The organism is Psychrobacter sp. NPDC064578 (genome assembly GCF_044901245.1).
Taxonomy (GTDB): Bacteria; Pseudomonadota; Gammaproteobacteria; order Pseudomonadales; family Moraxellaceae; genus Psychrobacter; species Psychrobacter cibarius_C.
The window spans coordinates 1-57,671 of sequence record NZ_JBJDPI010000005.1 but is presented as its reverse complement, the minus strand read 5'-3'; the positions used below and the strand labels follow the sequence as shown (position 1 = coordinate 57,671).

The following is a 57,671-nucleotide window of genomic DNA, read 5'->3' as shown; positions in this document are numbered from 1 at the left end:
ATACAAATGATGACACGCTCTACGTTTATTTGCTAAAAATCAAAAAACACAGTTTATCATTATTTCAGTTCTTTCTAAAATTTTCTAAATCCATTATTCAATGTTCTATTGAGTGAGTGTTGGTGACGATGTATCACGCGCACTACACCATGCGCACTATACCTTATTACCAGCACTACAGCTGATAGAGCCTGATGATGTTTGGAAAACCTAGCAAGGAGCGTAGCTCGCGAATGCCTTGCGCTAGATGATTGCGACTACGAACGATGATATGGATGATGGTGTCACTGCTACGCACATCTACTTTTTCTACCCCTATATTTAATTGGCGTAAATGATAGATGACTTCAGTAATTTGTTCGTCGCTGAGGGCTATAGATAGTTTTAAATAGGCTGGAAAGCGGATTTTTCCGGTATTTTTTATGTCATGCTCGCCAGCGTCACCTTGTTTTACGGCCTTGTCATTACGCCAGCGCAGTTGTATAACCTGATAAGGATTGTCTTTACGAATATCGTCAAGTGAAAAGCACTTGTGTCGATGAACAACCAGACCGTGACGGGACAAATGACCGACGATAGGGTCACCATAAATAGGATGACAACAATTGGCAAAATCAAGCTCAACCCCAGACGCATTGACTATCAGCTGCTGTGGTTGGGTCATATCATCGCTGTGTTCTTGTGCTTGTAAATCATTGACTTCATCGCTAAACAAGCGAGTTACCACTAGCTGTGGTAGTAACGTACCAGAGCTTATTTGCTCAAATAGTTCGGATTTTTCGGTCAAGCCACGCCATTCAGTGAGGTTTTTCCAATCACTATCGGTTAAGTCATCGAGACTTTTTTGATAGGTTTTTAGCGCCCGATCTAAGGCTTGTTGACCATGGTGTTGCTTATCAGCAGGAGACAAGTCTTTAAACCAACGCAAAATCTCTTCACGTGCTTTATTGGTCACGACAAATCCTAGCCATTCTGCTTTTGGTTCTGAGTGGCTATTGACTTCTATTTCAACCAGCTGCCCATTCTTAACGACTGTGCCAAGTTTGGCTTTTTTGCCATCGATATTGGCGCCAACGGCTACATTGCCGACCATCGGTCCGACAGCGTAAGCAAAGTCTAGTGCGGTTGCGCCTTGTGGTAGCTCATAAGCGCGACCCTTTGGACTATAGCAGATGATTTTACTGGAGTGTAGGTAATCCATCAGCTCATTAATGGTAGAGACTGCCGCTGAAAAGTCTGGGCTATTTTCATCTAAGCTGTCTTCATCGACCAAGTCTTTCATATTGCGTAATGAGGCTTGGATAACCGATTGGCTAACGTCTGAGGCATGCTCTGCACCGATGACACCAAGCCGCGCTGCGCTTTGCATTTGCTTGGTCAAAATCGTCACTTTGACGACATCGTTATCGCGCTCATAGATAAGCGTGAGCGACTGATTGCCACCCGGTAGCGGACGACGAATATTATCAGCGATATGAGAGTCATCAATCTGGTATTTTTTAATTAAGTAATAGGCCAGCTTGTCACAGGCTTCGACATTATCGAGGACAATCTCAAAGGCATAATGACGGAGTAGAGCGTTGATTTCACCGCGATTACGGAAAAACTGACGGTAGATGACCACGCGATTGTCTAAAACTTTGACCAGACCATTCAACCCCAAATTATTGAGGACAATGCTCAGATAGCGATGGATGGCCTCTCTTTGAAAGTTACGCCCAAGCCCGTGCTGTAGTAGCTTGTCAGACAGTTTGTTGTACATGTCAGAATCAAGATTACGATAACAGAGCACCTCAATATAATCGGCAATATCATTAAGACCCATCAGCCGCGCAAACGGCACATAAAAGTCCAATGTTTCTTGTGCTGTAGTGCGTTGTTTTTCTGGGCGTACTGCATCTAGTGTCGACATATTATGTAAGCGGTCTGCAAGCTTAATAATCAATACACGTGGGTCGGCAAGGGTGGCTGTCAAAATTTTATGGAAGGTGGCTGCTTTGTTTTGCTGTTTATTGTGGGAGGATGACTTTAGCTTAGTCACACCGTCGACCAGTCTCGCCACTATTTTGCCATAGCGCTGCTCAATCTGCTCATCACTCACCTCGGTGTCTTCGACCGTATCATGCAAAATCGCTGCAATAATCGTATCTCGATCCAAGCGAAAACCTGCCAGTATCTCGGCCACCGCAATCGGGTGGGTGATATAAGGCTCTCCTGATTTACGCTTATCTTTGATGTGCGCAATATCACCGAACTCACAGGCATCAATAATATCACGGCGTTCAGCAGCAGTGAGGTAACCTACTGAGCGCAGTAAATTGTATTGAGCCTCATCGACTAAATGATGGCTGAGTTTGGGTAAGGTTTGACTCATAAAGTAACGATCCTATTTTCCATTACCTGTTTGCCTGACTGTCTATCGGGTAAATGGTGACTGAATGAATGCTGGAATACTATAAATATAAAAAATCTCGAGAAAAAAGATAAAAATAGGTAGACCATCCTCTAATTAATCGTAAATCGCATTCAATGTCAACTGCTAAGCGAACAGGTGCTATAAAAATTTAGAAATTCTAACTCAATGGTAGGTTTTGAGGTATAAATGGTGACTAAAACAGTCAAAGCAATGTCACAGCAACCAGCTATTACAACCAAAAAACCACAGCCTATGCTGTGGTCTCTAGTCAATATGTCATCACTGTGTGTATTTGTCTTATAAGGCAGTGGTTAGCTTTATAGGCTTCATACGACAAATCTTCAATACTGTATCTTAATAATACAGTGTCTTAAAAACCATGATCGCCTGACAGTGCCAAATCTAATGAACTGGTGGCAAAGTTGTGCTCTGGCTGATTTAGGATATCGCGAGTGATTTTACCAGCAGCGATTTCACGCAATGCCAATACCGTAGGCTTGTCATTATCCACATCAACCAATGGTTCAGCGATACCTTTAGCCAATTGACGTGCGCGTTTGCTTGCCACTAAAATCAGTTCAAAGCGATTATCAACATTATCCAAACAATCTTCAATCGTCACTCGTGCCATATGTAGCTACCTCGGTTGTTTTTATTAGTCACGGAGCTTGCCCGCCACTCAATAAAAATAATATCAAAATATAAAGGGGGATAGCGAGACATTATAGCATTTTTTGCCCAGCCGCGTAGTTGCTTTTTGCGTGTCTATTAACGTATCTATTAAGGTATCTATTAAGGTATCTATTAATAAGCGCTCATCGACTGAGTTGACAGTAGTATTTCGCTCTTGCTTTACTCTTCTACTTTATTGCTAAGTAAATTGCTGATGGTGCGATGATACCGCTGCTGTTGACGCTTAAGCGTCTGCCTGTCCGCCACGATAATGGCTTTTAGCTCAGTCAAAGCGACCTCAAAATTGTCATTAATAATCACAAAATCAAAATGGACATATTGCGCCATCTCAGTCACTGCACCAGCCAGACGTTGCTCTATTACCTCCATAGTATCTTGCCCACGCGTCGATAAGCGCTGACGTAAAGTGGCAATACTTGGCGGTAAAATAAAAATCATAATGGCGTCAGTAAAGATTTTTTTGACTTGTAGTGCGCCCTGCCAATCAATCTCTAAGATAACATCGACGCCTGCTTCTAACTGCGTCCGCACACTTTGCTCCGAGGTGCCATAGTAATTACCAAAGACCTCAGCATGTTCTAAAAACTTGTTTTCACCGATGGCAGTCACAAACTTTTCGACGTCGGTAAAATGATAATGATGACCATCAATCTCGCCGGGACGCGGCGTGCGCGTGGTGTGTGATACGCTGACGGTTAAGTCATTAGTCGTGGCAAGTAGCTGCTTTACCAGTGAGGTTTTGCCCGTACCTGAGGCGGCAGTAATAATAAATAATGAACCTGTCATACAATGTGTCCTAATGGAGTGTGTGCTAGTCAAATCTGTGCGAGTAAAAGAGCGAAAGCTGTTTTAGTAAACAATTCAAAACTGGTAAAAAGAAAAATCGCCATCATGTATGGCGATAGACATTGTCATCGATGCACTATTATAAACTGCTTTTGTGGCTTTTATTTTAATTAAAGCCGCCTTTGACCAGTCGTTATCATCGAAGCGGCGTAAAGATGGCATAGGGCGACTTATTATAAATCACATTTTTAGTGCATTAAGTGCAGTTAACGCTGCCACTATAGATAAATACTTTGAACGTATGAATATGTGTGTGCTTCTAGTTAAAACAGCCTCTAGTACCGTGCTATTTTCAAAGGCAATAAAAGTAAATTATGCTAAAGTAGCGTAATGAATTCATCCCAATTTTTGAGTTAAAGCTTTTGACAGTAATGTCGTGTATTCAAGCTTTAATAATAAATTATCTAATGATAGGCCCTCTTATGCAAATTTATCTTGCCAATCCACGTGGATTTTGTGCTGGTGTGGATCGCGCGATTGCGATTGTGAACGAAGCATTGACACGTTTTGAACCGCCCATTTATGTCCGTCACGAGGTGGTACATAATAAATTTGTCGTCTCTGATTTGGCCAATCGCGGTGCGGTCTTTGTGGAAGAACTTCATGAAGTGCCAGATGGCTCTATCGTTATTTTTTCTGCTCATGGCGTATCAAAAGCTGTCGAAGATGAGGCTGAGCGCCGCGATTTGACCGTATTTGATGCCACTTGTCCACTGGTCACTAAGGTACATATCGAAGTCGCTAAATTTGCGCAAGAGGGTATGGATGCGGTATTGATTGGGCACGCTGGACATCCTGAAGTGGAAGGCACGATGGGGCGCTTTAACCGTCGCCACGGCGGTCACATTCATTTGGTTGAAAACGAAGCCGATGTGGCAGCATTGAGCGTACAAAATGCCGAACGTTTGGCATTTGTTACCCAAACCACCTTATCTATGGATGACACGGCGCGCGTTATCGATGCACTGCGTGAAAAATTCCCTAGTATTCAAGGTCCGCGCAAAGACGATATCTGTTATGCCACGCAAAACCGCCAAGATGCGGTAAAAGACTTAGCCAGTCGCTGTGAGGTGGTCTTGGTGGTCGGCTCGCCCAATTCATCAAACTCTAATCGTCTGCGTGAGCTGGCTGAGCGGATGAATTGCCGTGCGTATTTAATCGATAATGCCAGTGAGATGGATAAAAGCTGGTTGGATGGTGTGCAGAGTATCGGCGTCACCGCTGGCGCATCAGCACCCGAAGTACTGATTCAAGAAGTGCTACAGCAGCTGCAAGATTGGGGTGGCGATTTACCGAGTGAGCTATCAGGCATCGAAGAAAATGTCACTTTCAGTCTGCCTAAAGCCTTGCGTATCCCAGTCACCCAAGTGGGTAAATAGATAAGACTCTGTACAAAACATCTAATAGGTAACGTATAGTAGGTAATGCAAAATGAAAAAGCAAAAAAAAGGATTTGTATTGGCAGAAGCCACTCTCGCTGAGGTTAACAAACAATTGAAAGTGAATTTGTTTGTCATCGTGGTGGTGGGATTCGTGTTAGGCAGTAATATTCTGCATTTTATGCGAGAAAAGAATATTTTTTATGGCGTCTTAATTGCCGCGATGGTCGTTGCATTATTTTTTGTCATTAAGAGTCGACAGGTTCTTAAGTTAAAACAACAAGAGCTTATCAAATAAATCATAGGACAGTCATGTCAGCTTATTATAACTTTATCAAACGCGAACAGCGAGAAGACGGCGTCAACATCGCACATTATCAGCCCACCAAGCATGCCCAAGGCGCTTGGAATGAGCATGAACAGCATATGGCACCAGCGACAGGATTGCTCACGGCTGAGCTCAACGGTTATGCGCCGCAAGAAAACATGCGTATCGCTCGTATCAGTCTAGATATCTTAGGATTGATTCCACTGGATGACTTTACCATTACCACGCGTTGTATTCGTCCGGGCAAGACCATTGAGCTGATTGAATCAGTCATGAGCAGTCGCGGTCGTGATGCGATTATTGCGCGGGCATGGCGTCTAATGACCCAAGATACCAGTGAGATTGCAGGCATTGAAGACCAAAAAGCGGTACATAAGCCCGAAGAGTTGCCCATTTGGGAAGACATGAAAGGCTGGCCGGGCGGGTTTATTGAGAGTGTGCGCTTGGTCGCTGATGATACGCAGCGTCGCCCAGGACGCGGTATGGTCTGGATTACTAACGATGTGGATATGATCGAGGGCAAGCCAACTGATGACTTGGTGCATCTATTGGGCATGGTTGATACGGCCAATGGCGTTGTGCCGCGCCTTGGGCTTGGCTTGTCAGAATTAGAATGGATGTTTCCCAATACGGATTTGCAAATTCATATGCACCGCGCGCCGCAAGGTCGCTGGCTTGGCATCGAAGCGGTGCAGCAGTATGGCAATGATGGCATTGGCTTAACGAGCGCTGTGTTGCATGACGTTCATGGCCCTTTTGGTCGTAGTGAGCAAATTTTGACCATTCGTCCGATGCCGCGTTAATTGCTCTGTGGTATTTAATTAAGCTCTATTTGATATGGTCAATTCGCTTTAAAAAAGTGATAGCAAGGCTAATAGAGAGTGCTTGCACTGTTAATATTTATCGATGTTAATAACAAACATCCTAAGGAGTAAAGTATTTGCATGAGTAGAAAACAAGTTAAGTGGTTCTGAAAAACAAAACGAAAGCATGTAATTAATTAATTATACAAATCAATGGTAATGGGTTGTAATAGTAACTAACCACAGAACATGACTGTCATTAGACATTACTATGAAAAAAACAAACCGTTTTTCGAACAAGCTGACAACTATTCTGGAACTATTAATAGAAGCGTATTCAGAATAGATTTTGTACTTTAATCCATTTGCTATTCACAGGAGTATGATTATGAGCAACGACATAAACAACGATATGAGTGATAAAAAATGTCCTTACGCACCGACCCAATTGACCATGGGCAATGGCGCACCAGTGGCAGATAATCAAAACAGCATGACCGCTGGCAAACGCGGCCCATTATTGGCGCAAGATGTTTGGCTCAATGAAAAGTTAGGAAATTTCGTCCGTGAAGTGATTCCAGAGCGCCGTATGCACGCCAAAGGCTCTGGCGCATTTGGTACTTTTACCGTGACCAATGACATCACTAAATATACCCGTGCGGATATTTTTAGCGAAGTGGGTAAACAGACTGAGATGTTTGCACGCTTTAGTACCGTCGCAGGTGAGCGCGGCGCGGCTGATGCCGAGCGCGACATTCGCGGATTTGCTTTGAAATTCTACACCGAAGAAGGTAACTGGGACATGGTGGGAAATAATACACCTGTGTTCTTCTTACGTGATCCGCGCAAATTCCCAGATTTAAACAAAGCCGTCAAACGCGATCCACGTACCAATATGCGTTCGGCGACCAACAACTGGGACTTTTGGACTTTATTACCAGAAGCTTTGCATCAAGTTACTATCGTTATGAGTGATCGCGGTCTGCCAGCCTCGTACAGAAATATGCATGGTTTTGGCTCGCACACCTATAGTTTTTGGAACGAAGCCAAAGAACGTTTTTGGGTAAAATTCCATTTCCGTACGCAACAAGGCATTAAGAACTTGACCGATGCAGAAGCGGCAGAGGTGGTTGGTTCTGATCGTGAGAGTCATCAAAAAGACTTGTACGATGCCATCGAAAATGGCGATTTCCCAAAATGGAAAATGTATGTGCAAATCATGCCAGAAGCTGAGGCGGATACTGTTCCTTATCATCCGTTTGACTTGACCAAAGTATGGCCAAAAGGGGATTATCCGCTGATTGAAGTGGGTGAGTTTGAATTAAACAAAAACTCTGACAACTACTTTGTCGATGTGGAACAAGCCGCATTTGCCCCAAGTAATTTAGTACCGGGTATTAGTGTCTCACCAGATAAAATGCTACAAAACCGCTTGGTTAACTATGCCGATGCTCAGCGTTATCGTGTTGGTGTCAATCATCAACAGATTCCAGTAAATAAGCCGCGTTGCCCTGTGATGAGCAATCATCGTGATGGTCAAGGCCGTGTCGATGATAACTATGGCAGTCGCCCGCATTATGAGCCAAACAGCTTTAGCCAGTGGCAAGAGCAGCCTGATTATGCTGAGCCACCATTAAAAATTGACGGCTATGCGGCGCATTATGACTTCCGTGAAGATGATAGCGATTATTTTAGCCAACCTCGCGCATTGTTTAATTTGATGAGTGCTGAGCAACAACAAGTGCTATTTGAAAACACAGCGAATAATATGGCTGGTGTGCCGGACTTTATTCAGTATCGCCACATTCGCAACTGTAACTGGTGTGATGCCGCTTATGGCGAAGGCGTTGCTAAAGCACTAGGCTTAACGGTTGAAAATGCGATGAATGCTCGTGAGTCAGATCCAGCGCTGCATTTGCCTAGCTGCTTATAGTTGATAGCTCTATCTAAAAACGTATTACTAAATCTATTTGCTAAACCTATTATCGATATAACGACACCGCCTTAGGAAACTAGGGCGGTGTTTTTGTTGAATTGTGCTTTTTAGCTTGAAATTTTCTGCTGCGCCCCTATTAGTATAAACAGCTTAGCGATATTCGAAATTGAACTGCTTAATTTATAGCTGAGTAGAGACAGTTGAATGCTTGCTATTTTGTGATACGTTTTTGACATAAATTAAAGGAGTTTTTTATGAGTGAACAGACCCCAGTTGATAACCAAAAAGTTGATAGCATCAATGTTAATAAAAGCAGCCCTGAATTAAAAAAACATACCTTTGAGGCGGAAGTGGCGCAACTGCTACATCTAGTGACTCATTCGCTTTATTCTAATTCTGATATCTTTGTGCGTGAGCTGGTTTCAAACGCCTCTGATGCCTGTGATAAATTGCGCTTTGAAGCGACCAATGATGACAGTCTTTATGAAGACGATGGTGAGCTAAAAATTCGCATTGCGGTCGATGAAGATGCCAAAACCATCACCTTTACCGATAATGGTATTGGCATGAATGAAGCAGATGCCATAGAAAACTTGGGTACGATTGCCAAGTCCGGTACTAAAGCATTTTTAGACAAGCTGTCTGAATCACAAAAGCAAGATGGTCAATTAATCGGACAGTTTGGGGTTGGCTTCTATTCAGGTTTTATCGTTGCCGATACGATTAGCGTTGAAACACGTAAAGCGGGCGAGCCTGCGGATAAGGGCGTGCGCTGGGTATCAGATGGTACCGGTAGCTTTACTGTTGAACCTATCACGAAAGAAACTCGTGGCACCGCCATTACTTTGCATTTAAAAGAGCAATATAGTGAGGGTGAAGACAGCTATTTAGACCGTGGCAAAATTAAGCAGTTGGTTAATAAATACTCAGACCATATCAGCTTACCGATTCAGATGCGTAAAGAAGTTTGGCAAGAAGATGTCAAAGAAGAGGGCGACGATTCTGAAGAAAACAGCGCTCCAACCAGCGGCGAGATGGTATTGACCGATGAATGGGAAACTATCAACAAAGCCAGCGCGCTATGGACACGTACGGCATCTGAGATTGAAGATGAAGAGTATATCGATTTTTATAAAAATATCACCTATGACATGGATGCGCCACTAGCATGGACGCATAACCGTGTCGAAGGTCGCGTTCAGTATACGCAGTTATTGTATATTCCGAAAAAAGCCCCTGTCGATTTGTACACTCGTGAGCAGCAGCATGGTCTAAAGCTATACGTGAAGCGCGTCTTTATTATGGATGAAGCTGAGCAATTATTGCCAATGTACCTGCGTTTCGTGAAAGGGGTGATTGATTCAGCAGACTTGCCATTGAACGTGAGCCGCGAGCTATTACAAGAGTCGCGTGATGTAAAATCAATCCGTGATGGTAACGCCCGTCGCATTTTGACTTTGCTCGCCAGTCTTGCCAACAGTGAAGACAGTGATAAGCAAGAAAAATTCGCGCAGTTCTACGCTGAATTTGGTGATGTTATCAAAGAAGGCGTTGGCGAAGACATGGGCAATCAAGAACGTATTGCCAAATTGCTCCGCTATGCGACCAGTACTCAGGATAGTGTGACGACCAGCTTTGAAGACTATAAAGCGCGTATGAAAGACGGTCAAAAAGCCATTTATTATCTAACGGCTGACAATCTAGCGGCTGCTAAAAATAGTCCACAACTTGAGCTGTTCAAAAAGAAAGGTATCGAAGTTATTTTGATGATCAGCCGTGTCGATGAATGGGCAATGAACTTCTTAACTTCATTTGATGAGACACCGCTACAAAACATCGCCAAAGGCGCGGTTGATTTGGGCGACTTGCAAGACGAAGCCGAAAAAGCGGAAGCTGAAAAAGCGCAAGAAACCATGAAGCCAGTCGTTGATAAACTTAAAGCAGCGTTAGGCGAACGTGCCAAAGACGTTAAAGTATCGACGCGTTTGGTTGATAGTCCTGCCTGCCTAGTCGTTGGGGAAGGTGAGCTATCACCACAAATGATTCAGATGCTGAAGCAAATGGGTCAAGATGTGCCAGAGAGCAAGCCGACGTTAGAGGTCAACCCTGATCATCCATTGATTAAAAAGCTTGAAAGTAGCGAGCAATCTGACGTCGATTTTGATAAATTGGCGCAAGTGATTTTTGACCAAGCATTGTTAGCAGATGGCGGTCAGTTAGATGATCCAGCTGCTTACTTAAAACGTGTGAATGAGCTTTTGATGAGATAGTAGTGAGTCTTTGATACAGTCATTATTGAGAAAAAAGGAGGTCTTGGATTCAAGACCTCCTTTTTTATATGTTCTTAGCCAAATTTAAGCGAATTTTACAAATCAGCCTTATCCTCTTGACCGACAATCCGTTACAATCGCGTTATATTAGCGAGCTAAACTGTTTAGTCATGTTTTTAGTTTTTGCTATTCGTCTCTTAAAATCATCTCATTGTGAATTGCATGTAATCTTGATGTCCATATGCTATATAAAAAATGTGAATTAATGACATTTCGTAGGTAGCTGCCACACCAAAAATCATCATCAACTCACTTTCTTTTCTCGACTGGCTAGAGGTTTAAGTCTTTGTCACTTGCGTCGTTAAAAACCGTATCGCTTCAGCGTTTTTCGCTCAATTTCGCTGCCAATATTATTGCAACCTTGTGGATGCTAGTAGGGTCGACGCGCGCGTTTTCTTGGGTAAAACCTACCTTTATCCAGTTTGCCGTATTTGCACTCTTAGCGCTCGGTAGTAATGTACTGTTTTCTTGGTTGGCCGCGGAAAATGGCAGTATCTTTAATGAGCAAGGGTTGGTCAGCTACTTGATTTGGCCGATGATAATTTTATTGGGCGGCATCATTTTGGCACGGCGTTCTGGCAATCAAACGTTGGTGTTTGTGCCCGTGGTATTGTGGTTAGTGGCTGATACCTTATCTGCATTATTACAAAGTTTGGTGCAGTTTTTAGGCAGTTATGGTTGGTTGCCAGATTGGAGCTATTCACTTTTACCCATACTGTTTTTGGTGCTGTTTTTATGGCAGACCTTGGCGTTATTATGGATTTTTTCTCGTCGTCTACGCATACCGTGGTGGGAGCGGGTCATTGTATTGGTAGGTGCAGTCGCACTGTTGACGATTTGGCAGCGTAATGTCGCGGACCAGCCTATATTTAAGCAGATTCCTGTAGAGCCTGTTTTAGCAGAAGCAGCATTATATGAGCAACCTCGTTTGTTACAGCAAGCATTAAATAGTATCGATCCCAGTACTTCAGGCAAGACCGACTGGTATTTTATGGGTGTGGCAGGATTCTCTGGCCAAGATGTTTTTCGCTCTGAGATTAATAAAGTGCGTGAGCTATTCGATGTGCGTTTTGGCACTAGTGGACATTCACTCTCGTTGATCAACAATACTTATAGTTGGCTTGATGAGCCAATCGCTACCAAAACCAGCATTCTGCGCGGATTAAAGAAAATTGGTCAGCAGATGAATGCCGATGAGGATGTGTTATTCCTAACCTTGTCTTCACACGGCAACGAAAATATCATTCAATTAGCAAATCCACCATTAGCAATGGAGAATCTAGACGCCGCATGGTTACGGGAGGCGCTAGACGCTTCAGGTATTCGCTGGCGGGTGATTGTGGTATCTGCTTGCTATTCAGGCTCATTTATCGATGAATTGGCCTCCCCAACCACGGTGGTGATTACCGCATCAGCGGTGGATAAGGCATCGTTTGGCTGTACCAATACTGCTGAGATGACCTATTTTGGGCAAGCGTTTTTTGCTGAAAGCCTGCGTGGCAATACCAGTTTTGAATCTGCCTTTAAAGATGCCCGTTTGCGTGTGAATGAACGTGAAAGTGCGATGGGTTTTGAACCCTCAGAGCCGCAGATGGTGATTGGTAGTCTGATGGAGACTGCTTTGCCAGCATTCGAACAAGTATTGTTTGATAAAACCCGACCACCAGTTGCCAGCATTATTAATGACAGTGATTCTATCGCCATTAATATCGCAGAGGATAGTGCTTCTGGTCAGCCAGTGGCTAATACTGCGATCACTGCCAATTAACAACTAACAGTAAATCCAAAACCTGCAACCCAAAAATCACGATGAGCCGTATTAAGCTCGTTCAGTTTAGAATCTGTAATATTGACACTCGCTTTCCTTACTACTTTAATTCTTGTGAATGGTATAATGATTGAGTACTAAGTGAGTTTGGAGAAGTACTAGTATTACTTCACCAATGCTTTTTATAAGTCATCGTGTACTTTACTTTGGATAAAAAGGATGTCGCTTATGAACAACTCTTATAAACACAGTTTATCTACTAACTCAAAAATCACGCAGATCAGCGTCAACCGCTGTTTTGATGGTGAGCAGCATTACTATAGGCATCAATCATCATCGACCAAAACGCCGATGACCTTTAGCATTTATCTGCCAGATGAAGCGCTTGCTGGTCGCCGTTGTCCAGCGATTCTATATTTATCAGGTCTCACTTGCAATGCTGATAATGTCACCCACAAAGCGCATTTTCAGCAAAAATGCAGCGAGCTTGGCATGATACTTATCGCGCCTGATACATCACCTCGAAGTAGTGATGACAGCGATGTGCCAAACGACGACCGCTATTTTGTCGGTCAGGGTGCCAGCTATTATGTCGATGCGACGCAAGCGCCTTGGTCAGAGCATTTTAATATGCAAAGCTACATCGTTGATGAGTTATATGACTTGTTACGCTCAGAATTTCCTATTGATAGTATCGGCGTGACAGGGCATTCGATGGGCGGTCACGGAGCATTACTATTGGGCTTTAAGTTTCCAGGCAAGTTTGTGAGTGTCTCAGCATTATCGCCTGTATGCGCGGTCAGTGAGTCGGCATGGGGGCAAGCCGCTTATACAGAATACTTCGGCGATGATAAATCACGATGGGCGCAGGCAGATGCTGCGCAGATGATTGAAAAATCGGGGCAGCAGTATGCAAGTATCTTAGTGGATCAAGGCGCGGCTGACAATTTTTTAGCAGAGGGTCAATTACAAACCACCAAATTACAACGCGCTTGTGACAAAGCCAATCAGCCCTTAACCTTGCGTTATCAGGCGGGTCACGATCATAGCTACTACTTTATTCAAACGGTGATTAACGATCATATTGAACATCACTGGCGTATGGCACAAATGAGCTAAGTCCAGTATTAGAATGATGATCTGATCGATAAATTGACAGACAGTTACGCTGATTATTTAGTCAAGCGTACTTATTGATATAAAATAGATTCATATAAAATGAAAGTCGGCTGAATATCTGTTAAGCATCTTTAAAGGTAAGGTTTTATGGTAAGTAATCTGACAGCATTAGTAGCCGATGGTTTGGCTTGTAAGCAGCAAACCGTTCAGTCATCGCTTGCGACCATGCAAGCCGATATGACCGCGGCTCTAAAAAATAATCAGCATGCTGATATTAGTACTGAATCAAATGACAGACAGACACGTTCAGATGAGCTTATCGCAACTGTAGTCAATGAATCGGGTGATAAAGTGCTAGATGACGCGCAAGTCTCACGAGTAATAGAAATGGCGTGGGAGGACAGAACACCGTTTGCGGCGATAGAGCATAGCTATGGTCTCAATGAAGCAGGCGTGATTAAGCTGATGCGCCAAGCGCTAAAGCCGTCATCTTTTCGCTTATGGCGTCAGCGTGTCAGTAATCGCGCGACCAAACACCAAGCTAAGCGAGGCTTCGATGTCGGTCGTGCTTATTGCAAAACCCAGTATAAGCAGCGCTAGTGGTTTGAGTTCTTAATATTATTGCTTTAAAGGTTTAATTTTTTTAAGTCAGTCCTTAATTTCTTTTTATTTTATTCGTATTTTATTTCAACAGAATCAGGTAGCTCAACTATGATTATTCCTTCTAAACCTTATCTTATCGCTCCATCAATACTCTCAGCTGATTTTGCACGTTTAGGTGAAGAAGTTGAAAGGGTGTTGGAATCAGGTGCTGATGTGATTCATTTTGATGTAATGGACAACCATTATGTACCCAATCTTACCTTTGGTAGTATGATTTGTAAGGCGCTGCGTGATTATGGGATTGATGCACCAATCGATGTGCATTTGATGGTCTCACCAGTTGACGGCATGATTGAGCAGTTTTTGGAAGCAGGTGCGAGTGTTATCACTTTTCATCCAGAAGCCAGTGGGCATATTGATCGCTCTTTACAGCTGATCAAAGATGGCGGTGCTGAATGTGGTTTAGTATTGAATCCCGCAACGCCATTACATTATTTAGACTATGTGATGGACAAGGTAGATCAAATTTTATTGATGAGCGTCAACCCAGGTTTTGGCGGTCAGTCATTTATTGAAGGCACGTTAGAAAAAGTGCGCCAAGTCCGTCAGCGCATCATCACCAGTGGTCGTGATATCAGATTAGAAGTAGATGGCGGTATCAAAGCCAGTAATATCCGAGCCATTGCCGAAGCGGGTGCTGATATGTTTGTGGCAGGGTCGGCGATCTTTAACCAAGATGACTATAAAGTGGCTATTGATGCTATGCGTGCTGAGCTGGCTTTGGCTAATGGTAATGAATAACCACGGTCTTATGTGACTGGTAAATACGTTCGTCAGTCATTTTCGTCATAAAAGAATAGTAGCAAAATGTGCTGTATAACGGATAACGATGCATAACGGCAAGTTACGTAAAGGTGAAATATGGACACAAAAAACTCAATCAATTCGTCAGAATCACCTGAGTCAGAGCAAAGCACTGAGCAGCCAATTCAGAATGAGATACAGCAACGCAGTCTGGTGCCAAAGGGTATTACTATTGGCTTGGCTGTATTTGCCTTGGTTCTAAGTTTGGCAGGTTACGGCTTTCGGCTAATGGTGGGTGATGATACTGGTGAAGTATTACGTCATGCTGCGATCATTGTGCCTGCATTTATGCTGGGCATTCCCGTGTTTTTTTGGCTAGGTTCGAAGATACTTAACAAAGTTAAAGGCATGCATATAGAGAGCTGGAATGCCATTAGCTTGGGTTATTTAACCTCTTGTATATCGATGCTTTGGTTAATGGGTACTTACAGTTAGAGTCTTATGAGCAGAGATAAAGCTGTTTGGTAATATAGTGCACTGCAATATTTATGATAGGCTGTTTTTATACAATTTTTAATTATTAAGTCACGCGCTGCAAGCGTGACTGGAATTTTACATGAGAATCATACCGACCAAGATTGCCAATATCATCTATCCAAAAGACCTACCCAATGGCTTATTCACCAGCTTAATTATCGCCTGTTTGCTGCTAGGACTGGCATCATTACGTAACGGTACTGATTTACAAGGCTGGCTCAATGTCATCGAAAATTGGCTGCTTATGCTGTTGATATTTCCGACCGCCACCGCCACTGTAGCATTACCGTTTAAATATCGAGATCCGACATTAGAGTTAAAGCTCATGTATTATCTCGGCATGTTTGTTGCCTTCTTATTTACTGTGGCAAAATTACGCTACTGGCGCTAATACTATCAGTGATAGCATACCCAAAAAGCCTTTATGTAGAAGACTTATGTGACAAGCCTTGAATTTCAAGACCAAAGCGTCCATTGTATGACTAAGATAGTTTTACCCGTATTACTGTAAAACAATAATGTTGCGACGCGCGATTTTTCTTGCAAGTATTAGACGGGACAATGAGGAAGCAATTCATGCCATACGATATCGATAATGATATAGAAGTAGATAACGAAAGTACGGATCAATTTGCAGGATTTGCCAAAGAGACTACCCTTGAGTTGGTAGAGGCAGAAGATGGTCGCTTATTGTTACGTGACGCGGAACAAGACGAAGCGCCGCTGATGACCATTGATTTTTCTGAAAAGCTTAAAGAGCTGCTCGGTAGTGACACCCAAGCGATAGGTCAGCATATGATTCATGCCGCGATTCAGGTGATTATGCAAAAGCAGATGAGCCAATGGCATGCGCATGTTTATGACAAAGAGCCGACGCACTATAGTTAGTGATGAGTTGCTGTTAAGCTGGCTAGTAGTAGTAGTCAATTAAAATAGTCATCATAAAAAGTAGCAAGCATAAAAAAGGGTATATCAATTGATATACCCTTTTTTTTCAAATAACTTATTTATAGAAAGTATTTACAAAAATATATTCTATAAATTATAGTAATTATTTGATTTTAGCTTCTTTAAACATCACGTGCTGACGAATTTTTGGATCGAATTTCTTCATTTCCATTTTGCCAGGCATAGTGCGTTTGTTTTTAGTAGTGGTGTAGTAATACCCAGTACCAGCTGTTGATACTAATTTAATTTTATCTCTCATGATAGCTTTCCTGTAAATGAGGGGTCTTCAAACGATAGGTACGGATCTAAAATATTAAGTCGCTACATAAGATGTAGCAGAAAAGCAGCTTAAATGACGAAAATTATCGAGATATTAAGCTGCCAGTCTTAACTTATACTTTTTGACCTTGTGCGCGCATATCTGCTAACACTTTATCGATACCAAGTTTGTCAATAGTGCGCATACCTTTGGTAGACACACGTAGACGTACAAAACGATTTTCAGACTCTACCCAAAAACGATGGTTATGAAGGTTTGGTAGAAAGCGACGACGGGTTTTGTTGTTTGCGTGCGAAACATTATTACCCACCATAGGTCGCTTTCCAGTCACTTGGCAAACTCGAGACATGGCGAACTCCTAATCTATGAGGTATGAGTTTTTCTCATACCAGTCTGGGCAAGTTGCACGTTTTTGCGGCATGGACACAGCAAGCGGCAGCTTTGCACCAAACAAAACTATATGAATGTTGAGTTGATATTGCTGTTATCTAAAGGCAAATAACGAGCGTACCAATTCAGAAAATTTTAAAGCCGACATTTATACCATAAAAGTGATGAATACTCAAATATTTTTATGATTATTGTCGATCTAAAGGATGGCTATTATACCCTGAAATTCACTGGCTATGTTGTTGATTATTTAATAGTAAAAATTAATTTTTAGTTGTAAGTTATGACAAAAGTCAGTAAAGTTGCTGTTATATATTTAATACAATCTGTTAATACAACGGGTATTAATGTAAATCTATGTATCATTACCAATCTACTATGATTCTGTGTAATGATTTTTGTTTATTTGCTCAAATAAATTACTGCTGACGCGGAGTCCAAAACATGTCATATAGCTCATTACCTTTTACCTCTAAATTATTTCAGCTTACGGCGTTAACAATATCACTAACTCTAGCTGGATGTGGTGGTGGCGGTGATACTGTGGATTCTGTTGCACCTGCACCGGATATTGGATTGGTTCCAGTTATTCCAGACAATCAAAATCCTGGTGATCAAGGTTCAGGCGATCAAGAAGAGTCAACGATTAAAGCAAGCGAAATATACATATTATCTAATTATACTAGTATTAACGTAAATATGGCAAAAGACACTTCTATAAAAATAGAGGCGCTTATACTAGATGATAATAACGGTGTGTTAGACAATAAGACCGTTACCTTTAAGATCACTGATCCTAAAGCTACAGGGCTGTTTAGTACTTCTAGCTCTAGAGTTGTTACTGACGAAAAAGGTAGGGCAGTTATTGAGCTGCAAGCAACAAATAAGTTGACTGCGGCTCAAAGTGATTTCCTTATTAAAACTGGTTTAACAGTAGAAGTTAGCGTTGATGGCATTCAGCAATCTATCACCCTATTCGGAAAAGAAAATAATACCAATACTCAAAAAGATGATGTTTATGATGTGTTTATTTCATCTGATAAAACTGAGTTATTGACCGGTGCAGATACAGCAACAGTAAATATTAGAGTTACTGATAAAAAAGGCGGTATTGTTGCAGGTGTTCCTGTGATTATAGGCATCACTGATGCTGCATTATATGGCTTGTCTCTAAGCAGTCCTTCTAAGCAAGTCACTAATGAGCAAGGGCTTATCGCTGTTCAGCTAGTACAGAGCAGAGTAAGTATCGACGCTCAATTAAACCATGAGAGTCTACTAACCATCGTTGTTGATGATGAAAAGAATAGTATCGTTGAGCAAAGTTTTCCTATTATAGTGTCAGGTACTCGTGCGAGTAATGTGGTATCTTCCAAAAACATAGTAAGTACAGGAGAGAATTTCTCAGTATCTGGGCAAATTCTTGACGGTGCAGCGAAGCCTATCAATCGTGCAAATGTAGTGTTATATAATAATAACGTAGAAGTAAGTACTGGTAGCACTGACAATAATGGTAATTTTAGATTTGATTTAAACTCTGCTACGTTAAAAACTTCAGATGATGACAGTTATGTATTTAGTATTGAGATTAAGGGTACTGAGAGTAGTCAGCGCATTTCTAACATACTGACGGTAGGGTCTGCTGTCAGCTCAAGTATGAATTTTGCACAAACTACTGATATCGTAGTTGGGGTCAGAAAGAAAATAACCTTGAATGTTCCCGATGGTAGCAACGGTGATGATGTTGTTATCTCAACTAATAAAGGTAAAGTGTTTGAGAGCATGAATGAAGCTGAAAGCCTAGGTAGCTCTCGTCGAATACTAAAAGTGGCAAATAAAAAGGTTGAGTTCTTCATTGAATCTAATGTACCTGATAGCGCCACGATAACTGCCACACATAAGCGTACAGGACAACCAGATAACACCAAAGAAACCGTGCTAAGCTTTGTATCTATTAGCCCTACTAAGCTGCTGCTACAAACTGAGCGTTCAGTACTAAGTATTGGCGGTTCCACTGAAGTGATTGCTCGTGTATTAGATAATGATGATGCACCAGTGAAAAATGCTATCGTACAGTTTACGACGACTAAGGATGCATCTGGAGGTAGTTTAGGGCAAGGGATTGCTTATACTGATAGTAGTGGTTTAGCAAGAGTTGTCTATAACGCAGGACAGAACCCTACTAAGACAGATGGTGTCATCATAGAAGCTGAAGTAAGATTGATCGAGTTGCCAGACGGCAAAGAGAAGCCAGTTAGTGTCACACTTGCAGAAACAAAGCTTTCAGTGCAGACCAGATCAACATTTATCAGCTTTGCTTTTGCTGATAAAATATCTGCTGGTGATCGTCAAGTATATTATTATCAAAAAGGTTCAATTAGTGTGCTTAATAGCACTGGTAAACCAGCAATTAATCAGCCAGTATCTATTAACTTGAATCCTGATAGTTACCTAAAAGGTGGATTTGATATTGGTAGAAATATATTTGGCGACAAAGTTTGGATTCGAAATCCACTTTTCTCTTGCCAAAATGAAGACGTTAATAACAACGGTATATTAGATCCAGGTGAAGATTTTAACGGTAATGGACAACTAGATCCTATCAACGTCGCAGCAGTACTTGATAAAGATGGCAATGAAGTTAGTTCTAGTCAAAATTTTAATTTTATAACGGATGGCGCTGGTAAAGTTGATTTTTCAATACGTTATCCAAAAGAGTATGCAGAATGGTATAAAGCAAAAGTTACCGTCAATACTAGCGTAGATGGTAGTGAGTCACAGCAGTCTCGTGCAATAAGCTTCCCAGTTCTCATAGATGATGTTGATATTAGTGAGCCAATACGTCCGAATTGGGTTAGTCCATTTGGTGTTGAAGCCTGCACAAGTCGCAACTAAGTCAGTTTTAAGCTAAGTGATATTAAATTATGAACAAAACCCTCAACCTCGCGTTGGGGGTTTTCGTATTTATAACCTCAATAACGAAATACAACCAACTCAATCAGCAAAGTTAGGTAAAAGCGATTAGAATAGTCGGTTTCCTATGCTAATGACCGTATTGAAAGTCAGTAGCAAGTTTAATTTTTTGATTGGGCGCACTATGTCAGACACTGTAACGATTACTTCAGCAAAAAACTCATCTCATAAACTATCTAATAACCTGCCTAACAAGACGGCAATCGATACTGCCACGCTATTGATTAAATGCCGTGACCAAGCCGGGATCGTGCAAGCGGTATCTGAGTTTATTCATCGCTATGGTGCTAATATTATCACTCTCGATCAATATTCAACTGCTCATGAGGGTGGTCAATATTTTATGCGTTTAGAGTTTGCTTTGGCAGGATTGAGCGAGATCATTGAGAATTTTGAAGCCAGTTTTGCGCATACGGTAGCCAAGCGCCATAACATGGCTTGGCGTTTACATGATAATGCGATTAAGACGAAAGTTGGTATTTTAGTATCAAAGTTTGATCATGCATTGTTGGATTTGTTATGGCGGCATCAGCGAGGTTTACTTGACTGCGAGATTACCTCTGTCGTTAGTAATCACGAAGACTTGCGCCAATCGGTAGAAAACTTTGGCATCACTTTCCATCATGTGCCAGTGACCAAAGACAATAAATCAGAGGCAGAAGAGCAAATTCATGAGTTGATGGAAGGCAATGATTTGCTAGTGTTGGCGCGTTATATGCAGATATTGTCGTCTGATTTTGTCAAGCGTTGGCCGATGCGAGTCATCAATATTCACCATTCATTTTTGCCTGCATTTGTGGGAGCTGACCCTTATCGTCAAGCTTATGATAAAGGTGTGAAACTCATCGGCGCGACTGCGCATTACGTCACCGCTGAGCTTGATCAAGGTCCTATCATTGAGCAAGATGTACACCGAGTCACTCACCGTCAAGGTGTGACGGAGCTGCGCGCTATTGGTCGTGATATCGAGCGTAATGTCTTGGCACGCGCTGTGAACTGGCATGTACAAAACCGCGTGATTGTAGCGGGTAATAAAACCGTGGTTTTTAATTAGCCTTTAATTAGAGCGATTTTAAATTGAGAAGTGCTGGTTAACAGAAGGTTAAAAAAAGCCGTGAGTCTTATTCATTAATACTCACGGCTTTTTTCTGGACCTATTGCTATTGCAGCGCTGATTTTATATCAGCATCTCTAACACAAACTTGCTGCCCACAAAGCCGATGGCTAATAGGATAAAAGCATAGATAGTCATATTGGCGGCACGTTTGCCCCGCCATCCAGCACGCCAGTTACCGACCAGTAGCGCCCCAAACAATAACCAAGACAGCAGGCTAAACACGGTCTTATGCACAATATGCTGCGCCATCAAATCCTCTACATAGATAAAGCCAATGCCCAATGCGATACTTAGTAGGACAAAACCGACCAATAGCATATCGAATAATAGACTCTCCATACTTTGTAGTGACGGTAGTTTATTCACCCAAAAGCGATGAATAGAGTGGTGCTTGAGTTCGCGTATTTGTAGGCGCAAAAATAGCGCTTGCACTGCTGCCATCAGCAGCACACAATACGCCGCAAGCGACAGTAATATATGAGCTTCAAGCCCAATACTGATATTCGTAATGGGTTGATAAGGTGCACGGCCAATGTAGCCAATTGTCAACCCTACCAATGCTGTTGGCGCTGCCAGTATGCCCAGACTGACAATAGGGCGATATAAACAAAATAAAAAATAGAAGAACAAAAAGAACAAGCTGATTAGGCTAATGATATTAAAAAGATTGAAATTTAGCCCGTAAAGCGTCACAACATAAGGATAAAGTAGCGTCGCATGCGCGAGCATGCCGACCATCAATAATCCCAAACTGATGCCTTTATGGATAGGCTTATCCCGAGTCAGCGCCCAACTAAGGTAAGCGCTGACTAAGATATAGGCTAGGCTAGCAAGTAAGAATGCAAAGTGCACAGATATAATGCCTCATCTCATACTGAGCGTAAAATAGCCGCTCAATTTAATGCTAAAGTGGTATTATCGGAATGATTAGAATAATCGTCCAATTTATCATAAAATGGGTGCCAATTGAGCACCAACTTGCTTATTCCTTATAAATGCTTGTCCAAGTTTGCTTGAATGAGCGCTAATATGCCTAGCTTATAAAGCGATTGTCTATAAGTCATAAAGTGCCGCGCCAAGCTTTGGTAATGCTGTATTTGCAAAATCATTATAATTTTGGCATCTTCTTGGTGCTATAGTGTTGATAATAGACTGTTTTTTATCATTGTTTTTATGAAGATACGATTAAATACTTTACAGTATTCCCTAATAATATTTATCCGCCATTTAAGCTGAAGCCAGTTTCACTAAGTATTGTTTTAAGTAAGCATTATTTTAAGTAAATATTGTTTTCACCAAGAATTATTTTAACTGAGAGTTATTTATGTTTGATACCTTAACAGAACGCTTATCGTCGAGCCTGCGCAATATCGTCGGTACTGGGCAGTTGACCGAAGACAACATCAAAGATACCCTGCGTGAAGTGCGTATGGCGCTACTAGAAGCCGACGTCGCGCTACCCGTCACCCGTGACTTTGTAAAGCGCGTCAAAGAGCAAGCGCTTGGTGCAGAAGTACTCAAAGAGTTGGCACCAGGGCAAGCCTTTGTCAAAATCGTCCATGACGAACTGACCGAAATGATGGGCAGTGCCAATCAGCAGCTTGAGATGACGGGTAAGCCACCAGTTGTTTATTTACTGGCTGGTTTGCAAGGGGCAGGTAAAACCACCACGGCTGGTAAGTTGGCGAAGTTTTTACAAGAGCGTCATAAGAAAAAGGTGATGCTAGTATCCGCTGACGTCTATCGTCCAGCGGCGATTGCTCAGCTTGAGCAAGTGGCAGGTCAAGTGAATGCCAAGTTTGTTAATTCAAGTAGCGACGAAAACCCGATTGATATTGCCTTACGTGCTATCGAAGAAGCAAAGATTCAGTACCAAGATATTTTGATTATTGATACTGCTGGTCGTCTGGCTATTGATGAAGCGATGATGGAGGAAATCAAAGCATTAACTGCTGCGGTCAATCCTTCTGAAACGCTATTCGTCGTCGATGCGATGACGGGTCAGGATGCGGCAAATACCGCCAAAGCCTTTAATGATGCGCTGCCATTAACAGGTGTGATTTTAACTAAGACTGATGGTGATGCTCGCGGCGGTGCGGCACTTTCTGTACGTGCGATTACTGGCAAACCGATTAAGTTTTTAGGTCGCGGTGAAAAATTAGACGCGTTAGAGCTGTTCCATCCTGAACGTATCGCTCAACGTATACTTGGTATGGGTGACGTACTGAGTTTGGTCGAAGAAGTTGAACAAAAAATCGACCGTGATAAAGCCGAAAAAATGGCGAAAAAGATGCAAAAGGGCGGTGATTTCGACCTTGAGGATCTATTGATCCAGTTTCAGCAAATGAAAAGCATGGGCGGCATGGCAGGCTTCTTAGATAAGATGCCAGGTATGGGCGGCTCGGATATGCAAAAAGCAGTCGAAGATGCTAAGCCAGAAGAAAAAGTACGTGAGATGGAAGCGTTGATTAATTCGATGACGCCATTTGAGCGCAAAAATCCCGATAAAATTAACCCAAGCCGTAAGCGCCGTATTGCCGCAGGTTCTGGACGTGAGATTCAAGACGTCAATCGTTTGCTTAAACAACACAAACAAATGGCAAAAATGATGAAAATGATCTCTAAGCCTGAAGGTATCAGTAAAATGATGAAATCGATGCAAGGGTTGATGGGTGGCGGCGGTGCTGGTGGCGGCGGTGGCGGTCCTTTATTTGGTGGCGGCGGTCAGCAAGGCGGCGTCAAGGATGTGAACCCACAACAAATGGCTAAGCAGATGGGTCTGGATCCAAACAACATGCCAAGCACCGAAGAGATGCAAAAACAAATGCAGGAAATGCAGAATCAAGCGCCAAAAAAGTTTAAAACCCGTTTTTAATTGATAGATGCTTAGATTGCTATAGTATTGAATTCTTAATGAAAACCCCAAGGTGCAAGTCGCTTTGGGTTTTTTTATGTCTGTCATGTTCCCATAAATATTGATGGATTAAATATGAAAATTTAGAAATTAATAAAATTTGCCTATCCTAAATGCTATGATAGGCGCTGTTTTATAATGCTAAGTGAATAGGCCGAGGTTATGATGTTTTTAGCAATGGATACCGTGTTTGATCAGTGTTCGATCGCGATTTTAGATGCCAGTGGTCAAGTGCTATCGAGTCATACGGAGACGGGTAAACGCCAGCAAACCCAGCAAATTCTACCGATGATTGACGCCGCTTTGTCCGAGGCTAAGCTCAACCTTGCTGATTTACAAGCTTTGATATTTAACCGTGGTCCTGGTGCCTTTAGTGGCATACGGATTAATACGGCAGTAGTACAAGCATTGTCTGTCGCCCATGATATTCCTTGTGTAGGAGTCTCAAGCCTACAAGCGATTGCGCAAGCGGCGTATCAAAAATATGGTGTGACCGAAGTGTATAGCGCCCTTGATGCGCGTATGCAGCAAGTTTATTTTGGGCAATATGTGCTAATAGACAACCTTATGCAGGCGGTTAATCAAGAAAATGGCGAAGATACCGAGCAGTTGCTCGATTATGACAGCCAGACCGTGCTTAATATTCCCATTGCTGGCAATGGTGCGCCGTTATTAACATTACATGACGGTCAGATCATTCAGGCAGATATTCACCCTGATGCTACTGTGATAGGGCAGCTTGGTATGGCTCAATTTATGGCGACAGGCGGCACAGAAGCTTCGCAAGCTTTACCAAAGTATCTGCGCAACCAAGCGTGGAAAACGCTCAAAGAGCAAAGTAAGGCGTAACCATCATATTAATGCCAGCTATTATCAGCGCTATATAAAATATAAAAATACTCTAAAACACTATTAGCCAATAGATCCATATTTAGGAAAGCCATCGTGGATATCATTTTATTAATTCAAGCTGTTATCATGGGTATCGTTGAAGGTATCACTGAATTTTTACCCATCTCTAGCACTGGCTACTTGATTTTATCAGCGGATTTGATGGGCTTTTGGACCAAAGAAAAAGTCGATTTATTTGTGGTAGTGGTGCAGCTTGGCGCTATCTTAGCGGTCATTTATGATTACTGGGACAGACTATGGCAAGCGCTTATGGGTCTGCTGACAGGCAAAGCTGAAGGCATGAGTAATCCACGCCAGCTAGGACTTAGCTTGATTGTGGCGACTATTCCAGTGATGATCGTTGGCTTCACCTTCGCTGATGAGATTAAATCATATTTATTTAATCCCATCGTCGTGGCCATTATGCTGATTATCGGTGGTTTATTGATATTCTATGTAGAAAATCGCCCGAAAACGATTATTGCGCAAGAAGCAGAAGACGTCGGCCTAAAAACCGCGTTGATGATTGGTCTGCTGCAATGTCTGGCATTGATACCGGGAACATCACGCTCAGGCGCGACAATTATCGGCGCGCTATGGCTCGGCGTCTCACGTAAAGCTTCCGCTGAATTTTCTTTCTTTTTGGGTATTCCAGTCATCGTGGGCGCGGCATTATTGGATTTGCTAAAGCATCATGACGTATTAACCAATAGCGAGGATTGGCTGGTATTAGGTATAGGTACGGTGGTGTCATTTATCGTCGCCTTACTCTGTATCCGTTTGCTAGTAGAATGGGTCAGTCGTCGCGATTTTAAAATATTTGCGTGGTTACGCATTATTACTGGCATCATTGTATTAATAGCGGCTTGGGGTTTCGGTTATCAAATGGCAGGCTAGAGCCGATTGTAGGATTGGGTCTAGCCTGCCGCGAATAGGAAAGTAGAGATGACTGCTTCACGCCAAGGGTTCAAACAGAGTAGTAACATTATGCACTGCCAACTATACTATGTCAGCGAGTCGCAGCATAGTCAGGTTGCAGATATACAAGCGTTGATCATTGCACATCAGCTGCCCATTATTTTACACCTTGAGCTGTTTACCGATAAGCTTAGTCAAAAACGGCGCCAGCAGTTAAGCCAGACAGCTACCCAACCTATATTGTTGTTGGATGAAAAAAACAAGCTATCATGGCTGAGCGATGGGTTAAGCGTTGCACCAGAATGGGATAAGCTGCAACGCCGTGTGGTGAGTGCGGGGCGTAAGTCTGAGTTATTATTACAAGCAGTCAAAATCACATCTGACAGTCATGTTATCGATGCCACAGCAGGCTTTGGTCATGACAGCTTGATATTAGCCAGTACGGGCGCACAGGTCATTATGCTCGAGCAACAGCCCTTGATGGCATTGTTATTGTTAGTAGAACAGCAGCGTATGAGTGTGCTAGCAAATTGGCAAAAGCTGATGAGCCGTCTGCATATTATCAATACCGATGCGCTTGGCTATTTTGCAACTCTAGCAGCGGATGCGATAGATGACACTAAAGAAATCGATATGAAAGCAGTCGATGTGGTGTATCTGGATCCTATGTTTCCGGAAGACAGTTACCAAGATAGCAAAACGGGTAAAGGCGCTAAAGTGGGCAAGCATATGCAAGCCTTACACCAATTGGCTAGCCCACCAACGCTAGAACAAGAAGAACAGTTGCTACAAAGTGCGCAAGCAGTCATCCGTCAAAAGGGACAGAACACAAACATACAGGGGCGCGTGGTCGTTAAGCGTCCGCAATTTGCGCCGTTACTTGCGCATCAACAACCAAGTGAGAGCTGGCATAACGAAGCCGTACGCTTTGATGGTTATTTTGTTTAATAGCCGTTTCTCATCATAATAAATGCGCCTAGCGATTGAACTTAGCTGTTGAACTAAGTTATTTGACTCAGTTATTGAGCTTAGAGCGCGCAGTTAGCAACTCCATATTTGTAAAATTGAGAGTGATTAGATTTAGGAGAAGGGAATGTCGACGCTAATTATTTGGATCATGGGTGCAGGATTATTATTAATAAATATCATTTTGCGCACCCGAATATTAAGGTTGGAAGCCCGTTTAAAAGAGTTCAGTCGTCCTGAAGATTATGTGGCATTTTTGCGTCAACAAGCCGCACCAAAAGACAAAATCCCTGCCATTAAAGCCTTACGCAAACAATATCCTGAGCTGTCGCTCATCGAGGCCAACAAATTGTGGCAGCAAATTCAGTAGCTCGCCAATGTATTAATAATTCAATGTAATAGCACTTCATATAAGAGCTGCCGAAAAAGTAGGCAAACACGCACAAAAAAACCTTCTATTAATGATAATAAAAAGCCATGACATTTAACGACAAACTACAAGCTTACCTGCAGCTGACGCGCTTTGATAAACCAGTAGGTATTGAGCTATTATTATGGCCAACGCTATGGGGCGTAATGCTGGCGGCGATGGGTCAAGCGCAACAGCAAGGTTCAAGTGCAGCTCTACCAAGTCTTAAGATGTTGGTGATTTTTGCGCTTGGCGCAATTTTTATGCGGGCGGCAGGTTGCGCGATCAATGATTTTGCCGATCGTAAGGTCGATGGTCATGTGACCCGCACCAAAGGCCGTCCATTAGCTGATGGGCGTCTGTCTGCTAAAGAAGCAGTCGCTGCTTTTTTAGTATTGGTATTACTCAGTGCCAGTTTGCTGTTCTTTTTGCCGATAGCCGTATTTTACTGGTCGCTTGGCGCAGCGTTATTGGCATTCATTTATCCATTTATGAAGCGTTTTACCCATTTGCCGCAAGTATTTTTAGCAGCGGCGTTTGGTTGGGCGATACCGATGGCGTATGTGGCGATACAAGGCGCGCCTGATATATGGTGTTGGCTGTTATTTGTCGCTTATATGTGTTGGACCGTGGCTTATGATACCCAGTATGCTATGGCTGACCGTGAAGATGATTTAAAAATTGGGGTCAAATCAACGGCGATATTATTTGGTCGCTATGATGTGATTATTATCTCGCTGCTACAAACATTGTTTTTGCTTATTATGGGCGCGGTCATTTGGCATTACTTTGCACCGACAAGCTTAGGCCTGACGCCAGTATTTGGCTTGGCGTTAGTTGCGATGATGTTTGCTAAGCAAAATAGCGCTTGTGCTACTCGTAATGCAAGAGCCTGTTTTCAGGCGTTTTTAGCCAATATATGGGTAGGGCGTTACGTCTTTGCTCTCATTGCAATCGCTTGTCTATGGACGACTTTAAATGGATAATTTCAAAAAGCTCTCAAAGTCAAAAGCGAAAAAATCTTCTGATGCCAATGCACCTGTCATCGATTATCAAGCAAAGCTAGCTGAGCATGGATTAACACGCGAACAAGTGATCGCCACCGAGCGTAAATTGGCTAAGTTTGCTAATACGATGGATTCGCTGGTACGTGTGCCTTTTACCAAACAAGGCATGGGTGCAGATGCGGCGCTTTCGACGATTCCGCTGGCAGGAGATTTAGCGGGACTGGCTTTAACCAGCTATGCTTTTGTATTAGGGCGTCAGCTGGGAGTACCAGCGCATAAAATGACGCCTGCGGTCAGACTGGCACTCATTGATATGGTCGTTGGTATCGTACCGGGTATTGGCACGCTGCTCGATATTTTTATTCGCCCCAGTCGTAAGACTTTAGGCATCGTGCATGAGCATCTGCACGATGAATATGGTATTACTGAAACGATGCACATGGATCGGCCGTTTTTGCATCAATCGCTAGAAGACAAACAGCGTAGCCGTTTTGGCGCTTTTTGGCACAATCCTATCATTGCGTGGTTGTATTTGCACATTCCTGATCTGTTGGGATTGATCGTTATTGTAGTGGTTGGTTGGGGACTGTGGGCAGTAATCAGTTGGCTGGTCAGTCTGTTTGGCAACGTAACTGGATTTGGCTAGAGAAAAGTTAATAGCATTAAAAAGGCGGCAAATATCATAAATATTTGTCGCCTTTTTAATGCTCAAGAGATTTTTTTATGTAAATTTTTAAAGGTTCTAAGCTGTATTTTTTAATCAATTACTCAGTGATGACTTCTGCTTCGGCACTGACTGCATCAAAGCTAGTGATTTTGTTATTTTGGACAAGGTCGATAGTACCACCACCAGCATGACTGACCAGCTCGATGCTGCCATCGCTTGATTGATAAGTTGGGTTATTGCCTTGACCTTCAGGTGCATTTAGTGTCATTTTTGGTTTGTTCGGTAGGCTAATGATAGCGTTGAGTACGCCTGCTGCTGAGGTTTCAAAAACGACCGAGAGTGATTCACCAGCCGCATTTTTATAACGGACATCAGTAATTTGCGCGCCTTTAATAGCTTGTTCTGGATTTGGTGCTATGGCAGTATTGTTTGCTACCGAGTCTGTTGCACCAAGGTCATTTTCCAGCTCAGTTAAGCTTACATCTTGTTCTGAGCTTACTTCAGAATTTGCGATATCATCACCATTATCAGCAATCGTATCAACATTAATATTGCTAGTCACGGGTGTGGTTTGTACTGCCGCTTCAGAGATTGTTTCGTTATCTGTCTCAGGTTCTGGTGCTTTTTGGCAAGCACTCAATAGTGAAAGACTTAAAAAAATAGCAGAAATCGCCTGAAAAAAGGGTTTTGATTTTGCAATTGTAAGAGCATCGATTTTCATAATCATACGGCTATCCATTGGCAGAGTTTTTGTTCAAATATAGTGAACGACGTAGACTTATTTATCCCTCACAGTCAAGTATGACCGTCATTTGTTATTGTTATCAATTTTTTGCTTACTATCTACAGGCATTACTTATTTCAGTTTTAGATTGTCGGCTGCCATACCGCTTTCTTTATACACGTCATCTAAGTATCGACGGCTGGCAAGTAGCTTGTCTACAACGCCACTTTGGCTTTGGATATTGAGCTTTTGAGAAAAGTCTAAAATCGAGTTTAATTGATCTAATACCATGTCATAGCTGGTATTTTGTTTGTCGGTATCAATAATGACTGTTTTGGCATAATGTTGATCGAGGCTAAGGTAGTCGCCAATCAATTCTGGAACACGTGTGGTGATGAGTTTATTGAGAGTAAATAGCTGTGATTCAGTGATTTCTTCATGATGGGTAGACTCATATTGTTGTCCAATATCGTCCATCACAGATCGAAACGTCTTAGGTACTTGCTCGTCATAAAGTAGCTTGATAAAAGGATGTCGAGCTGAAAAATTAATCGTGCTGAGCCCGTTAGCTCGCTCATGATTTACCTCGTTGTTTACCGCCATATCTGCTTTAGACTGGGTAGCGACAAGATTTGCAGAAGCCAAGTATTCTTGATGCCGCTGTATAGAAGCAATCTGTGTGTGCTTAGACTTTTCTTTCATCACAAAAAATATGGGCACAATAACAATTAGGCTAAGCAAAATGAGTAAGGTAAAAAAAGACATGTCGGGACTCTGTCATAAAAAATGCTATTTATTAAAAAAAAGTTTTTAGATTACAATATAACATGCTTGTGTTATGTTAAGGCAAAATAGCGGTCGATAAAAGTTGTATCTCGCTACTGTTTATCTCGCTATCATGTATCTTACCACTATATATTTTACGACTAAGTGCTTGCCTATTTCTAATTAAGGAAGATGATGAATAATGACACGATTACGAAGAGTCAGCTAGCCGCTTATAAACCAACTACTGCTTATGTCGGGACTTCTTGGGCGGTGATGTTGGTGGGTGTCCTAGCGTATTTACTTGGCTTATGGAATGCACAGAGTATGTTATTAAATGAAAAAGGCTATTATATAGCGGTGCTGGCGCTAGGTCTTTATTCAGCAATTAGTTTGCAAAAAACCCTTCGTGATCGTAGCGAAGGTATTCCAACAACCAATATGTATTATCTAATCAGCTGGGCGGCTCTTGGATTGTCCATTGCGCTAATCGCTATTGGTCTGATGAATGCGGGAAGTTTAAGCTTAAGTGAAAAGGGCTTTTATATGATGGCATTTACCATGAGTTTATTTGCTGCAGTGACCATTCAAAAAAACACCCGTGACGAAGCACAGATTCGCACTTTAACTGCACCAATGATTACGACTGACACTCAAAGTAGTACTAAAATTGGTCATCAAGAGTCCCGCGACTCTGACACTGGAAAATCACTTTTTGGTGCAGTTAAATCTAGAATGGAAGGCAGTGATTAAGCCTTTGACTAAAAATTTCAAGTAAGCGGTGTTTGTAAACGCGTACGATTTGACGACAGGCGCGCAAGCATCGCTGTTGATAAGGGGGCAAATGCTCCTAACATCATATCTGTTAACGCTTCAGCACATATTGGTGCAATGGCATACCCTTTAGCACCCATCGCACTCATTACCCAAATTCTTTTGCTGTCTGCTAACGCTCCAACGATGGGGTGATAATCAGGCGTTTGCGTGCGAATCCCCGCTCGTCCTTGCCACAAACTAATATCTGTTGGAATAATCGAGTCCATCTCAGGAATGGCAGTCACTAGTTTGTCTCGGCTAATCTGATGCTCTTCTGTGCGGATATCTATGTCGGTATCATTACGTATAAAGCTTGCGCCTAATAAAAACTGAGATTGTTGTTCTACAACATCGTTCAATTGTGCATCGCCTGTTTGCGCGGTAAATAACGCACAGTAACCGCTGTATTTAAGCGGTATTTTGGGTAATATGGTGAGCTGCTCGGTTGTGGGCGTAAACCAAGAAAGCTGACCACGAATTTTACGACAATCAAAAATACGCTTGTCCAGTTGATGACTCTCAAAAGCTGCGCAAATGACCACATTATCAGCGCTAATGGATATCGTCTGCTTATCCTGATTATTGCCTTCGATACAAACACTTTCTTCTGTTTCGCTAATACCCTTAACGTCTACTTGCTGAAAGTGGATGAGCGGATGCATTAGGATAGTATCTTTTAGTGCTTGTGGATTGACCAAGCCAGACTGCGGTAAATACAAATTCTCTGATAAATCTTGTGTTTTTAACCCGCTGACAGTTTGCGCCTGCTCATGGGATAGTGTGGTGGCCATCTCATCGGGATAATCAGCGATTTGCTCTGTGCCAATATTGGCTTTCATAAGCAGATCAAGAGCGCCCGTTGGTTCAAGTATTGGCACTAATGCTGATTTTTCAGCGTCTACATTTAGGCATCGATATAGCCTGCTGCTATAGAGATAGCCTATGGTATGCAGATGTTCATTGACATGATGAATGGGCGTCATCTTGGGAGCAAGCAGGGCACGAGGGTTGCCTGATGCGCCTGCCAAAGGTGCTGATTTATCTAGCAAAGTCACTTGAATACCACGATTGGCCAGTGACCAAGCCGTTAATAGCCCCGAAACGCCAGCGCCAACGACAATGCTATGGGCGGGCACGTTGTCAGTGGGTTTGGCAGATTGGCTATCGTGGTCGGGCGCGGCGGTGCTAGCATTATTGTAAAAGGTGATGTCTTTACTATTGGTGTCTTTACTATTGTTGCCATTATTATTGTCAGTTAAATTTATGGTATCTAGCATGACCGCCGTTAGCATTTCGTTCTTACGACCAAAGCCTTTCACTTTTTTGATCTGAAAGCCACAATCTTGCAGCGCACGTTTGACGATACCGGCACAGCTATAGGTGGCGGCAGTTGTATTGGGGCGTGATAAACGCTGCATTTGTGCAAAAATACTATCCGCCCACAAGGTACTATTGCAAGAGGGCGCAAAACCGTCTAAAAACCAAGCGTCAACATAAGGTACATGCGAGCTAGAAGAGTTATTTGCCAGTTTGGCTAAGCTCTCAGCTGCGTCACCAAACCATATATCAACGGTCAAATTATCATCAAAGAAACTCAAACGATGACAGCCCGCGATAAGAGGCGGATAGGCCGCTAATAATAGCTCAATCAGTGTTGTCAATTCAGGCGCGCGTTGTCCCCATAAGGCAAGTATTTGGGTAAGGTCGGTACGAGGTATCGGGAACTTTTCAGTGGTAATAAAATGCAGTTTTGCAGTTGCTAATTGAGGGTGTATATCCCGCAGCTGTCGCCATAGCTGCCACGTAGCGAGAAAATTCAGTCCAGTACCAAAGCCCAATTCAGCAATCGTAAAGCATTGATTTGGTGCAAGATTGGTCAGTCGTTCAGGCAATTGATTGTGTGTCAAAAACACATGACGCGATTCCGCTAAACCATCAGCATTTGAGAAGTAAACATCACCAAACTCACCCGACACAGGCATTTTATTACCCGTATCATCCATCTGCCAATCAATCTTGGCAGGGGTGATATTTGATGAGTGAATGCTTAGTGACTGAGTGTTTTTAGAGGATGTCGACGATGTATCAGTATCTTTTGATTCGAACGTGGATTTAGACATAGAAAGTCACATAAGATAAATCAATGAAAAGCGCGTGGTACTACTAGTTACCAGCGTTCACGGCGGACAAACACCAACCAAGAAACAAAAATACCGACTAGCAAGCTAATTAACACAGTAAATGCACCGTATAAAAAAAGCTGACCTTTGCTCTCGTAGACCAAAACATTCACTTGAGTTTGCAAGTCATTCAACTCGCGCTGCAACTGTGCATTACGGCTTAATAGCTGCTGATTGGCATCGGATAACGCCTTATCAGATGGTTGTAATTGCGCCGCCAATGTATCGCTGATATTCATCACTGAGTTTTTTGTTGGTTGAGCGGTCGATATTGGTTGAGCTGGCACGGGTGTCGTGAGTGTTGGATCAGCCACATCGATAGCCGTCACCGTCGGCGCAGCCTGTACTGAAACAGTAGCCATAAAAATCATACTAACAATGCTACGCTGATAAGAGCGACTTTTTAACAAAGATAGGCACTGAATCACGATTTTGCTACTTTAACTGATGCGTTGTCATCCGCTTTTGGTAATGTATGGATAAAGGGTTTGATATCTACGTGACTGTACACGCCATCACGTAAGTAAGGCTCATCGTTTGCCCATGATTGCGCTGCTTCTGCAGAGTCAAAGTCAGCAATGATTAGGCTGCCTGACATCTCGCCTTTGCCATGCTCGATAGGTGTTGGACCAGCGATAATCAGTCGATTGTCATGATCTAAAGCTTGCAAGCGTTCGACATGTTCAGCGCGGGTAATCTGACGTTGTGCGCTGCTATTGGCCACGTCATGACCAATAATGGCAAATAAGGACATGAGACTTCCTCGATTAATAAAAATTATGATTAATTTAAAGTGTTTTGCTTAATGCGCCTGAGCTAATTGCGATTAATGATTGTCGCTATTGGCATTTAGAAATAGCATTGGCTCTATTATAAAATGATAAATTGAGTATTATTTGACGGTTTTATCCGTGAGCGCAGGGTTGAGGTGCTTTTTTAATACGGCAAACTGGGCGATGACGAATACCAACATAATCGGAATCCAGCCATAAGTTTTAAAGTTAATCCATGCCTCATCTGACATCGTAAACGCTGTGATATAATGCAGTATGCCCATAAAGGCGAAGAATAGTGCCCAAGCGAGAGTGAGTTTTTTCCAACCACTCATCGTCAGCAAAAAAACATCTTTCATCGCCAGTTGCATCAGTGGCTTATTAATCGCAGCACTGACTAAAAGTGTTAGTGCAAAGATACCGTTGATAATAGGTGACTTCCAACGCAGATAGATATCATCACGCAATAATAAAGTACCACCACAAAACAAAATGGTTAATAGTAAGACAACCCATTGCTGTTTATCAAACGTGCCTTTTTGGCGAATAAAATGAATGGCATAAACGATGATGGTGGCGATGAGTAACGCACCTGCCCCCGCTAGGATACCACTATAGCGAGCAGCAATAAAAAAGGCAATTAAGGGAATAAAGTCTAATAAAGCTTTCATAGCAAAGGGGATGTCCGACAAAAACGTATGGGGTAGTTTACACGTCTACTGTGCCAAAAAAAAGTAATCAACACGATAATCATGCTATATCACGGGCCTGCGTAGCAATATCTGATGATTATGACTCATAATCATGACAACTGCCAAATATAACGGCTTATTGCCAATGTGCTCATTTTTTTATTTTCTACACTTTTAATTTTTAATGCTAAGGCTTCTCTTATGAAATTCGATTTACATTGTCACAGCACTTGCTCTGATGGTACTTATGCACCAACGGAAGTGGTGCAGCGCGCCCATGCGGCCGGCGTCAATGTATTGGCATTGACCGATCACGATACGCTGGCAGGAATTGATGAGGCACGTGCGGCTGCCATTGCCTGCGATATGCAGCTGATTAATGGGGTCGAGATAAGCTGTGAGCATACACTTATTGGTGGTTATGGCAAAAATAAATCAACCAATAAAATCATCCATGTGCTGGGGTTAGATTTTACCGATCGCGAAAAAATGCATGCAACGCTGCAACAATTACAGGATAGCCGTGCCACGCGTGGTCAACGAATCACTGAAAAGCTCAGCGCGCTATTAGATATTAACTATGATGAGCTGTGGCAAGCCGTACTTGATAAAGCTGGCGGCAATCCGCAAGCAGTCGGGCGTGCGCATATTGGTCAAGTATTGTTTGAGCGTGATGAAGTCAAGACGGTACAAAAAGCCTTTGATAAGTATTTGGCAGACAATAAGCCTGCTTATGTGGCGATTGATGCACTGAGCATGGCTGACGGCATTGAGCTGATCCATGCTTGTGGTGGCAAGGCGGTGTTGGCGCATCCCACGCGTTATCAGCTTTCAGCAACACGAGTCCGTAAACTGATTGAAGAGTTTGCTGGTCTTGGTGGCGATGCTTGTGAGCTGCCGTCGAATAGCGAACCGGTTAGTACTCGCAGAATGGTCGATAGCAGTATCGCTCAGCATAATCTTGTCGCCTCGATCGGTAGTGACTTTCATGGTAGCAATATGCCGTGGCGTCGTTTGGGTGATGTACCGACAATGAACCCTGATCAGCAGGGAGTTTGGCAGTCTTTTGCGATGTTTTCTTAGCCAAAAATTCATTGCTGAGTACAGTTTTAAATGTTGACTAAGCTGAAACATCAATTGACAGGTTATCCAAAAAACAGGCGTCATATATTGACGCATGAAGGCACTAAATAGATTGATAACTGCGACAGAAATTGCCACACTAGATGAGTGGTCTTCATTTTCAAAAATAAAATTGTCGGGGTTAATTCCCATTTAGTTTACAAAATGTAGTGCCGACACTCGCTTTCTTATCTACTCAAGTTTTCGGGAATGGTATAAAGTAAAAAATCATACCATTTATTATTGTTGATTTAGGCTTTTGATTTTTATTTAATGGTTTTAATGTCGACTTAATAACTTTCACTATTTGCGGTAGCCCTACCATGGCTGTATCGATATCTCATCTAGGCTACACCAAGCTATCTCAAGCAATTTTTGAGTGGCAAGCTGCTGATAAAACGTCATTACTGGCTTTATTTATGGTGATGGAGGTATCTTTACACTGGCTATGGTGCTTATTTGTTTGGTGGCGCCGCGATGTTTATGACACCTATGTCGATATAGCCCTGCTTTATCCACTATGGTTCGGCGTGACACTGGTAGCTTTGTTTTTATTATGGATGACCAGTCGTTTTTCACCTGTCAAAAAAGCCAATAGCAATCTGTATAAGTGGCAAGGCATACTAATTACGGTCTATAGTGCCTATATTGCAATGGTTATTTTAGTTCTAGGACATAGTAGCTTGGTCGCGGGCGTCTCTTTAGTCGGCGGTGCGATATTGGGGATGATGCTTATACGTCGGCGCTATGTATGGAGAGCATTTTTAGGGCACGCAGCCGTCATTCTAGCAGTCACATTTATTCCTTATCTTGGCGTTACTTTACCCAATCTACGTCAAATGACGCTCACGGTCATTCCTCTTGATACCTATTATAGTTATATCAATTATAGTGAAATTACGACAATCGAAAACGCTATCTCTGCCTCTATTTTTCAAAATGGCACGCTAAATTGGGACAGTGTTGATCAATTGCGCCGATCTTCCGCTTTTTTTTGGCGTTCTACACATATTTATATGGCGCTACCAAAAGCTATTTTTATTATCTATATGTTTCGTACTTTGTTACTAATATTAGATGACAGTAAAAAAGAAATTCTACAGCATGCCAATCAAGATGAGCTAACTCAACTCAAAAGTCGCCGTTACGGGATGATGCAAATGAAGCAGGTGCTGAAGTCAGTAGAAGACTATCAAGATATCAGCGTTATCTTATTGGATTTGGATTGGTTTAAAGAGGTCAATGACAGTTACGGTCATGAGATCGGGGATCGAGTATTGGTGGAGGTCGCGCAGACGCTCTTGCAGTCTTTAACTGATGAAACAATCGTGAGTCGCTATGGCGGTGAGGAGTTTTTGATTGTATTGCCAGATACGAAGCACGACACAGCTATGATAATAGCTGAACAATTACGGCGCGTTATCGCCAAACACGTCATCATTCTCGATGACGATATAGCCTTTAGTGTGACTGCCAGCTTGGGGCTATATACACTGACCCATGGTGAGCGTAATTGTATACAACAAGCCTGCGAAACTCTGAATAAAAAGGATGCCTCGCAGTCGCTTGCTAAACCGCAGAGAATCCCCTCGTATAGTAGCAAACGCGTGAATCGTAAAATTCCCGCAGTGCAGCTACCTCATGATATTTGCCAGCGCTTAATTTGTATGGCAGATAAGGCTTTGTATGAAGCCAAAGGCCGTGGCCGTGATCAAGTGGTGAGTGCCAACGAGATGTTGGTAGCAAAAAATAATAATATTGAGGCGCTCTATGGCACATAGCTAGCTGCCATAGTCGAAGGGTCAAATACGTTTTAGTATATTAATTGTTTTACTAAGCTTGCCAAGACACTGGTGGCAAAGCTACCTGTCGTTAACGTAAAGCTGAGCACCAAGGTTTGTTCATTATCTTTATCCTGCCATTCCCAAGACAGCGCTTCAATGGGTAGGCGCAGCGCGCGTCGCTGTGCTTTTACATCGCGCTGCTCTAAGCCATTGGCTAAGCGAGCCAGTAGCGGATTTTGCTGAATCACATTTTTCTCAATATTTGCCGCCATGCCGCTGACTTTATCATTATCCTTGCCCCATAATGCAGCAGTGGGATGGATATCACCCGTCTCAAGGCGTGAACGCAACGTGTCGTCTATGGCTTCGCTAGTAAATATTGACCCTGAACCCTCTAAGTTAAACACTTCGCCTGCCAGCCCAGTATTCCAGCTGCCATCACGCGCTCGTACCGCCAATATCTCATTAAAAATTAAGCTACGTGCGGCAGACAGCTCCATTGTATTCTGCTCACGTGGCGCGTGCTTGCGTTTGCTCTTTTTGGGTTGTGCTCGACTTTGTTGTGGTGGGCGCGCAAACAGCGATAATGCTTCTCTAATATTATTGCCATTACGTCCAAAACGCTGAGGGCCGAAATAATTGGGCACGCCAGCTATAGCGATGCTTGCTAAATGCTGTTCGACATCTTGCTTCGCCGACAATAATTGCTCAGGTGCTGGCAATGCTGTATCAAAATCAGCAAATTGGATATCACGCAAGGTGATGATGAATTGATTGGCGCGATGCGTGCCGCGATTGAGCTTTTTGTTGTGCCATTGCTGGTCGATGATCGTGACCGATTCATTGGCTCCGATATCGATTGGTGCAAACTCAGCAGCTGGCAGCTGTTTTTTTGGGATTCGCAAGCTGAACCACTGGGTTGTCAATGCATGGCGATCTTTCAGGCCTGAATAACCAACATCGCGCAGAGGAATCTCTGCCCACTCTGACAGCAGTTTGGCAAGATAAGCGGTATTCATCCCTGATTTTTGGATATGCAGCCATAAATGCTCACCTTCACCGGTGAATTCGAGCGGCAATAGCTCATTAACGATAAAGTCTGTTGCGTGGGCTTTATAGGTTGCTTGCTGCACAGGTGGTTGAAGAGGCTGCGGTAACTGCGCAGTATCCGTCGCTGCGGTAATATCGATACTTGCCATATCAAACTGCTCATTATTAAACGACCCATTAGCAGGTAACTCGTTATCAGGTTGAGTACTTTCAAGAGCGGATTGAGGGCTAGCATTAATATCGGTCATGTCATCACGAGAAGTCATAAAGTCGTCTTTTATGTTGAGGATAAAATTTAAAAAGAATAGGTAAGCATAGGGATTAACAGTTAACGATTACGTTTTGCAACGCAGGAAACATACAAAAAAACAGCGTGTGCGAATGTGTCTTGCTACTATCAATGGATAGCGTTTTAAAAAAGCATTTAAATAAACGTATCGAGAATGGTGTTTTTCGTTGAAACTGGCTGATGCGATAGGGTTATTTTCAACACGTTTGATTCAGGGAATCATTATAACTGTTAAGGAAGACTTATGACCAATACAACGATTGACACAGTGACTATTAATAAGGCCGATATTGCCAGTGGCGGCATGAAATCTTACAAGCAAGATGATGATAGTATCATTTTGATTACCCGCGACGACGATGAGTTTCAGGCGTTCGATGGCAAATGCCCGCACGCAGGCGCAGATTTAGGCACAGGCTTACGTTGTGGCAATCGCGTGGTCTGTCCTTGGCATCATGCGACTTTTGATAGCCGCGATGGTACTCTGTTAGAGCCAGTCGCGACAGCAGGCTTGACTCAATATGAAGTGACCGATAACGGCGACAGCTTGACGGTGAATACCTCAGCGAAGATAGACAAAAAGATTGCAAATGATAAGCTTATCGATACGCATACGCTCATCGTGGGTGGTGGCGCAGCAGGTTTTATGACAGCGCATCAGCTGCGTAACACTGGCTATGGTGGCAAAATTACCTTAATTAGTGCTGATGATAAAGCCCCTTATAACCGTCCATTATTGTCCAAAGCGTTTTTAGCGGGCAATATGCCTGAAGAGAAGCTTCTACTAGGCGGTGCAGATTGGGCGAGCAAACACGATATTAATTTACGCTTGAATCAAACTGTCAGCGAAGTATCGCCCAATGAACGTACCATTATCATTAAAGATAAAAATGGTCATAGTGACAGACAAACCGCTGATTTTTTAGTGGTTGCAACAGGCGCTGAGCCAAAGATACCGCCTTTTAAAGGGGCTGAGCTTGATGGCGTTTATACGCTGCGCAGTATGGATGATGCCAAATTGATAAAAGTGGCCAGTCATGACCAGCGTGTGGTTATTATCGGTACTGGCTTTATCGGTATGGAGGTTGCTTCCGCATTGGCACAAGCAGGCACGACGGCTTCTATTACCGTCATCGGACAAGAGCATCGGGTAATGGGAAATATTGTCTCCGAAACGGTGAGTAATGCGCTGATTAAGCTGCATGAGGAAAAAGGTATTCAGTTTGTCTTTGATGCCAGTGTGACCGAAATCGTTGAGGTCGAAAAAGCGGATGAGACTAGTGACAGCAATTTTTCGCAAGTTGGCGGTGTCACGCTTACCAATGGCGAGTGTATAGATGCCGACATAGTGATTTTAGGGACTGGCGTAGCACCACGTATAGAACTGTTCGAAGAAGTGAATGCACCAGGTGGTGTACAAGTAGATGACCGTTTACAGCTGCGTGATGGGGTTTATGCACTGGGTGATATCGCCAAAGCTTCTGGAAAAATGGGACGCATGCGCATCGAACATTGGCGTGTGTCCTTGCAACATGGTTTAGTAACTGCGGCTGCGATATTAAATGATGAAAGTGTCAGCTCGCTCGCCGCGCGTATCCCTTTCTTTTGGACGATGCAATATGGCAAAAGCCTACGCTATAGTGGACATGCCGCGACACCCGATAATAATATCTTATTTGGTTCGCCAGACACGTTAGATTATATCGAATACTACTTTGATGATGATGGGGAAGACACACGTGCTAGTTCGGCTAGCACTTTAGGGCATGATAAAGAATTGGTTGCCTTTTCTGAACTGCTCCGCCGTGGTCATGCGCCAACGCGTACACAGCTTCAGGCAGGATTTAATATTATCGACCAAGCGCAGGTATTATCGCCCTAGTACTCAAGATGGATACATATTACTATTAAGGCTGACCTATCGATTTGGGTCAGTTTTTTTTAATACAAACAAGGAAAGGAAAAATTATAATATGAATAAAAACATTATAGATAAAGATAACTCGGAGAGAGAGTCCGTGTTTTTGCGACAAGCGCACGCCGATGATATTAGTGCACTTGAGCAATTATTAAATCGCTGTTATCGCGAGACCGCAGGTTGGACCAATGAGGCGGATTTAATTGGCGGTATTCGAACCACGTCAGCCGAGCTCGCTGCCGTGATTAATGACCCTAATCACTATTACTTTGTCTATCCAAAAACGACAACGGGCGACCGTGATGGAGAGGAAACGGGTGAGATACTTGGTTGTATCGCTGTTGATATCAAAGCCAATAATGAGGCAAGTAAAAAAGCCTATATAGGTATGTTTGCTGTACATCCTGTGCTGCAAGGGCAGGGCGTCGGCAATGTGATTTTGCAAGCAGCAGAAACCTTTGCGACTCGTCATCTACAGTCAGATGAGCAAGAAGCAGATAGAAAAACTGTACGTTTGACCATGTCTATTTTGAGTCATCGTCCTGAGCTGTTGGCTTACTATCAACGTCGAGGTTATGAGCTAAATGGTAATAAAATGCCATTTCCAAATGACGGCAATAATGGTGAGCCAAAACGTGAGGATCTGGAATTGTTAGAATTAGAAAAAATGGTTCATTAAAGAATATTGAATGTTTAAAGGCTGATTTTATTAACCTCAAAAATGACCAAAGGTCATAAATAGCCCAACACTTAGTAATATAAATGCCACGATAATTAAGCGCTTGAACCAGTTAAAAGCGGGCAAGCGCGTGGCATTGTCATCAGACATCAGATAAGCAAACAAAAATAACAAACTTGCTGCCAAGGTCATAATTCCCAGACCAATCGGTAATATAAAAAAGTACACCTGCCACACAGTTATCTCGCAACGGTTTTGAATACCACATCATAGCAGTATCGTGAATGTACTGTCAGTATGCACCGCACGTTAATTCCTTCATCTCATTAAATTATTAAAGCTATTCATCATAAATCTAAACTTGTATTCTAAAATTAAGTTGGGTATTTAGAAGTAATTCTGTATAGTGAAGTAACATTATAGATACATTGAGATTGAGATGACTAATCTGAAAAAATTGGCAGTCATAGCATTACTAACACCGCTATTTGTCGCATGCTCTAATGCACCTTCTGAAAGCACAGTTGAAGCGTTAATCGAGGCACAATACGAGCAAGCCAATAGTATGATGGACGATGCAATGGCGAACGCAGGCAATGATGAGATGGCAAAGGCGATGAGCGGCATGATGGAGGGTATGATGCCAAAGCTTGAACGCGTCGAGAATATCAACTGTGATACTGTTGAGGGCGACAATACTTATATGTGTACCGCTGATATCACTCAGACAATCGCGGGGGAGAGCCGCACTAACAAGACCAATTTCAAGGTTTATCAAGTGAACGATGAATGGGTATTAGGTAATTAGAACCAAAACTTAATATTTAAATAATTTTATAAAGGAATATATCCAGACATGCCTAATAGTACGCAACAACCCCACGTAAATATCAATAAAGACGCTAGCAATAACGATATTAATAATGTTCAAGCAAGCAGCCATAGAACAGATATGCAAGCTGCTAGTACCAAGCAGGACTCTACAAACATAGCTCTCCTAAACTGGTTAGGCTGTTTGTTCTTTGGATTTATTCCACCACTCATTATTATGCTAGTCAAAAAAGATGATGCTTATGTGCAAACACAAGCTAAAGAGGCGCTGAACTGGTCGATCACTTTCGTTATCGGCTATATTGGCTTATGGATTGTGGCAATGATACTTGGCTTTATTCTAGCCTTTATATTTGCGCCTTTAGCGATGATTCCAATGCTAGCGCTGGTATTATTTGGCTTCTCGCACTTAGTGTTTTGCGTAATGGGGGCAATCAAGTGCTCTTCTGGTAAAGATTTTAGAGTGCCTTTTAATATTCGTCTGATTAAGTAACATCAATTTAGTGGGTAACGTTAAAAAAATATACTGATATAAAACAACCCCATAAGTTGCTTACCACTTATGGGGTTGTTTTATAGAATAGGCTTTCTATTAATACTACCTACTCAAATTAACGCATTGTCACAAATTCTTCTGAGCCAGTTGGATGAATGGCAACTGTATTGTCAAAGTCCGCTTTAGTCGCGCCCATTTTGATGGCGACCGCAAAGCCCTGAATCATCTCATCGACACCAAAGCCAAGACCGTGTAGACCAATGACTTTTTCCTCATCGCCCAAGCACACCAATTTCATCATACACTTCTGACGATGCTGGGTCACCGCGCTATACATCGAGGTAAAGGTCGATTTATAACATTTGATATTATCCTTACCATAGCGCTCAACCGCGTCGATTTCAGACAAACCAATCGTACCAATAGCAGGATGGGTAAAGATCACCGTCGGTATCAACGTATAGTCCAAATGCTCATTAGGCTTGTTGTTAAACAAGCGCTCGGATAAGCGTCGACCGGCTGCAATAGCCACGGGTGTTAAATCCACACTGTTTTCGATAATATCGCCGACCGCATAGATGTTCTTAACATTGGTATTCTGGAATTTATCGACTTTGATTTTGCCAATCTCGTTCGTTTCTACACCCGTCACTTGCAGGTTGATATTGTCTGTCGATGGCGCACGACCAATCGCCCAAATCAAACAATCTGTCGTGTCTAGGCTGCCATTTTCGGTACACAAAGTCAGGCTGCCATCTTCGTTTTTATTGACTTCCGTGAGCGTAGTATTGGTATGCAATTGAATACCATCTTGCTCCATCTCTATCAGCAATGCCTCTACCACACTGTGATCAAATGAGCGCAGCGGCGAGTGCTGGCGTACATACAAATGCACCTCAGCGCCCAAACTGTTTAACACGCCTGCGATTTCAACAGCGATATATCCAGCTCCCACAATTGCCACGCGTTTTGGCAAATGATTCAACGCAAAAAAGCCGTCAGAGTCGATGCCGTATTCTGCGCCCTTGATATCTGGCTGAATCGGGTGACCGCCTGTGGCAATCAAAATATGGTCAGCGGTAATAAGCTCGCCATTCACTTCTACGGTATTGGTATCAACAAATTTGGCAAAGCCTTTGATCACTTCTACGCCATTTTTGGCTAAGTTATTGTCATAAGAGCGATGAATATTTTCGATATATTGTTGACGGCTCTGCACCAGTTTTTGAAAGTCAAAACCTTTAACATCCACATCAAAGCCATAGTCTGGCGCATATTTATGAATAGCCTCGGCAATTTGCGCGCCATACCACATCACTTTTTTGGGAACGCAGCCCAAATTCACACAAGTACCGCCCAGTTGGTTGGCTTCGATAATGGCGCATTTTTTGCCATAGCTAGCCGCACGGTTGATTGAAGCAATGCCACCGCTGCCGCCGCCAATGGCGATATAATCATAATGTTTGGTCATAATGAGATCTCTTTATTAAGTTGTTATTGGTGCTATCTTGAACTCTACCGTAATGGGTCTTATCATCCATCTTACAAGTTTTTTATGGTTAAGGTGTGTTGAACTGCTTGAGTATGGTTAGTATTTATTTGCAAATACTCTAGCAATTAGATATCTAAACCTGCCTAAACCAAACTATACAATGGCACGTCGTCTATAAAATAACAGTCCGGGAATGGATAAGCCTAGCACCAATCCTGAGGTGACAAATAAAGCTTCGAATAAATACACCATCATTTGGCTAAATAACTCGTCTGAAAAACCAAAATAACCAATCTGCACCATACTGACCATCGCTTTATACGCGGCGATACCGGGCATCATACAAATGACACTAGGCGAGATAAGTGCTTTGGGTGGTAAGGTATATTTCTTAGAAAAATACACGCCCAAAAAGCTGGCAAGCATTGCCCCAAAAAAGCTGGCAACCACGAGATGCACATGCTGATAAACGAGAGCAGTCTTTAATCCGAAGCCAAAAGCAGTCATCAGCAAACAAGGTAAAATATAGCGTTTGGGTACGCTAAACATGAGCGTCCAACCAAGGGTAATAATACATGAAAGCACCACAGTTTCAATGAACCACATCTCAAAACCCCCAATGCTGTATGCGTAGTAAAACCAGCGCCATGACGATACCAACGCACGCGGATAAGGTGAGCATATAAGTAAACACCGCACGCCCAACGCCAATATTGACATAGCCTTTTAAGATATCTGAGAACGAGTTAATTAAAGGAAAGCTGGGCACCAGTAGCAACACGCTAGAGGCAACCGCAATATCGGCATTATTACCAATATCAAAATAGTAGGTCGTCGCCCCAATTAAAGAGGCGATAAAAGCGGTCACAATGACGGTGATAAAGGGATTAAAGTGGTGTTTGGACAGATAAATACGGGTGAACATCGCTACCATACCCGCAATAAATGTCACGGCGGTAATCGACCAACTGCCACCATTCAGATAAGCAAACGCTGCGCAAGACGCACCAACAAATATGCCCACCAGCCACGTTGGGTAAACGGTCTTATCTAACTCATCAAAGGCAAGGGTAGTGCGGTCAATCAAATCGGTACTGTCTACGGTGGCTTCGGTTTTATTGATAATTTGCTGAATTTGTACCAATAAATTGACATTGATGCTTTGATTGATCGTGTCTCTGGTGGTGGTGATACAGCGTTCGTCACAGATGGTCGTCAGGGTGATAGCGTTAAAATTCAGAGAACATTCAACGCTGTTCATCCCCAACGCAAGCCCCAAGCGTTTGGACAAGTCCACCACCACGGCAGACTCAGCGCCATACTGCATAAGGAGTAAGCCGCAGCGCACGCATAGTCGAGTAATGCGTTGCTGCTTTACATAGCTGATAGAGGTCATGGTGAGACACGCAGGTTGGTATTGATACGCTATTATAAAGGGTCTGGGAGCTGACGCGCAGACATTATCGGATATTATGTTTGATGCTACGATAAATTATAAACTTTTCGACAAAGAGAAAATAGAACGTACGGTAGATGCGCGAGTGATAAATGTGATACGAGCGTTTATTTAGATGGAATCTATTTCAGGATGCTCTCTGAGCAGCGATTCTAATTAAAGGAATAAAGTTGTAGGCGTCAAATGGAGGTTGGCTGGGGCTTGTGATATCAAACAAATAATAGGTTATAAAATTAATAGACTTTTGTTTTCTATAGTGATAATCTCTTTCTCGATAATTTAGACACATTACTTACATAATAATTACATATTGATTGAATTTTAGTTACGTTATCAATTATATGTGCTCTCAATTAATGTGTGGCAAGACATGAATTTCGATAGTGGAATGTTAAGTCTATCAATTCATTGCCTTTAGCTTAGTTATTTAACTCAATTGCATCTCTCAACTAGGACGTCTAATGACCACTTTTCATAAAATAAAAAATGCTCTATTGCTGACTACTATTACTACTTTAGCAGGGTGTACTACGGTAGCCGATATGGCAGGGTACGATACGGCTTCATTAAATACCGATGCGGCTAAAAGTTACTCTCAAGTGGTCTCTAAAGCCAGTAGTCAAGGCGCGGTAGATAATACTTCTGCTACCGCCATTCGAGTTAAAAACGTCTTTAATCGTATGAAGCCCTACGCCGTTCGCGCTAATACAACAGGCGTCCCTTTTGATTGGCAGGTCACGGTTATACGGTCACCTGAATTAAATGCTTGGGCAATGCCGGGTGGTAAGATGGCTTTTTATACCGGTATTGTAGAAAAGCTACAGTTAACAGATGCAGAGATCGCGGCAATCATGGGACACGAAATGACCCATGCGCTATCTGAGCACAGTAAAAAAGATGCTGGGCAAAAAATTCTGACAGGCTTAGCGCTGCAGTTAGGTGGTGCCGAACTACAGTCAAGAACAGGGTTAAGTGATGATGCGTTGGGTTTGATTAGTGACTATGGACTTGATAAGCCATTTTCTCGTAGTCAGGAGTCACAAGCCGATGCGGGTGGTCTACGCTTGATGGCGCAGGCAGGCTACAATCCAGAAGCTGCCGTTGCAGTATGGCAAAAAATGGAGGCTGCCAATGGTCGTAGCAACACCATAGCTACTTTAATGTCTACGCATCCAAACTCTGGGCAGCGTATCGCTAAAATTCAGGCACTCTTACCTGAGGTTACGCCAGTTTATCAAGCGGCTGCTAAAGCACCTGCTAACGCAACTAGTGGGGCAACGACTGGAGTAACGACTAGAACCATTAAACGTAAATAACTCAGTAAATGCTATCAAATCAGTGAATGTTATCAAAAAAGGTAAGTCAAACGACTTGCCTTTTTTTACAAGGAAATATCTAAAGGTGGCTGATTTAAATTTTATCTGACGTCGTGATTTTGGGTGTCAAGTAGGTTGGCAGCGAGGTAAGAGGTCTAACAACTAAGTATTGGAGCCAATCCTGCTTTCCGCTCATATCTACTCACTGATACGAGGCGAGGGCTACGGTTTGTACTGTCTCTTGCTCCGCGTAGCCAATCCAAAACCTAGTCCTCGCAACTCGTTCAATTGAGCAGGATAACCGCTACAATCGGGGCTAAACCGCGTCTCATGACAGCTATTCAGTATTACGATTATATATTCTCTAAGTTATTCGTAAGCTCTAAAAGATGCTCGATAGCTGCTTTGCTATTCGGTTTTTCTTCGATTCTCTCTTGGAGTAACTCTAAAGTCCATTTCTTAACCTCTTCAAATTTAGCAATATCGGTTTTAAAAGCAGGGTGTTTTAGCAATTCTTGAATATATCGAATTCTATCTATTCCATCATCAAGCGGTTGCCAAACAACAGAACTGAATTTTTCTTTGCTAATATTTTGTATAGCTTCAAAAAAATCCTCACTATCATTTCCATGTTTGCAAAATCGCATAAAAATTTCGGATAGGGTACTAGCATCAGTATTTAGAGCCAGTCCCTTTTTTTGATCATTAATTGTTTGCAAAAGAAAGTTATAAAAAATATCGGAAGTTACTGGAGTTCTAAGATAATAATCTCCTATAAACCACTCTTCTGGTCCTTTCTTAACTCTCTCTTCTATATATTGTTTCACTAACTCTTCAAATTGGTTGGCTAACTCAGAAGAACCATTTTTTTCGAGTATATTGTAATGGAAGCTTAAATTAGGGAATGCTTCTCTGTCTATTCTATCTTTAATATTGTCAAACAGTCTCTGATTGAAGCTTTGATCTGAGTTTAAATTACGATATTCAGCCATCAAATCTTGCTTTTCTCTATCGCTTTCTAATTGAGTTTCTGTGAGTCTATCTGATCGACTTAATTCTTCGATAACATCACTTTCTGCATCTAAGTTGATGAGTAAGTCTGTTATTATTTTATTCCAGCCTGACAGTTCAAAGTAGCTATAAAACTGAGAAATAACATCATCCATTACTTTGAATTTTCTTGCTACTTCAACTTTCTCTTCATCATCTAATCTATTTTCATCTAATTTGAATGCAAGATCAAAGTCATAACCACGAAGCTCATCGACTCTAGGTGAGCTGAATGACTTCACAAAGAAATCGAAATCGATAGTATTGTCAAAAGTAGAAGGCATATCATGAGCCATACGTATAATTAAAAGAGCTTCCAAAATTTGTTGTTTACTAGTGAAAGACAGGTCATCGTCTGAATTATCTAGTATAGCTTTGAAAGTTCTTTCAACTCGCTGGTAAAACCTTATATTTTTGATGTCCATAGTTTGATAAAAATTTTCATATATAGGAAAAAGCTCATTATTTATGATTATCTCTTTGATGATAGATAGTGAGTTATCTAAAGTTAACACTTCATCAAACACTTTTTCCTTATATTCTATAAAATCTTTGTCTGCTTTACCTTCATGTAATATCACTACTACTTTACAGTTTTTTTCTAAGCTTAAATGATTTACTAAACCCATCACATCTTTAATGTCTAGGTTTTTAGATAGCCTTTCAATATCGTCAATGCAAATCAACGTGTCTCCAATAATACTGGTAATGGCACTGCTAATTAAGCCTTTACCGAGAGACAAAGTGACACCTGTACCTTCAATTTTTGGTAAGTCTATAGCATCCAATCCTTTCTTAAATATGCTTTTTAGTCCAGTAGCGTAGTCCTTCTTTTGAGTAGTAGCATGAGTGCTAAGTGCAATCTCGAACTTCAAAGCATCTATTGAATCAACGCCAAATAGCGAAACATAAGAATATTTACTGACTCCTAAATCTTTATGGTTTTTCTTGTAAAACTCTTTCCAAAAATGAGTCTTACCAACTCCCCATTCGCCAGTTAAAGCAATGGCACAAGGTTTTTCAGTTTCGATAAGATTTACAAGTCTTTTTTCTAGATTTTCTACATTTGCCATTGCTTATTGCCTTACATATGTTCTTAAATTAACGATTATATTAACACCAAAATAAAACTCCTACCCAACAAAAAAGGCCACTCCCTAAAGAGTAGCCTTTCATCATCAGTCATCTAAAAAATGCTAGTTATTGCGGACGGCCTTGACCATGTCCTTCAGGTTTTTTATAGCCTTTTGCAGTCATACATGCTTCTAGTTTTTTCATATCACTTTGGCTTGGACGACTTTCTTTAGACATTTTCACGCCAACTCGTTGAGCACAGTCATCCATTGCTTGTTTCATTTCTGATGACATCGCAGGTCTTTTATGATTATGATCACTTGTGCCGTTTGACGCACAGGCACTAATGCCAACAGTAGATGCTAAGACAATGAACAGTAATTTTTTCATAAAAAGTCCTTAAAAGTTTTAGAGATCGTACAAGAGTAAATAGCGTCAATTTGTGCATGCTATATCGTTATTAACCAGTTGTTTCTATATCGTATACATTTGCGCATGATGCTTAACCATTTAAATATTAATACAATCAACGTTTAAGTATCTTTAATAAAGATTAAGAAAGGTAACGCAACGAATTAGTACCAGTTGAAACCTCACAAACTCATCTATCAATCAAGATTCACAGCTCGTAGGTTGGACAAAGCTTTATGCCACCCAACAAAAAAGGCCACTCTATAATAGAGTAGCCTTTGATCAATAATTATCTAAATGCTATTAGCTCACTTCTTTCATGCCTTGCTCTAGCATCGGCTTTAAAAATATACCAGTATAGGATTCTGTGACTTCAGCTACTTGTTCAGGCGTGCCTTCAGCGATGATCATACCACCACCTTTACCACCTTCAGGGCCTAGGTCAATCACCCAATCCGCCGTTTTGATGACGTCAAGATTGTGCTCGATGACGACGATAGTGTTACCTTTATCTCGTAGAGCGTGCAAGATATGCAGCAGCTTATCGATATCATGAAAATGCAAACCAGTGGTTGGCTCATCCAAGATATAGAGCGTTTGTCCCGTATCGCGTTTGGCCAGCTCACGCGCTAATTTAACACGTTGCGCTTCACCACCAGATAATGTCGGTGCAGACTGACCCAAGCGAATATAGCTAAGACCGACATCCATCAATGCTTGCAGACGACGATAAATCGCTGGAATGGCTGAGAAGAATTCAGTGGCATCTTCTACGGTCATATCTAGGACATCGGCAATATTTTTACCTTTATAGTGAATCTCTAAGGTCTCACGGTTATAGCGCTTACCTTCGCAGGTATCACATGGCACATACATATCAGGTAAGAAATGCATCTCAACTTTGATAAGACCATCACCTTGACACATCTCACAGCGTCCGCCTTTTACGTTGAAGCTAAAGCGACCCGGTTTGTAACCACGGGCGCGTGCTTCTTGCGTTTGTGCAAACATCTCACGTACTGGGGTAAATACACCGGTATACGTCGCTGGATTTGAGCGCGGCGTACGACCAATCGGGCTTTGATCGATATCGACCATTTTATCCAAATGCTCAAGACCACTAATACTCTCATGTTTATCAGCGATAAGCGTTGAGGCATTATTTAACTGGGTTGCTGCTAATGGCATTAAGGTACGGTTGATCAAAGTTGATTTGCCCGAACCTGAGACACCCGTGATACAAGTCATAATACCAATGGGAATGGTCAAATCTACATCATGCAAGTTATTACCTGAGGCACCTTTTAGCTCAATCGTCATCGGGACTTTTTGAGCTTTGGCCTTACCTTTGACTTCCATATCGGTCGTTTTGGCTTTATGACGAATGGCTGGAATCTCGATTCTCTTCTTACCAGACATATATTGTCCAGTCAGCGATTCTTTGTTTGCCATAATGTCATCGACCGTACCTTGAGCGATAATATGACCACCGTGTACGCCTGCACCAATACCGATATCAATCACATGATCTGCTTGGCGAATGGCATCTTCATCATGCTCAACGACCAGTACGGTATTACCCAAATCACGCAAGCGCGTTAGAGTTTTTAGCAGACGATCATTGTCGCGCTGATGTAGACCAATCGATGGCTCATCAAGCACATACATCACGCCCATTAGTCCTGCGCCAATTTGGCTAGCCAGACGAATACGCTGTGCTTCACCGCCCGATAGCGTTTCAGCAGAACGTGCAAGGGAGAGATAATCAAGTCCAACACTGACAAGGAAGTTTAAACGCTCATTAATCTCTTTAAAGATTTTTTCCGCGACTTCACCTTTATGACCGCTAATTTTTAGCGTTTTATAATAGTCAGCAGCATCACCGATAGACAGCTTAACGATTTGGGCGATGGTGTGATTCTCAACACGGACATTGCGTGATATCTCATTAAGACGTGCGCCATCACAGACGTTACACGTGGTATCCGCCAAGTATTTTGCCAACTCATCACGCACAAGATTGCTTTGGGTTTTGGCATAACGGCGCTCTAAATAAGGCAGCACTCCTTCAAACGGCACGGTCTTATTGGTCTTACGACCGCGCTCATCAGTAAAGTTAAAGGTGAGCTTCTCTTTACCAGAGCCTTGCATGATGAGGTCTTGCTGTTCTTTTGGCAAATCTTGCCACGGTGCATCCATGTCAATTTTGAAATGATTACAAACGGTAGAGAGCAAACCAAAGTAGTAGGCATGACGCTTATCCCAACCATTAATCGCGCCTTGATTCAGCGATTTTTCATGATGGGTAATCAGCTTTTCGGCAGAAAAATACTGACGTTTACCAAGACCGTCACAGCTTGGGCAAGCGCCATATGGGTTGTTAAAACTGAACATGCGTGGCTCAAGCTCAGGTACGGCACGATCACAGACAGGGCAGGAGTGCTTGGCTGACATGACTTGGTTTTCGTCGCCGCCTTCTTTTGGATTACCATCCATGAAGTGTAGCGTGACCAGACCTTGACCCAAACGTAAAGCTGTCTCTAAGCTCTCTGCAACACGGTTACCCAAATCATCACGGACTTTAAAGCGGTCAACGACCACTTCGATGGTGTGTTTTTTCTTTTTATCTAGGGTTGGTAGCTCATCGGTATCGTAGACATCGCCATCAACACGCACGCGCACAAAGCCTTGACCAATTAGTTGCTCAAGCAGGACCGTATGCTCGCCTTTACGCTCACGAATCACTGGAGCTAAGATCATGATTTTGGTGTCGTCTGGCAACGCCATGACTTGGTCAACCATCTCGGTGACTGACTGCGCGACCATTGGCTCGCCATGCTCAGGGCAAAAAGGCGTACCGATACGTGCATAGAGCAGACGCAAGTAGTCATAAATCTCGGTGATCGTACCGACGGTAGAACGTGGGTTATGATTGGTCGATTTTTGCTCGATAGCAATTGCTGGCGACAAGCCTTCTATGCTATCGACGTCAGGCTTCTCCATTTGCGAGAGGAACTGACGCGCATACGCCGACAAGCTCTCGACATAACGACGCTGCCCTTCGGCATACAGCGTATCGAATGCCAATGACGATTTACCAGAGCCTGATAAACCTGTAATTACTACGAACTTGTCGCGTGGAATGTCTAAATCGATATTTTTTAGATTATGAGTGCGTGCGCCGCGAACCTTAATATACTCGTGTGCCATCGGTGTTAGGTTTCCTATTTGCTAAAAGGGGATTGAAAATATCTCAAATTAAAAGCTAAATATAGATCAATAGAATGGTTGGTTAAAAACGTGAATATTTCGTAAGTTTATAATGTGGTTATAAATAGTTTTATTATCAAAGATTTTGTTATAAATAATATTTTTATAAAGTGTTCATACGTTGATGAAGTGAGAGCTATAGATGCCTAATTTACTGTTTTAATTTTTATAATTGCTGAGCAGTATGCTGCTCGGCGTTCATTTTGCTGTTTTCTTATTCTACAGCCTTTGAGGTGATTGGTTTTCGTATGACTAAGCAAATCTAAATCAAATCAATGTTAAGTAGTAGTCATCTTTTGTCATGGTTTTGACCAAAATGTCATTTTATAGAGGAGTTTGTCATCTAAGCGATCGCTCTAGCTGACGAGTAATAATATTTATGACGCCTTACTTTATTGTCATGGCGACCGCATTATTCAAGGTGTGATTGCACATCCGATGCAGTTGGTAACAAAATAATCGCGTAATATGAATGGCTTGGGTTGAAGAGGTATAGGAGGCTGTACCAATAAGACAAAAGTCTCGGCACGCAAACGGCGAATGTCTTATACTAGTGAGCTTAATTTGTAGCTAAAGTCTTGATAGCATCACAATAGTATAAGCAGCGCAGTAGTGATAAATCAGCAATGACAAACCAGTGAGGCAAGTATGAATAGCGTAGAAAAACGGGCAATCCTCGGGGTCGGTGGTATATTTGCTTTGCGGATGATTGGTCTGTTTATGATTGTGCCTGTGTTTTCTGTATATGGTGACAATTATGCGCACGCGACGCCATTTTTGATTGGTTTGGCGGTCGGTATTTATGGTCTAGGGCAGGCGATATTTCAGATTCCTATGAGTCTTGCTGCGGATAAATTCCCGCGTAAGCCGATTATCTTTTTAGGACTCATCTTATTTGCTCTCGGCGGTATCATTGCCGCCAATGCGACTGATATTTATGAGGTCATTATTGGTCGAGCACTGGCAGGTAGTGGCGCGGTTTCTGCGGTATTGATGGCATTGTTGGCTGATGTAACGCGCGAAGAAATGCGTACCAAAGCGATGGCAACGATGGGTTTGACCATTGCAACCTCCATTATGCTCGCCTTTGCCTTTGGTCCGTTATTGGTTGGCTCACTAGGTATCTCTGGTTTATTTTGGTTGACATCAGGCTTTGCTGTTTTGGCGATGCTATTACTGTTGTTTGTGCCGACACCGCTACGAGTGCTTAAACACAATTTAGACAATAAATCGATTGGTCAACAATTAGCGACCGTCCTCAAAATCGGCGATTTAAACCGTTTACATATCGGTATCTTTGCTCTGCATCTAACCATGACGGCGATATTTGTGATATTGCCGCATCAGCTTAATGAGGTGATGGGTTTATCGGTACGTCAGCAAGGCTTGGTTTATTTGCCGCTGTTATTTATCGGTTTTGCCGTCGCCATTCCTTTTATCATTATCGCCGAAAAGAAACGCAAAATGCGCCAAGTATTCTTAGGCGCGATTGCGCTGATGACCGCTGCTTTAGCGATATTGGCTATTGGCAGTCAGGTTGGCGTTGGTATTATATTAGGTCTGTTATTGTACTTTATGGGCTTTAACTTGCTTGAGGCAACGATTCCCTCATGGATATCTAAGCGCGCCCCAGTCGCTAACAAAGCCACTGCGATGGGGCTAAATTCATCTAGCCAGTTCTTTGGCGCGTTCGTTGGTGGTGCGATGGGTGGTTTGTTATTAAGTCAGCCGAATTTGCTGGCGTGGGGTATTTTAGCCGTCATTATGGGCGTGGCACTACTCATTATTATCCCCATTTCTCAGCCGCCATACTTATCGAGTACCACGGTGACCATCCCTAAAGACATTAATATCCAAGACTGGTCACGGCAAATGCTGGCGGTAGATGGCGTAGATGAGCTGGTCGTGATGGCGAAAGAGCAAGTCGCTTATTTAAAATTAGACAAGACACAATTGACAGATGACTCGCGCATGCAGTTATCGAGTTTGGCACAGAGCCCACTAGATATTTAATACACCGTATAGGCAACGTACTTAGGCGAGTAGAGATAAGGTTGAATAGGCAAAAACTGAGTAGACAACGACTAGATAGACAGCCATTATTAATAAGTAAACGCTAAATCTTTATCTCTATTTAAAAGGAATTAATATGAGTAAGTTTACGATGTTGTCTGGTGGTGTTAGGAAAAATATTGCACCTCGAGTAATGGCAAAGCTGGCAATAGGTGCTGGTGTATCAGCCACGTTACTACTCTCAGGTTGCGCCACACAAAATATCCAAGCCTATCAGAACAGCACGCCCACGCTCGATATGCATGAGTTCTTCTCAGGTCAAATCGATGGTTGGGGCATGTTTCAAGGTCGCAATGGCGAGGTCAAAAGACGCTTTTACGTTGATATTGATGCCACTCACGAAGGCGATAATGTCATCGTTTTAGATGAGAAGTTCGCATGGGCAGATGGATCAAAATCACAGCGTATATGGCGATTGACCAAACAAGCTGATGGTAGCTGGAAAGGCACAGCAGGCGATGTCATTGGCGAGGCAACAGGGAAAGTGGTTGGCAATACCTTGCATTAGAATTACTTGTTAGAGCTACCCGTTGAGGATAAAACCTACAAAGTGAATTTTGATGACTGGATGTATCTGGTCGATAAAGACGTCATGCTCAATCGCTCAGTCATGAAAAAATTTGGCGTAGAGCTGGGTAGCGTCACCTTGAGTATGCATCGCAATAACGAGAGCAATGATTCTAAATAAGTTTCTAAAGGACAGAGTGAGTTGATGAGTCAGTAACTGGTAATAGTATTAATTCGCTTAATAAAATGGCAAAATAGCAATATCATGGTTTTTTAAACCCAAAAATTATAATATATAGCTAAACGACATAGATTGTCGTCTTTAATAGATAGCTTGTAGATATTCCAATAAAAATTGATTACAGTAAAATCATTAATGAATGCGCTTAGCTGCACAGTCATTAAAGCGATTCATAAAATTATTCATAAGTAAAAGGACGGTATCATGCGCGGAGTTAATAAAGTTATCATCATCGGTAACCTTGGAGCAGACCCTGAGGCACGTCAATTTAATAACGGCGGTAGCGTTACCAATATCTCGGTTGCAACGTCAGAGCAGTGGACCGACAAGCAAAGTGGCGAAAAAAGAGAAGCGACGGAATGGCATCGTATTTCTCTATTTAATCGTTTGGGTGAAATCGCCGCGCAGTATTTGCGTAAAGGCAGTAAAGTTTATATCGAAGGCAGTTTGCGTACTCGTAAATATCAAGATCCCAATGGTCAAGACCGTTATATTACTGAGATTCGCGCTGAGCAAATGCAAATGCTAGATGGTGCGACTGGTGGTCAAAGTGATAATAGCTTTGGCGGTCAAAATCAGGGTCAAGGTGGTGGCTATGGCAATCAAGGTGGTCAAAGCAATCAAAACAACTTTGGTCAGCAAGCAAACAATCAGCCAGCACAGCAAGGCGGTTACAACCAGTCAGCTGCTCAAGGTGGTCAAAACAGCTTTAACAATCAAAGCGCACCTGCTCAGCAGAACCAGTTCAATCAACCTGCGCAAAAGCCTGCACAGTCAAAGCCAACAGCAATGCCAGACGGTCCTGTCGATGATGATATTCCGTTCTGAGGAATACACCTTAGACTTTAATGTAAAGTATGTTCCCTGAAGACCCTGCAATTGCAGGGTTTTTTTATGGCTAGGGATAAATGACTTAAAAAAATAGATTTTTTATAGTGCCCATAAAGGTCGTATGAGAGTGAGCGCGTTTAGAAAGATATACTTTATCAATTGCTATATTATCTCGCTAAAAAAGTAAAACGTTTGTTGGTTTTTATAGTTGCGTCTTGATGGTTATTTTAAAGCATAGAAAATTAATTATTGGTTGGTAAACGATTTAGTAAGAAGATAAAGCGGATAAGTATTAACCTACTTCATTGATTTTATCGATTTTTTTATTCTCACTATCTTATCAAATTTTATATTGAAATTTATGAAAACTACCTTTCATATCCTATATAGACCGTCTGTTCTATTGGATTTAATTAATGCTAACGGTTCATTAAATGGGTTGATATAATCCACTCGAATCAATAATTCAAACAATATTAAATGTGGGGCTTTCATTTAAAGTGATTCTTATTAACCAATAAAAAGTCAAAATTTGACTGTTTAATGGCTGAAATAATAAAAATTTATCTGGTCGACTGCTTAGGACAGGGTTGGTTCAATGTGAAAGGTTAAAGCTGTCACGCTTTTATAATCAATTGACTATAGTCTAATCCAAATAAAACCGATACAACCCTATTAACAATTGCATTTAATGAAATAAACGATGACTTATTCAATAGACTATCGCAAACAGGTACTTTCTAGCATCACTGATGGTATGACCATACGAGAAGCTGCGCTATTTTATGGACT

At 42.3% G+C, this 57,671-nt stretch carries 52 protein-coding genes and 1 pseudogene; 32 read left to right on the top strand and 21 right to left on the bottom strand.

Annotated elements, in window-relative coordinates:
- Window positions 1-175: 175 nt before the first annotated feature.
- The 3 genes from ACI2JM_RS07205 to gmk all read right to left on the bottom strand — a co-directional run bounded on the left by ACI2JM_RS07205 (window position 176) and on the right by gmk (window position 3,895).
- Window positions 176-2,374: a bifunctional (p)ppGpp synthetase/guanosine-3',5'-bis(diphosphate) 3'-pyrophosphohydrolase gene (locus ACI2JM_RS07205; RefSeq protein ID WP_045444214.1), complete on the bottom strand. Its 2,199-nt coding sequence runs from the start codon at window positions 2,372-2,374 to the stop codon at window positions 176-178.
- Between the two features lie 412 nt (window positions 2,375-2,786).
- Window positions 2,787-3,047, bottom strand: a complete 261-nt coding sequence (rpoZ, locus tag ACI2JM_RS07200) for a DNA-directed RNA polymerase subunit omega (protein WP_045444217.1) — start codon at window positions 3,045-3,047, stop codon at window positions 2,787-2,789.
- A 221-nt stretch (window positions 3,048-3,268) separates the two neighbouring features.
- A complete protein-coding gene (gmk, locus tag ACI2JM_RS07195; protein ID WP_055124697.1) occupies window positions 3,269-3,895 on the bottom strand; it encodes a guanylate kinase in 627 nt (208 codons plus the stop codon).
- 482 nt (window positions 3,896-4,377) lie between these two features.
- Between gmk and ispH the strand changes: the two genes are divergently transcribed.
- The 12 genes from ispH (at window position 4,378) to ACI2JM_RS07135 (ending at window position 16,450) form a co-directional block, all read left to right on the top strand.
- Window positions 4,378-5,334 (top strand): 4-hydroxy-3-methylbut-2-enyl diphosphate reductase, encoded by a 957-nt coding sequence (gene ispH / locus ACI2JM_RS07190; RefSeq protein WP_045444223.1) that lies wholly within the window; start codon window positions 4,378-4,380, stop codon window positions 5,332-5,334.
- A gap of 52 nt (window positions 5,335-5,386) precedes the next feature.
- Window positions 5,387-5,632, top strand: coding sequence for a hypothetical protein (locus ACI2JM_RS07185; protein WP_404643218.1), 246 nt, complete (start codon window positions 5,387-5,389; stop codon window positions 5,630-5,632).
- Window positions 5,633-5,646: 14 nt separating this feature from the next.
- A complete protein-coding gene (locus tag ACI2JM_RS07180; RefSeq protein ID WP_404643216.1) occupies window positions 5,647-6,465 on the top strand; it encodes a thioesterase family protein in 819 nt (272 codons plus the stop codon).
- 412 nt (window positions 6,466-6,877) lie between these two features.
- Window positions 6,878-8,398, top strand: coding sequence for a catalase (locus ACI2JM_RS07175; RefSeq protein WP_404643453.1), 1,521 nt, complete (start codon window positions 6,878-6,880; stop codon window positions 8,396-8,398).
- A gap of 257 nt (window positions 8,399-8,655) precedes the next feature.
- Window positions 8,656-10,671, top strand: coding sequence for a molecular chaperone HtpG (gene htpG, locus ACI2JM_RS07170; RefSeq protein ID WP_404643214.1), 2,016 nt, complete (start codon window positions 8,656-8,658; stop codon window positions 10,669-10,671).
- 346 nt (window positions 10,672-11,017) lie between these two features.
- Window positions 11,018-12,499, top strand: a complete 1,482-nt coding sequence (locus ACI2JM_RS07165) for a C13 family peptidase (protein WP_404643212.1) — start codon at window positions 11,018-11,020, stop codon at window positions 12,497-12,499.
- A gap of 228 nt (window positions 12,500-12,727) precedes the next feature.
- Entirely contained in the window at window positions 12,728-13,618 is an 891-nt protein-coding gene (gene fghA / locus ACI2JM_RS07160) for an S-formylglutathione hydrolase (protein ID WP_404643210.1), read from the top strand.
- 318 nt (window positions 13,619-13,936) lie between these two features.
- On the top strand, window positions 13,937-14,218 hold the full coding sequence (locus ACI2JM_RS07155; protein WP_374190061.1) for a TIGR03643 family protein: 282 nt from the start codon (window positions 13,937-13,939) through the stop codon (window positions 14,216-14,218).
- Between the two features lie 111 nt (window positions 14,219-14,329).
- On the top strand, window positions 14,330-15,022 hold the full coding sequence (gene rpe / locus ACI2JM_RS07150) for a ribulose-phosphate 3-epimerase (RefSeq protein WP_055124691.1): 693 nt from the start codon (window positions 14,330-14,332) through the stop codon (window positions 15,020-15,022).
- Window positions 15,023-15,142: 120 nt separating this feature from the next.
- The gene (locus ACI2JM_RS07145; RefSeq protein WP_404643208.1) at window positions 15,143-15,520 is read left to right on the top strand and encodes a hypothetical protein; all 378 of its coding nucleotides are present in this window, start codon (window positions 15,143-15,145) and stop codon (window positions 15,518-15,520) included.
- Window positions 15,521-15,641: 121 nt separating this feature from the next.
- Window positions 15,642-15,953, top strand: coding sequence for a hypothetical protein (locus ACI2JM_RS07140; RefSeq protein WP_045444243.1), 312 nt, complete (start codon window positions 15,642-15,644; stop codon window positions 15,951-15,953).
- A 185-nt stretch (window positions 15,954-16,138) separates the two neighbouring features.
- A complete protein-coding gene (locus ACI2JM_RS07135) occupies window positions 16,139-16,450 on the top strand; it encodes a hypothetical protein (protein ID WP_045444246.1) in 312 nt (103 codons plus the stop codon).
- Between the two features lie 163 nt (window positions 16,451-16,613).
- Here ACI2JM_RS07135 and rpmG read toward each other — a convergent pair whose 3' ends face one another.
- Window positions 16,614-16,769 carry a 50S ribosomal protein L33 gene (rpmG, locus tag ACI2JM_RS07130; RefSeq protein ID WP_045444249.1) on the bottom strand — a complete coding sequence of 52 codons (156 nt, stop codon included), beginning with the start codon at window positions 16,767-16,769 and terminating at the stop codon, window positions 16,614-16,616.
- Window positions 16,770-16,902: 133 nt separating this feature from the next.
- Window positions 16,903-17,139 (bottom strand): 50S ribosomal protein L28, encoded by a 237-nt coding sequence (gene rpmB, locus ACI2JM_RS07125; protein WP_010201401.1) that lies wholly within the window; start codon window positions 17,137-17,139, stop codon window positions 16,903-16,905.
- Window positions 17,140-17,624: 485 nt separating this feature from the next.
- Here rpmB and ACI2JM_RS07120 point away from each other — a divergent pair, with 485 nt between their 5' ends.
- The gene (locus ACI2JM_RS07120) at window positions 17,625-20,072 is read left to right on the top strand and encodes a hypothetical protein (RefSeq protein WP_404643205.1); all 2,448 of its coding nucleotides are present in this window, start codon (window positions 17,625-17,627) and stop codon (window positions 20,070-20,072) included.
- A gap of 202 nt (window positions 20,073-20,274) precedes the next feature.
- Window positions 20,275-21,204, top strand: a complete 930-nt coding sequence (purU, locus tag ACI2JM_RS07115) for a formyltetrahydrofolate deformylase (protein WP_404643203.1) — start codon at window positions 20,275-20,277, stop codon at window positions 21,202-21,204.
- A 123-nt stretch (window positions 21,205-21,327) separates the two neighbouring features.
- Here the strand turns inward: purU and ACI2JM_RS07110 are convergent, their stop codons facing one another.
- Entirely contained in the window at window positions 21,328-22,119 is a 792-nt protein-coding gene (locus ACI2JM_RS07110) for an inner membrane protein YpjD (protein WP_404643201.1), read from the bottom strand.
- Between the two features lie 472 nt (window positions 22,120-22,591).
- Here ACI2JM_RS07110 and ffh point away from each other — a divergent pair, with 472 nt between their 5' ends.
- The 7 genes from ffh (at window position 22,592) to ACI2JM_RS07075 (ending at window position 29,018) form a co-directional block, all read left to right on the top strand.
- On the top strand, window positions 22,592-24,142 hold the full coding sequence (gene ffh, locus ACI2JM_RS07105; protein WP_404643199.1) for a signal recognition particle protein: 1,551 nt from the start codon (window positions 22,592-22,594) through the stop codon (window positions 24,140-24,142).
- Window positions 24,143-24,346: 204 nt separating this feature from the next.
- Window positions 24,347-25,030, top strand: coding sequence for a tRNA (adenosine(37)-N6)-threonylcarbamoyltransferase complex dimerization subunit type 1 TsaB (gene tsaB, locus ACI2JM_RS07100; protein ID WP_404643451.1), 684 nt, complete (start codon window positions 24,347-24,349; stop codon window positions 25,028-25,030).
- Between the two features lie 96 nt (window positions 25,031-25,126).
- The gene (locus ACI2JM_RS07095; RefSeq protein WP_060491741.1) at window positions 25,127-25,969 is read left to right on the top strand and encodes an undecaprenyl-diphosphate phosphatase; all 843 of its coding nucleotides are present in this window, start codon (window positions 25,127-25,129) and stop codon (window positions 25,967-25,969) included.
- A gap of 48 nt (window positions 25,970-26,017) precedes the next feature.
- A complete protein-coding gene (locus tag ACI2JM_RS07090; protein ID WP_060491740.1) occupies window positions 26,018-26,938 on the top strand; it encodes a class I SAM-dependent methyltransferase in 921 nt (306 codons plus the stop codon).
- Between the two features lie 145 nt (window positions 26,939-27,083).
- Window positions 27,084-27,326 carry a hypothetical protein gene (locus ACI2JM_RS07085; protein ID WP_060491739.1) on the top strand — a complete coding sequence of 81 codons (243 nt, stop codon included), beginning with the start codon at window positions 27,084-27,086 and terminating at the stop codon, window positions 27,324-27,326.
- Window positions 27,327-27,433: 107 nt separating this feature from the next.
- Entirely contained in the window at window positions 27,434-28,351 is a 918-nt protein-coding gene (gene ubiA / locus ACI2JM_RS07080; protein ID WP_060491738.1) for a 4-hydroxybenzoate octaprenyltransferase, read from the top strand.
- Window positions 28,344-29,018, top strand: a complete 675-nt coding sequence (locus tag ACI2JM_RS07075) for a DUF4112 domain-containing protein (protein ID WP_227685382.1) — start codon at window positions 28,344-28,346, stop codon at window positions 29,016-29,018. The genes ubiA and ACI2JM_RS07075 overlap by 8 nt, the downstream gene beginning before the upstream one ends.
- A gap of 118 nt (window positions 29,019-29,136) precedes the next feature.
- Here ACI2JM_RS07075 and ACI2JM_RS07070 read toward each other — a convergent pair whose 3' ends face one another.
- Together ACI2JM_RS07070 and ACI2JM_RS07065 are read right to left on the bottom strand one after the other, a co-directional pair.
- Complete coding sequence (locus ACI2JM_RS07070; protein ID WP_404643196.1) at window positions 29,137-29,766, bottom strand: hypothetical protein; 630 nt, start codon at window positions 29,764-29,766, stop codon at window positions 29,137-29,139.
- A gap of 129 nt (window positions 29,767-29,895) precedes the next feature.
- A complete protein-coding gene (locus ACI2JM_RS07065; protein ID WP_404643194.1) occupies window positions 29,896-30,528 on the bottom strand; it encodes a hypothetical protein in 633 nt (210 codons plus the stop codon).
- A gap of 195 nt (window positions 30,529-30,723) precedes the next feature.
- On the opposite strand from ACI2JM_RS07065, the gene yiaA reads away from it, so the two are divergent.
- Window positions 30,724-31,281 (top strand): inner membrane protein YiaA, encoded by a 558-nt coding sequence (gene yiaA, locus ACI2JM_RS07060; protein WP_055124683.1) that lies wholly within the window; start codon window positions 30,724-30,726, stop codon window positions 31,279-31,281.
- Between the two features lie 17 nt (window positions 31,282-31,298).
- On the opposite strand, the gene mnmD is transcribed toward yiaA, so the two are convergent.
- From mnmD to ispZ, 4 genes are all read right to left on the bottom strand, one after another.
- Window positions 31,299-33,464 carry a tRNA (5-methylaminomethyl-2-thiouridine)(34)-methyltransferase MnmD gene (gene mnmD, locus ACI2JM_RS07055; RefSeq protein WP_404643192.1) on the bottom strand — a complete coding sequence of 722 codons (2,166 nt, stop codon included), beginning with the start codon at window positions 33,462-33,464 and terminating at the stop codon, window positions 31,299-31,301.
- Between the two features lie 47 nt (window positions 33,465-33,511).
- Window positions 33,512-33,886, bottom strand: coding sequence for a hypothetical protein (locus tag ACI2JM_RS07050; RefSeq protein WP_404643190.1), 375 nt, complete (start codon window positions 33,884-33,886; stop codon window positions 33,512-33,514).
- A gap of 62 nt (window positions 33,887-33,948) precedes the next feature.
- The gene (locus tag ACI2JM_RS07045) at window positions 33,949-34,278 is read right to left on the bottom strand and encodes a YciI family protein (RefSeq protein WP_404643188.1); all 330 of its coding nucleotides are present in this window, start codon (window positions 34,276-34,278) and stop codon (window positions 33,949-33,951) included.
- Window positions 34,279-34,416: 138 nt separating this feature from the next.
- The gene (gene ispZ, locus ACI2JM_RS07040; protein WP_045444273.1) at window positions 34,417-34,968 is read right to left on the bottom strand and encodes a septation protein IspZ; all 552 of its coding nucleotides are present in this window, start codon (window positions 34,966-34,968) and stop codon (window positions 34,417-34,419) included.
- A 222-nt stretch (window positions 34,969-35,190) separates the two neighbouring features.
- Between ispZ and ACI2JM_RS07035 the strand changes: the two genes are divergently transcribed.
- Entirely contained in the window at window positions 35,191-36,072 is an 882-nt protein-coding gene (locus ACI2JM_RS07035) for a PHP domain-containing protein (protein ID WP_404643186.1), read from the top strand.
- A 362-nt stretch (window positions 36,073-36,434) separates the two neighbouring features.
- A complete protein-coding gene (locus tag ACI2JM_RS07030; protein ID WP_404643184.1) occupies window positions 36,435-37,892 on the top strand; it encodes a diguanylate cyclase in 1,458 nt (485 codons plus the stop codon).
- Window positions 37,893-37,924: 32 nt separating this feature from the next.
- On the opposite strand, the gene truD is transcribed toward ACI2JM_RS07030, so the two are convergent.
- Window positions 37,925-39,094, bottom strand: a complete 1,170-nt coding sequence (gene truD / locus ACI2JM_RS07025; RefSeq protein ID WP_404643449.1) for a tRNA pseudouridine(13) synthase TruD — start codon at window positions 39,092-39,094, stop codon at window positions 37,925-37,927.
- Window positions 39,095-39,478: 384 nt separating this feature from the next.
- Here truD and ACI2JM_RS07020 point away from each other — a divergent pair, with 384 nt between their 5' ends.
- Window positions 39,479-41,116 (top strand): FAD-dependent oxidoreductase, encoded by a 1,638-nt coding sequence (locus tag ACI2JM_RS07020; protein ID WP_404643182.1) that lies wholly within the window; start codon window positions 39,479-39,481, stop codon window positions 41,114-41,116.
- A gap of 91 nt (window positions 41,117-41,207) precedes the next feature.
- The gene (locus tag ACI2JM_RS07015) at window positions 41,208-41,831 is read left to right on the top strand and encodes a GNAT family N-acetyltransferase (protein ID WP_404643180.1); all 624 of its coding nucleotides are present in this window, start codon (window positions 41,208-41,210) and stop codon (window positions 41,829-41,831) included.
- Window positions 41,832-41,867: 36 nt separating this feature from the next.
- Here ACI2JM_RS07015 and ACI2JM_RS07010 read toward each other — a convergent pair whose 3' ends face one another.
- Complete coding sequence (locus tag ACI2JM_RS07010; protein ID WP_404643178.1) at window positions 41,868-42,023, bottom strand: hypothetical protein; 156 nt, start codon at window positions 42,021-42,023, stop codon at window positions 41,868-41,870.
- A 247-nt stretch (window positions 42,024-42,270) separates the two neighbouring features.
- Between ACI2JM_RS07010 and ACI2JM_RS07005 the strand changes: the two genes are divergently transcribed.
- Complete coding sequence (locus ACI2JM_RS07005) at window positions 42,271-42,639, top strand: hypothetical protein (RefSeq protein WP_045454206.1); 369 nt, start codon at window positions 42,271-42,273, stop codon at window positions 42,637-42,639.
- A gap of 48 nt (window positions 42,640-42,687) precedes the next feature.
- Window positions 42,688-43,155 carry a DUF4870 domain-containing protein gene (locus ACI2JM_RS07000; protein WP_404643176.1) on the top strand — a complete coding sequence of 156 codons (468 nt, stop codon included), beginning with the start codon at window positions 42,688-42,690 and terminating at the stop codon, window positions 43,153-43,155.
- 118 nt (window positions 43,156-43,273) lie between these two features.
- On the opposite strand, the gene gorA is transcribed toward ACI2JM_RS07000, so the two are convergent.
- From gorA to ACI2JM_RS06985, 3 genes are all read right to left on the bottom strand, one after another.
- Window positions 43,274-44,629, bottom strand: a complete 1,356-nt coding sequence (gene gorA, locus ACI2JM_RS06995) for a glutathione-disulfide reductase (protein ID WP_404643174.1) — start codon at window positions 44,627-44,629, stop codon at window positions 43,274-43,276.
- A 174-nt stretch (window positions 44,630-44,803) separates the two neighbouring features.
- Entirely contained in the window at window positions 44,804-45,256 is a 453-nt protein-coding gene (locus tag ACI2JM_RS06990; protein WP_010201359.1) for a threonine/serine exporter family protein, read from the bottom strand.
- 1 nt (window position 45,257) lies between these two features.
- Window positions 45,258-46,046 carry a threonine/serine exporter ThrE family protein gene (locus ACI2JM_RS06985; RefSeq protein WP_045444295.1) on the bottom strand — a complete coding sequence of 263 codons (789 nt, stop codon included), beginning with the start codon at window positions 46,044-46,046 and terminating at the stop codon, window positions 45,258-45,260.
- 521 nt (window positions 46,047-46,567) lie between these two features.
- On the opposite strand from ACI2JM_RS06985, the gene ACI2JM_RS06980 reads away from it, so the two are divergent.
- Complete coding sequence (locus ACI2JM_RS06980) at window positions 46,568-47,422, top strand: M48 family metallopeptidase (RefSeq protein ID WP_404643171.1); 855 nt, start codon at window positions 46,568-46,570, stop codon at window positions 47,420-47,422.
- A 284-nt stretch (window positions 47,423-47,706) separates the two neighbouring features.
- Here the strand turns inward: ACI2JM_RS06980 and ACI2JM_RS06975 are convergent, their stop codons facing one another.
- From ACI2JM_RS06975 to uvrA, 4 genes are all read right to left on the bottom strand, one after another.
- Window positions 47,707-47,754, bottom strand: a complete 48-nt coding sequence (locus ACI2JM_RS06975; protein ID WP_372814928.1) for an archaellin/type IV pilin N-terminal domain-containing protein — start codon at window positions 47,752-47,754, stop codon at window positions 47,707-47,709.
- A 21-nt stretch (window positions 47,755-47,775) separates the two neighbouring features.
- Window positions 47,776-49,545 (bottom strand): P-loop NTPase fold protein, encoded by a 1,770-nt coding sequence (locus tag ACI2JM_RS06970; protein WP_404643169.1) that lies wholly within the window; start codon window positions 49,543-49,545, stop codon window positions 47,776-47,778.
- A gap of 127 nt (window positions 49,546-49,672) precedes the next feature.
- Window positions 49,673-49,936 carry a hypothetical protein gene (locus ACI2JM_RS06965; protein WP_404643167.1) on the bottom strand — a complete coding sequence of 88 codons (264 nt, stop codon included), beginning with the start codon at window positions 49,934-49,936 and terminating at the stop codon, window positions 49,673-49,675.
- A 324-nt stretch (window positions 49,937-50,260) separates the two neighbouring features.
- Window positions 50,261-53,167 carry an excinuclease ABC subunit UvrA gene (uvrA, locus tag ACI2JM_RS06960; protein ID WP_404643165.1) on the bottom strand — a complete coding sequence of 969 codons (2,907 nt, stop codon included), beginning with the start codon at window positions 53,165-53,167 and terminating at the stop codon, window positions 50,261-50,263.
- A gap of 708 nt (window positions 53,168-53,875) precedes the next feature.
- Between uvrA and ACI2JM_RS06955 the strand changes: the two genes are divergently transcribed.
- The 3 genes and pseudogenes from ACI2JM_RS06955 to ssb all read left to right on the top strand — a co-directional run bounded on the left by ACI2JM_RS06955 (window position 53,876) and on the right by ssb (window position 56,876).
- A complete protein-coding gene (locus ACI2JM_RS06955) occupies window positions 53,876-55,240 on the top strand; it encodes an MFS transporter (RefSeq protein ID WP_404643163.1) in 1,365 nt (454 codons plus the stop codon).
- Between the two features lie 136 nt (window positions 55,241-55,376).
- Window positions 55,377-55,988 (top strand): annotated as a pseudogene (locus tag ACI2JM_RS06950) (DUF3833 domain-containing protein).
- Between the two features lie 264 nt (window positions 55,989-56,252).
- Window positions 56,253-56,876: a single-stranded DNA-binding protein gene (gene ssb / locus ACI2JM_RS06945; protein ID WP_238048566.1), complete on the top strand. Its 624-nt coding sequence runs from the start codon at window positions 56,253-56,255 to the stop codon at window positions 56,874-56,876.
- The last annotated feature ends 795 nt before the right edge of the window (window positions 56,877-57,671 follow it).

Excerpts from the sequence above, each read along its gene's own strand:
- ACI2JM_RS07020 (WP_404643182.1), top strand. The coding sequence starts at position 39,479 with ATGACCAATACAACGATTGACACAGTGACTATTAATAAGGCCGATATT.
- rpmG (WP_045444249.1), bottom strand. The coding sequence starts at position 16,769 with ATGAGAGATAAAATTAAATTAGTATCAACAGCTGGTACTGGGTATTAC.
- ACI2JM_RS07120 (WP_404643205.1), top strand. The coding sequence starts at position 17,625 with ATGTCATATAGCTCATTACCTTTTACCTCTAAATTATTTCAGCTTACG.
- ACI2JM_RS07175 (WP_404643453.1), top strand. The coding sequence starts at position 6,878 with ATGAGTGATAAAAAATGTCCTTACGCACCGACCCAATTGACCATGGGC.
- ACI2JM_RS07180 (WP_404643216.1), top strand. The coding sequence starts at position 5,647 with ATGTCAGCTTATTATAACTTTATCAAACGCGAACAGCGAGAAGACGGC.
- ACI2JM_RS06970 (WP_404643169.1), bottom strand. The coding sequence starts at position 49,545 with ATGGCAAATGTAGAAAATCTAGAAAAAAGACTTGTAAATCTTATCGAA.
- ACI2JM_RS07030 (WP_404643184.1), top strand. The coding sequence starts at position 36,435 with ATGGCTGTATCGATATCTCATCTAGGCTACACCAAGCTATCTCAAGCA.
- ACI2JM_RS06955 (WP_404643163.1), top strand. The coding sequence starts at position 53,876 with ATGAATAGCGTAGAAAAACGGGCAATCCTCGGGGTCGGTGGTATATTT.
- ACI2JM_RS07075 (WP_227685382.1), top strand. The coding sequence starts at position 28,344 with ATGGATAATTTCAAAAAGCTCTCAAAGTCAAAAGCGAAAAAATCTTCT.
- truD (WP_404643449.1), bottom strand. The coding sequence starts at position 39,094 with ATGGCAAGTATCGATATTACCGCAGCGACGGATACTGCGCAGTTACCG.
- ubiA (WP_060491738.1), top strand. The coding sequence starts at position 27,434 with ATGACATTTAACGACAAACTACAAGCTTACCTGCAGCTGACGCGCTTT.
- uvrA (WP_404643165.1), bottom strand. The coding sequence starts at position 53,167 with ATGGCACACGAGTATATTAAGGTTCGCGGCGCACGCACTCATAATCTA.
- ACI2JM_RS06990 (WP_010201359.1), bottom strand. The coding sequence starts at position 45,256 with ATGTGGTTCATTGAAACTGTGGTGCTTTCATGTATTATTACCCTTGGT.
- ACI2JM_RS07005 (WP_045454206.1), top strand. The coding sequence starts at position 42,271 with ATGACTAATCTGAAAAAATTGGCAGTCATAGCATTACTAACACCGCTA.
- gmk (WP_055124697.1), bottom strand. The coding sequence starts at position 3,895 with ATGACAGGTTCATTATTTATTATTACTGCCGCCTCAGGTACGGGCAAA.
- ACI2JM_RS07070 (WP_404643196.1), bottom strand. The coding sequence starts at position 29,766 with ATGATTATGAAAATCGATGCTCTTACAATTGCAAAATCAAAACCCTTT.
- ffh (WP_404643199.1), top strand. The coding sequence starts at position 22,592 with ATGTTTGATACCTTAACAGAACGCTTATCGTCGAGCCTGCGCAATATC.
- ACI2JM_RS07065 (WP_404643194.1), bottom strand. The coding sequence starts at position 30,528 with ATGTCTTTTTTTACCTTACTCATTTTGCTTAGCCTAATTGTTATTGTG.
- ACI2JM_RS07000 (WP_404643176.1), top strand. The coding sequence starts at position 42,688 with ATGCCTAATAGTACGCAACAACCCCACGTAAATATCAATAAAGACGCT.
- ACI2JM_RS07010 (WP_404643178.1), bottom strand. The coding sequence starts at position 42,023 with ATGACCTTGGCAGCAAGTTTGTTATTTTTGTTTGCTTATCTGATGTCT.
- ACI2JM_RS07135 (WP_045444246.1), top strand. The coding sequence starts at position 16,139 with ATGCCATACGATATCGATAATGATATAGAAGTAGATAACGAAAGTACG.
- ACI2JM_RS07185 (WP_404643218.1), top strand. The coding sequence starts at position 5,387 with ATGAAAAAGCAAAAAAAAGGATTTGTATTGGCAGAAGCCACTCTCGCT.
- ACI2JM_RS07140 (WP_045444243.1), top strand. The coding sequence starts at position 15,642 with ATGAGAATCATACCGACCAAGATTGCCAATATCATCTATCCAAAAGAC.
- tsaB (WP_404643451.1), top strand. The coding sequence starts at position 24,347 with ATGTTTTTAGCAATGGATACCGTGTTTGATCAGTGTTCGATCGCGATT.
- rpe (WP_055124691.1), top strand. The coding sequence starts at position 14,330 with ATGATTATTCCTTCTAAACCTTATCTTATCGCTCCATCAATACTCTCA.
- ACI2JM_RS07015 (WP_404643180.1), top strand. The coding sequence starts at position 41,208 with ATGAATAAAAACATTATAGATAAAGATAACTCGGAGAGAGAGTCCGTG.
- ACI2JM_RS06985 (WP_045444295.1), bottom strand. The coding sequence starts at position 46,046 with ATGACCTCTATCAGCTATGTAAAGCAGCAACGCATTACTCGACTATGC.
- rpmB (WP_010201401.1), bottom strand. The coding sequence starts at position 17,139 with ATGTCTCGAGTTTGCCAAGTGACTGGAAAGCGACCTATGGTGGGTAAT.
- ispZ (WP_045444273.1), bottom strand. The coding sequence starts at position 34,968 with ATGAAAGCTTTATTAGACTTTATTCCCTTAATTGCCTTTTTTATTGCT.
- ACI2JM_RS07085 (WP_060491739.1), top strand. The coding sequence starts at position 27,084 with ATGTCGACGCTAATTATTTGGATCATGGGTGCAGGATTATTATTAATA.
- ispH (WP_045444223.1), top strand. The coding sequence starts at position 4,378 with ATGCAAATTTATCTTGCCAATCCACGTGGATTTTGTGCTGGTGTGGAT.
- ACI2JM_RS07035 (WP_404643186.1), top strand. The coding sequence starts at position 35,191 with ATGAAATTCGATTTACATTGTCACAGCACTTGCTCTGATGGTACTTAT.
- ACI2JM_RS07205 (WP_045444214.1), bottom strand. The coding sequence starts at position 2,374 with ATGAGTCAAACCTTACCCAAACTCAGCCATCATTTAGTCGATGAGGCT.
- rpoZ (WP_045444217.1), bottom strand. The coding sequence starts at position 3,047 with ATGGCACGAGTGACGATTGAAGATTGTTTGGATAATGTTGATAATCGC.
- yiaA (WP_055124683.1), top strand. The coding sequence starts at position 30,724 with ATGAATAATGACACGATTACGAAGAGTCAGCTAGCCGCTTATAAACCA.
- fghA (WP_404643210.1), top strand. The coding sequence starts at position 12,728 with ATGAACAACTCTTATAAACACAGTTTATCTACTAACTCAAAAATCACG.
- ACI2JM_RS07145 (WP_404643208.1), top strand. The coding sequence starts at position 15,143 with ATGGACACAAAAAACTCAATCAATTCGTCAGAATCACCTGAGTCAGAG.
- gorA (WP_404643174.1), bottom strand. The coding sequence starts at position 44,629 with ATGACCAAACATTATGATTATATCGCCATTGGCGGCGGCAGCGGTGGC.
- ACI2JM_RS06965 (WP_404643167.1), bottom strand. The coding sequence starts at position 49,936 with ATGAAAAAATTACTGTTCATTGTCTTAGCATCTACTGTTGGCATTAGT.
- ACI2JM_RS07090 (WP_060491740.1), top strand. The coding sequence starts at position 26,018 with ATGACTGCTTCACGCCAAGGGTTCAAACAGAGTAGTAACATTATGCAC.
- ACI2JM_RS06980 (WP_404643171.1), top strand. The coding sequence starts at position 46,568 with ATGACCACTTTTCATAAAATAAAAAATGCTCTATTGCTGACTACTATT.
- ACI2JM_RS07050 (WP_404643190.1), bottom strand. The coding sequence starts at position 33,886 with ATGGCTACTGTTTCAGTACAGGCTGCGCCGACGGTGACGGCTATCGAT.
- ssb (WP_238048566.1), top strand. The coding sequence starts at position 56,253 with ATGCGCGGAGTTAATAAAGTTATCATCATCGGTAACCTTGGAGCAGAC.
- ACI2JM_RS07045 (WP_404643188.1), bottom strand. The coding sequence starts at position 34,278 with ATGTCCTTATTTGCCATTATTGGTCATGACGTGGCCAATAGCAGCGCA.
- htpG (WP_404643214.1), top strand. The coding sequence starts at position 8,656 with ATGAGTGAACAGACCCCAGTTGATAACCAAAAAGTTGATAGCATCAAT.
- purU (WP_404643203.1), top strand. The coding sequence starts at position 20,275 with ATGTCAGACACTGTAACGATTACTTCAGCAAAAAACTCATCTCATAAA.
- mnmD (WP_404643192.1), bottom strand. The coding sequence starts at position 33,464 with ATGTCTAAATCCACGTTCGAATCAAAAGATACTGATACATCGTCGACA.